Below are 57,671 nucleotides of genomic sequence, written 5' to 3'. Positions count from 1 at the left end.
ATTTGAGACCGCTCTATAATGGTATCTTGAATAAAGTGATCTTCCATTGCAGGAGAGGTGGCAAGGAAATAAGACTGATTACGGTAAAGCTTAAAATTCCGGATATGTTTGCGAACAATACTATCTGCTAAAATGGATTCTGGGCCAAGTGCCAATTCAATATGCTTAAGACCCACCCCATGCCAAGTGTTAATGACTTTTGTCGTTGTGGGAAGGTTGTCAGGATATTTCTCTCTAAAATTTTCAGTGATGTAGACATCACACTCGGCAAATAAAGCTTTGCATCGTTTATCTTTAGCAGAAAGAATATTATTAAGGCCAAGTTTTTTTAGGGTTTCAAATTCTTCATTATTTTCTGAAATCCACCAGCACTCATGGGAGTTTTGGTATTTATGACTCATATATAAAAATAGAGCTTTAGGATTACCCTGCCAGTTATAAGAAGAGAAGATCCAGCTATATTTTTGCTTTTTCTGCTCTGATAATTTATTTTCCAGAATATCCGGACTCAAATTTATTTTAGGTAAATCGGAAATATAATTAATAAAACTGTTTGTATTGTATAGTTTTTTATCAAACTTATAAGTCAATTTATGGATGAAAAAGTCATTTATAATTTCATTAAAGCGCTCAAGATTAAATTCTTTTGCGAGACTTTGGTTGAGTTGTAGCGCTTTTCTGGGATGGATTTTAAGCATGTTATCCCATTCATTTTTGTATTCTTCATCCGTCCAATACAGCATTTCAACGATGTCATGATACATAAAATAATTGGTTAAACTTTCTTGGTTTTTCCACCATAAGTTCAAGACAGTATGGATTGCATTCAGGACATAGGAATTCGGGGAACTATAAATAAACCAGTTGCCCACTCGGGAACCGCTATAAGTAAAAAAGAAACAGTTTTGTTTTTTGATTTCCTGTAATGACTGGCTTAAATCTTGGGTCAGCAGGCAGGTTGAATCTAGCCAGACACCCCCATATTTGGTGAGTAATTCTGTTCTCAGCCAGTCTGAAAAGTGAGTAGGACTAGAATTAATCAGTTTTTCGATATGTGGAGGAATTCTGACATAGTCAGATAAATTATTTTTAGTCAAAATGATTAAATCAAAATCCTCACCAATATATTTTTTTTGACTTTCTAATGCCACCTTAACTACAGCAGGAGCGGTTGCTGGATTATCCCAGAAAACAAAAGCTTTATTTTGATTGATTTTTTTTATACTTAAGTTTTCTCTGATTTTTTCCTTAATCTCGGATTTATTTTGAATAATAAATTCCGCCATGAGATGACGTTCTAATAATAGCGATGGGTGGATCTTAAACGCTGCTTCCACATCATAATTGGCATGAAGGGTGTTTTTTATTGCATGGTTGATAATGAGTCGAGATTTTTCTTTATCATTTTTCTTTTCATAAATCCCTGCAATTTTTAAATCTAGCAATGCATCATTAGCAAAATCTTTTTTACACTGTTCATACAATTTCAGTGCTTCGTCATAATTTTTCTTAGATTCTGCTGTTAATGCGGTTTTGAAATCCTCATTTTGTGTAACAGGAGACGGAGATTTCTGCTTTGATTTCAATAAGTTATTGTAAATTAATATTAATTCTTGATTATCCATGATACTTTTTTTGAGCCAATTGATAAGCTATTTTGTAGAGCATATGTTCTAAAAGCAATAGATCATTTGACAATTAAGTGATTTGTACAGAGTCTTGTAGCCGTGACAGCCACTCTAGTGCTGTTGCTCTAATTCATGCTATCTTTCAAAACTATATTTATACCTTTATACCTTATTCGGTATAACGCTGGACTAAAGAACAAAAAATTTTGAGAAGATAATGAAAAACATTGCTGTAATTTTATCTGGTGGTTCTGGTTCACGCTTTGGTGGAGCCTTGCCCAAACAATTTACTAAACTTGCCGGTAAAGCAATTATTGAATATACCATCGATGTATTTCAGAGTTCCGAAGATATTGACGAAATTATTATTGTTTCCCAGACCCAGAATGTTCACCGTACCTGGGAAATCATTAAAAAGAATAATTGGTCAAAAATTACTAAAGTCGTGACAGGTGGTGCAGAACGCTTTGATTCAACCTATTCAGCACTGACAGCCCTAAGAGGCAATGATGCGACGTGTAAAGTTTTATTCCATGATGCAGTACGGCCTTTGGTGAATCACCAGATTATTTCTAATTGCCTTACAGCGCTGCAGGATTTTGATGCTGTTGATGTCGTAATTTCATCTGCGGACACTCTCGTGGAAGTTTATGATGATGGATGTATTTCAAATATTCCCAATCGCTCATTTATGCGCCGTGGACAGACGCCCCAGGCTTTCACCTTGGGTACTATTCAACTTGCTTATAGTAAAGCATTAGAAATGAATCGAAAGACCTTTACCTGTGATTGCGGGGTAGTGCGTGCCATGTTGCCTCAGGTACGTGTGGCGACGGTTGAGGGAAATGAACGCAATATTAAAGTTACCCATCCGGTTGATTTATTTATTGCAGAAAAGTTTCTACAGTCTGCTCATGATATTCCGTTTAAAAATGGCGACAGCTTAAATTTTTTAAAAGATAAAAATATTGTCATTTTTGGTGGCAGCAGTGGTATTGGCCTGGAAATGAAAAATATAGCCTTGGTACATGGGGCGAATGTAGAAATTGCCAGTCGTTCATATAATCAGGTCGATATTTGTAATCTGGAAAGTGTTAAAGCTTATCTGTCTGCTATAAAGAAAAAAATGGGTCACATCGACTATGTGGTGAATACAGCCGGACTTCTGATCAAGAAACCTATTGATCGGTTAAGTATGGAAGAACTCACTTCTTTAATTGGTGTGAATTATACCGGCGCGGTAAATGTGGCCATTGCAGCAAAACCCTATGTGCTAGAAACTTCTGGCATGTTAATGAATTTTACTTCTAGTTCTTATACTCGAGGCCGTGCTTTCTATGCAGTATATTCATCAACAAATGCGGCGATTGTCAACTTTACTCAAGCTTTAGCTGAAGAGTGGAGTAATGAAGGTATTCGGGTGACCTGTATTAATCCGGAACGTACCGCCACCCCAATGCGAACAGCGAACTTCGGTATAGAGCCTGCCGGATTATTATTGTCTGCTCAGGAGGTTGCCTTGGCCAGTTTAAAAGTGCTGGGTACTCAGAATACCGGTATAATTGTTGACGTTAGAAAAGACGGTCGATAAGAAGCTGCCCATGCCTGGAAATAATTTGTATTACATTTATATAGACTCAAAAATTGAAGGTACCATAGATCAACTTATAAGCTATTTTCAGGCAGATATTTTTAATGCTGATGACTGTATCTGTATTTATTTTAAATATTATAAAGATATTGAAAAATATATAAAAAACAGGCTAGGTTCACAGCGGATAAAATATAAATTTATACGTAAAAACAGTGATTTGAATTTTATTTCACATAAGGTTGTATTTTATCTGTTCAATGCCCAGTCAAATTGTAAAATTACTGCACGCCGTGATTTAACCCATATTTTTGTTACCCATGGTGAAAGCCATAAACTGGCTTCTATTAAACCGATTATAAGAATTTACGATTTTGTTATTACCTCAGGACAGGTAGGTATTGAGCGGTTTTTAAAGGCAAGTATTTTTAATTCATACAATATTCAGCATGAACATCGCGTCTTAACAATGGGTGATACCTTTATTGGTCAAAATGCTTATGTATTCGCATCCGATAGCCAAAGCTTGCTTTATGCTCCTACTTGGGAGGGCGGCGTACCTGAGGAGAATTATTCCTCGATTGGACTGCAAGCCACTAAAATTTTAAAACATATTATCCAGCAATATGGGATAAAAAAGCTGTATATACAGCCCCATCCTAACCTGGGACACCGGGATAAAGAATACTTGGCTCATTTCAAAAAGATGTTAAATGAGTTGAAGCAATCATCGCTTGAAATTGTAGTGGTGAAAGCACAAATCAAATTAGCAGATCACTGGTCTTATCGGGGTTATACGCTTATTTCACAATCCTATAAGCCTAAGCTTAAAGTTGCAGCTGCGGTGACTGATATTTCGGCGATGGAAATGCAGCTGATTAATAATAAGATACCGACTTTAGTACTTTTTGATCAGGATTATTTGAATAGGCTTATTATTCCGCGCCGGGTGCAATATTTGTATGAAACCACACGATCTTTGCAAAACTTTAAGGTAGAAGCCTTCAGTTTTTCACAGCAAAAAGATGAAATACAAAAACATGATGATTATCTGATTGGTTATTTTGAGGAAAATTTGAGATTAATGTCATTTAGACAACGTATACAATGGTTGTGTGGGTTTGCATACGAGAACAAGATCAAAAATTATCGGGAAAATTTGGAATTATATTAATTCATGTTGTTATTTAAATACTTAGAAAAAAATTCAATGCAGGCTTGGAAGCCCCTGTTAGAACCTTATAAAAATCATACAGCAGGCTGGGGACGCAAAAAAAGTTTTTTCAAAGCCCAAGCTTTGGCAGAGGAAAAGGGCTTAAAAGTACTCTGCCTGGAGGATGGTTTTATCCGTTCTTTGGGGTTGGGTAAACAGGGCTTCGCAGCTCTTTCTCTGGTTGCTGACACTACAGGCATTTACTTTAATGCCTTACAGCCTTCTGACTTGGAACAACTGATTGTTCAACCTGAAAATGAAAAATCAAACCTGCGAGCTTCATCCATCATTCAGACAATTTTAAGCCATAAAGTCACCAAATATAATCAAAAATTCCAAAGCATCGATCCTGCTAAATTTGAACAGACAACTAGACATGTTTTGGTTGTTGATCAAACTTTTGGTGATCAATCCATTAAATATGCAGGTGCTACCCCAGCAACTTTTAAGACCATGTTGGCACAAGCCTGTCACGATCATCCGCATGCGATTATTTGGGTCAAAACTCACCCTGATGTAATGGCGGGAAAGGCAAAATCTCATTTTCAACCGCAGGACTTGGATTCTGAAAATATTCGGGTTTTAACTGAGGCCTATAATCCGATTGAGCTGTTGGACTATATGAGCGAGGTCTATGTAGTCAGCTCACAGCTTGGTTTTGAAGCCTTGCTGTGTGGCAAGATGGTACATTGTTTTGGTGTGCCATGGTATGCAGGCTGGGGACTTACCCAGGATCATCGCGCGCCTCTGCATATTTTAAATGGGCGACGCAGACAAAATCGCTCCTTGCAGCATTTATTTGCCTGTGCGTATTTGCAGTATGCACATTATCTTAATCCAGTAACCGGACAGCGCTGCGAGTTAGAGGAAATCCTCGATTTATTTATTCCAAATATACAGTTCCAACAACAACTGGCCCAATCGTATATAGCCTATGGGTTTAGTCCCTGGAAAAAAAAGTTTATTGCAGCTTATTTCGCATTTCCTCAGCTCAAGCTGAAATTCCAGCGTTATTTTAAACCGCATAAACATCATTATATTTTAGCTTGGGGGAAAAGAGCCAAGCTGTTAAAAGAATCAGCTTATGAACAAGTCACTACTGTTGAAGATGGATTTATTCGTTCTGTTGGCCTAGGAGCGAAGCTGATCCGGCCCTGTTCACTGGTTTTTGACAATGTCGGCATTTACTATGATGCTACACAGCCTTCACGAATAGAACAGCTGCTTTTAAATGTGAATTTAAGTACAGAGCAGATTGACCGCGCACAGCGATTAAGAAAATTACTTATTGATTTAAATATTTCAAAATACAATGTCGGCACAAAAAAATCATTAACACGTCCTCCACATTCACGTGTTCTGTTGGTCGTTGGACAGGTGGAAGATGATATGTCGATTCAGCTCGGGGGAGTGGGGGTTAAAACCAATCTGGGGCTGCTCAAGCAGGTCAGGGAAAACCATCCGGACAGCTATATTATTTACAAGCCACATCCAGATGTCCAGAGCGGACTACGCACAGGGAAAATTCCTGAACCGGACATGCTGCATTATGCCGATCAGGTTGAACTTGATACTTCCATTTTAGAGTGTTTTGAAATTTGTGATGAGGTACATACCATAACGTCCTTAAGTGGTTTCGAAGCTTTAATTCGGGGGCTAAAGGTCTATTGTTATGGATTACCTTTCTATGCAGGCTGGGGCTTGACACAGGATAGATACTTGTCACAAAGACGCAATAGACATCTTACATTGGAGGATTTATTGTATGTAACCCTTGTAGAATATCCGACCTATAATTTAGCGCATACCGAGGTGTCGGGTATCCCCTTGGTCAGACCTGAAGATGTAATTGCTTATATAAAAAAACAGTTAGATCAACCGGTAAGTTATAACGAAAGGTATAAACGTGTATTATTAGCTCTATATAATATACTAAAAAAAATAGGTTAATTGCTTTATGTCAGTTCATATAAATCGTTTATTACTTTCTGAGCGGGTCCTCTTGTTACAGGGCCCGATGGGGAACTTTTTTAATCGTTTTTCTGCATGGCTAAAAGATCATGATATTCATTGCTTTAAAGTAAACTTGAATGGTGGTGATCAGTTTTTTTCACGTTCTTTTGAATACAATTTTAATTTTACCGGTGCTTCTTCTGAATTTTCAGCCTGGATTGAGGATCTGCTGTTAACCCAGGATATTGATACTGTCGTATGTTTTGGGGACTGCCGTCAATACCATCAGATTGCAAAAAAAGTGGCATTGAAGCATCAGATTAACTTTTTTGCTTTTGAAGAAGGGTATATCCGGCCAAACTACATTACCTTTGAGCAGGACGGGGTTAATTTCTTTTCCAACTTTTTATCGCATTTGAAGTTAAAAGCCAAAAAACATAAACATAGCCAGATTGAGGAAATTTCCGAAGTCAATAATAGCTACCGCTCAATGGTAGTCAGTGTAATGATCTATTATCTGTTTATGCTGATTTTTTCATGGAAATACCCCCATTATAAACACCACCGGCAGATGACTATCTGGGCTGAAGTTTATTACTGGATCTGGTCAGGTGTGCGGCGCATTAAAAACTATTTTGTAGAAGATGGTCGGTTTAATACATTTATACAGGGCTATAAAAAACGCTATTTTGTTTTTGCTCTACAAGTACATAACGATTTTCAAATTCGTACCCATTCTGATTTGAAATGTATGAAAAAGTATATTGAAATGGTGATTCGGGATTTTGCACGACACGCAGATCCGCATCATCATTTAGTACTTAAGCATCATCCAATGGATCGTGGCTATCGTAATTATGCCTCTTATATCCGTAAGTTGGCTAAATCGCAGGATGTGGAGGGACGGATTCACTATTTTTGTGATATCCATTTACCTACGCTTTTAAAAAATAGCCTGGGTTTTGTCACGGTAAATAGTACGACAGGCATTCAGGCTTTGTATCACCATATTCCTGTCAAGGTATTGGGCTATGCACTCTATAACTTGCCTAAGCTGACCAACCAACGGCCACTGGCTAAATTCTGGAGGAATCCAGGTAAGGTGGATCAGGTGTATTTTAATTACTTCCGTGAAGAGCTGATTAATTATTCTCAATTAAACGGGGCATTTTATGGTGCTTCACCTTGGATGGATCACTATGATCTGTCGCATATCGAGGTAGATGTAGAAATGCAGCCGGTCAATAATCCTGTTTCCATCTGATCGGGATGAGAGCCTTCATGGCTCATATAATTAACTGGTAAAATTTAGAAATTTTAGAAATCTTGTTGAGAGAAATCCTTAAATAAAATACTTTTGCCCGAAATTCATTGAAGAGCAGAAAAGAATTTAAAAAAAAGCCCTGATCGAAAAATCAGGGCTTTTTTAGAATCTGGAGCGGGAAAGGAGACTCGAACTCCCGACCCCAACCTTGGCAAGGTTATGCTCTACCAACTGAGCTATTCCCGCGGAGTCTATAAAGTTTTTTAAATGAAAAAACTAAATGAAAAAATTTTGAGCGGGAAAGGAGACTCGAACTCCCGACCCCAACCTTGGCAAGGTTATGCTCTACCAACTGAGCTATTCCCGCATGCCGTGTATAATACAGCATGCAAAAATGAGGTCAACACCTTTGTTAAAAATCTTGCATCAATTGCATAAAATAAAATCAAAATCCTTTGGATTAGACATTAAATAGCCAATATTCATCTGGTAGTTTATAAAACTTAGCCACAATCAACGGATTGCACCCATATAGACTGCCAAAATACTTCGCAGAACAAGGTATACTGAAACCATATTTTTCAAAATTGGAGTCCGGCCATGAGCCTAGAACAACAACTGAAAGACCGTTTGGCACAATTATCCCCAACCCATCTGGAAGTAGTTAATGAGTCCTCGGGCCATGGCGGTTATTTTCCGGGAAAAGAATCGCATTTTAAAACCGTCATCGTCAGTCAGGCTTTTGCCGGTTTGCGCCCCGTCCAGCGTCATCAGAAAGTTTATGCTGCTGCGGGTGATCTGCTGTCGAAAGACAAGATTCATGCACTGGCGATTCATGCATTTTTACCTGAAGAATGGACAGGACAGGATACGAGCAGTCCTGCTTGTGCCCATGCACCAAAAAACTAAGAGGAAATGATGGAAACCCAACTTTTAGTCAAGATTATCCATATGTCGGTAGCAGGACTGGCGATTGTCGCCATTCTTGCCCATGCCTTGACCTTGTTTGTCGGCACACAGGGAAATATGCCTAATCCGGTAGCACGCACCGCATTAGTGGCTTTGCAGCATTTCGCCATCACGGTGATTGTACTGACCGGTATCGTGTCGCTTTTCCTTAAAGATTTTGATGTGCAGCCCTGGTTCTATGCCAAAGTTATTTTATTTTTGGTACTGGTGTCCTCTCTAGGCAAAGCCTATAAAAAAGATGATTCGATTTTGCTGGTACAGCGTCGGGCTGGCTTATTTATTGCTGTGGTTTCATTGATGTCTATTCTGGCCCTGGTGATGATCAAGCCGAATTTTGGCTAAAAGCAGACTGGCTATGACGATCAGCATAGCCATTACATCTGAATAATTAAAAAGTACAAATGTAGTAAAAGTAATTAAAAATTGACAGGAGGGGACATGCGTACACGTGTGGTATTTAATCAAAAAGGTGGGGTGGGCAAGTCGAGTATTACCGTCAATCTGGCAGCGATCAGCGCACATCAGGGCTTAAGAACCTTGTTGATTGACCTGGATCCGCAGGCTAACTCCAGCCAGTATGTGCTAGGCGATGATGCGACGTATTCCAGTGACAAGCCTGCACTCGAACCGAATATCGAAAACTATTTTGAAGATGTACTCGGCAATCAGCAAAGTAAGGGGCTGCTCGGCAATGCCATTGGCTCGATTTTAAAAAGCCGTAGCAAAGGTCTGGAAAGCTATGTGCATCAATCCTCTTTTAAGCATCTGGATGTTATTCCGGCCAGCCCGACACTCGGAACATTGGCTCATGCCCTGGAATCCAAGCACAAGATTTACAAGTTAAGAGATGCCTTGCAACAACTGTCGGGACATTATGACCGGGTGTTTATTGATACACCGCCTGCATTCAATTTCTTTACCCTCTCCGCACTCATTGCGGCAGACCGCGTGCTGATTCCCTTCGACTGTGACGTGTTTTCTAAACGCGCCCTGCAGACCCTGATTGAAAATGTGATTGAAACCCAAGATGACCATAATGAAAATTTGGAAATTGAAGGCATTGTCGTCAACCAGTTTCAGGCACAGGCCAAATTACCGCGCGAAGTGGTACAGCAGCTCAAAGATGAAGGCTTACCGGTGCTTGACAGTATGTTGCCACCGTCGATCTTGATGAAAGAATCTCATCAGAAAAATCTGCCTTTGATTCATTTGGCTACTGATCATAAATTGACTCAGGCCTATCAATCGTTGTTCAATGAGATAGAACAGAATTAAGATCGAGTTAACTATGAAACTTGTGAAAATCGGCCTGAGTATTGCTGCACTGGCATTACTCAGTGCCTGTGCAACGACGGTAAAACCGACTTATGTGTCGCCTACCCTGTATCAGACTTTGGGTTGCTCGCAACTACAGGGTGAATATAACCGTATTCAGCAGTATATTGACAATGGTGTCGAACCACCGAAACGTACTGGCATGGGTGTAGGTGTGGGTCTTGGCGGTGGTTGGGGCAGTCACGGTGGTTGGGGTATTGGTCCGAGTATCTCAGTCAATATGGGACAGTCATCTGATACCAAAAGAACCGAACTGGCACGACTTTTAGGCGAGCAGGAAGCGATTGTTCAGGCTGCACGTTATAAGAACTGCCCGATGATCGTGCGGCAGGCGATACCTAAATAAATCATTCTATATTAAAAGGATGAATGCTGACTTCGGGTCGGCATTTTTTATTGCTTTCACCAAGAATAGAGCGGTTTAAATTAAGATAAAACTCACGTGAAATTGACCGGCCTGTATAGAAGTCTGAAATTTTTAAGCTTGTCATGATATTCGCATATTGATTAAGCTAGAACATAGGCCCGGAATAGTTCATCGCGATGATTGAAAATTGGTTATTTGTTTTAGGACTTATTGCTGTGCTGATGGTTCCAGGGCCGGCCAATGCCCTGGTGGCCAGTTCCGCTTATCAGCAGGGACGGCCCAAAACCAGTCTTTATCTTCCTGCCATTCTGATGGGCTATTTTTATGCCATTAATGTCTGGGCTTTGTTGATTCATCTGGCTTCACCGATCTGGCCAAATTTTAAAGGTGTGGTCTATGTACTGAGTACCATCTGTGTGGGCTGGATGACCTTGCATTTATATAAGGCCCAACAGTTAGAGCGCTATAATAAGAACCATCCTCAGATTCGTCCTTGGCAAATGTTTAGGGCCACCTTAAAAAATCCTAAAGCAGCCCTGTTGGCCTCAGGAATTTTACCCATGGAAACCTGGCAAAGTCCGACCAACTTCGTGCTGGTTTTTGCTGCCTTTAGCTTGAGTACCATTCCTGTAGGGGTTTTCTGGATGATTTTTGGTCAGGCAATTTTGAGCAGTCATTCTGAAAAAATAAAAGCCGGCCTCATTTATAAAGGCGCGGCTCTGTTTGTCCTGCTTTGTCTGATCCCACTCCTGATCAAGCTGTGGGATTAAATGCGCAGGCTATAAAAAATATTAAGCTGTTGTGCTTTTTTTAAGCTTTTGTTGAATAAAGCCAATCACACCTGGCAATACACTTAAAATAATGATGCCGAAAATCAGATAGGTAAAATTGTCTTTAACAATCGGCATATTGCCAAACATATAACCCAAGATTACAAATGAGCTAATCCAGGCAAATGCCCCGACCACATTATAGGTCAGGAAATATTTGTAATTCATGCTGCCAGCACCGGCTACAAAGGGTGCAAAGGTACGGGCAAAAGGAATAAAACGCGCAAAAATAATGGTTTTACCCCCATGTCTGGCAAAGAATTGCTGAGTCGCCAATAAATGTTTTTGATTGATAAAGCGTGATTCAATCTCGAACACCCGAGGTCCAATATATTTACCAATGTGATAATTCAGGGTATCACCCAGCACTGCCGCAACAAATAGGAGCGGAATCAGCACCCAGGGATCCATCGCACCTGTAGACGCTGCCAAAGCACCTGCTGCAAATAACAAGCTGTCACCGGGCAGGAATGGCATTACCACCAAACCTGTTTCCACAAAGATAATCAGGAAAAGAATGGCATAAATCCAGATCCCGTAATTGGTGATAAATTCAAGCAAGTGATCATCAACATGCAAGATAAAATCAATCAGTTCCATGAGCCCAGTACAAGCAAAAGTGTGCTCAAATCCTAACAGCGATCACCTCTAAAGTCAGTAATAAAAGTCGACTATTTTGCGGCTTATTTTTCTGCTTTCAGGCTAATCCTGTCATTTTAAAAATGGATGTATCAGCGTATTTACAGATTTTTATTGGAGCTTTCTGAGCAGACTACACAAGGTCATCATGGTGTTACATAACTTCTGCAGCGTCTGCTCCAGCTTTCTGTTTAGATCATGGAATCATCATAAAAATAGCAGGTCAAAACATATGAAAAAATATATTCTTGTGATACTAGTTCTGGCAGCTGTCAGTCCGGCACTTTGGGCTAAATCCGATCAGGCTGTTCTGGCAGAAGCCAAAAAGAATGTAGTCAGTATTGCTCAGGCACACAAAATGAAAGATGAAACCGGCGTGACCTTAACAGGCCAGATCGTCAAACAGCGTGCAGCGCAAAGTGATGAATTTGAATTAAAAGATAAAACCGGCAGCATCATGATTGATGTGGATGATGACCACTGGAAAAGATTAAAACTCAAAGCAGGCGACCGGGTGAAAGTCTGGGGCGAGGTCGATACGCACCGCAATAAACCCACCGATATTGAAGTGATTCAGATTGAACACCTGAAATAAACCATTCATTTGGCTGGTTCACAGGAAAGCAGCGGAAGTCTGCTCTCCTGTGAACCAGCCAAAAATGAAGCCACTAATTTCTATAATTTCTTAACTGTTTAATATTTAAACGCTTTGGAATAGTGTGCTTAAATGCAAGAAAAATGCTAGAATACGGCGCTTATCTTTCGTTTGCCTTTCATAGTTGTTCGTCATGACTACCAATACTCAAATTACTGAAGATCGTATCCTGATTCTGGATTTCGGTTCTCAATATAGTCAGCTCATCGCACGTCGTGTTCGTGAAGCTGGTGTATATTCTGAAATGTATGCCTATGATATGTCTGAAGAAGACATTCGTGCATTTAATCCAAACGGGATCATCTTGTCTGGTGGACCTGAGAGTGTTCACCTTGAAGGCAGCCCACGTGCGCCGCAAGTGGTATTCGAACTGGGTGTGCCGGTATTGGGTATTTGTTATGGCCTGCAAACCATGTGCGAACAGCTTGGCGGTAAAGTTGAGCCGGGTCATGTACACGAATTTGGCTATGCAGAAGTAGATATTGTCGTACGTGACAAGCTGATCGGTAATTTACAGGACCGTGAAAACCAGTTGCATGTCTGGATGAGCCATGGTGACAAGGTTGCCCGTATTCCAGAAGGCTTCCAGATCACTGCACAAACTCCAAGCTGTCCAATTGCGATGGTTTCTGACGAAACTCGCGGTTTCTATGGCATTCAGTTCCATCCTGAAGTAACACATACTTCTAAAGGCGCAGAATTACTGTCGAACTTCGTTCATCAAATTTGTGGTTGTCGCGGTCTGTGGACGCCAGAACACATTATTGATCTACGTGTAGAACAGCTTCGCCAACAGATTGGTGATGAAAAAGTATTACTTGGTCTTTCTGGCGGTGTGGATTCATCTGTAGTGGCAGCACTGTTGCATAAAGCAATTGGTGATCAGCTGACTTGTGTGTTTGTAGATAATGGTCTGCTTCGTTTGAACGAAGGCGATCAAGTGATGCAAATGTTTGCAGATAACATGGGTATCCGCGTGATTCGTGCTGATGCAGAGGAACGTTTCCTGACTGCACTGGCTGGCGAAGTTGATCCAGAGAAAAAACGTAAGATTATTGGCCGTGAATTTATTGCAGTCTTCGCTGAAGAAGCACGTAAATTAGATGGCGTAAAATTCCTGGCTCAAGGTACGATTTATCCGGACGTGATTGAATCTGCCGCAAGCAAGCAGGGTAAGGCGCATGTGATTAAATCGCATCACAATGTGGGTGGTTTACCGGCAGACCTGGCGTTTGAACTGGTTGAACCGTTACGTGACCTGTTTAAAGATGAAGTACGTAAATTGGGTACGACTTTAGGTTTGCCACACAGCATGATCTATCGTCATCCATTCCCGGGCCCAGGTCTTGGTGTGCGTATCCTGGGTGAAGTGAAAAAAGAATATGCAGACATTTTACGTCTTGCGGATGACATTTTCATGCAGGAATTGCGTGCCAGCGGTTGGTATGATAAAACGGCTCAAGCCTTTGCAGTATTCCAGCCAGTGAAATCGGTGGGTGTAGTCGGTGATGGCCGTCGTTATGCATGGGTGATTGCACTGCGTGCGGTAGAAACCGTGGACTTTATGACGGCTCGTTTCGCGCATCTTCCTTATGATTTAGTCGATAAAATCTCGACCCGTATCATGAACGAAATTGCTGAAGTTTCTCGTGTTGTGTATGACGTATCGTCTAAACCACCTGCAACGATTGAATGGGAGTAATTTAGGGGTTTCGGACAGCACTGCTGTCCGTCTAAATTACGCCAAGCGCTATGCTCGCGGCAGTTTAGGAATCTAAACTTTCCAAATTAAAGAAGAGTGCTTAGGCGCTCTTTTTTATACTTTTTTAAATAGATAAGAGACTTAAGTCGGCTTAACCTGCCAGTTTTGCAGCTCTCCATCTAAACTCTGATCTGGATCATAAGCCTCAACCCGATTCCGACCATTGGCTTTAGCCTGATATAAGGCGATATCAGCCTGTTTAATCAGGGTCAGTAAATCGGTTTCACAGCTTTCCAGAATGGCAGCACCAATAGAAATACTAAAACTGAAACGATGTTGACTGTCTAGGTCGATCACGATATTTTCAATTTTATGCCTTAAACGTTCAGCAATTTTTAAAGCATCATCGAGAGAAGTTTCAGGTAAAAAAGCAATAAATTCCTCGCCTCCATAGCGCGCCAGAATATCATGCTGCCGCATTTCACTATGGGTGCTTAGTGCTATCGTTTGTAAGACCTGATCTCCAATATCATGCCCATAACGGTCATTAATCTGCTTGAAATGATCAACATCAAATACCAGTAAGCTCATGGGTGCAGGTCGCGCAAGATTCTGCTGTACCAGCTGTTGGGCCAGATATTCAAAACATCGACGGTTATTCAGGCCAGTGAGTGAGTCAGTATGTGCCATATTTTCAAAGGCCTGACGATTATATTCATTCAGGGTATATTGCAGGAATACAATGCGTGATTTTAAGGTCGAGTTCCAGCTGATATAAAGACTGAAGGTTAATACCGGCAGATAAATCAAGGAAAATAAAAATATCTGATACGGGTCAGCATGGGTATTGAAATATACGCCAAGATAAATGACCAGGGTAATCAGACCTGAAGTAATCAAAGACGGCCAGAAACGGATCTGTATACATAAATTGGCCAACACAATAAAGACCAGGGATGCATATTGATAAATAAGGACAGAGGCACTTTCGGACTGATTCAGGTTAAAGAACCAGATGGCACTTGCGCCAATAATTGAAGTGGGCAAGAGCAGGTCAAAGACAGGCAGGTTGCGGTAAGAATGATACATCCAGATCGTCACCATGACGATCAGAAGGGTATAGCTGATTTTGGTCAAAATGAGCAAAGTAAGGATATCGTTGAGTACCACAATATCGGCAAGGGTATAGGATGCATAGGCCAGCTGTGCAAATAAATTAACCTGTAACAGGTATTTTAAAGTAAGTTGTTTTTGATGAGCATAATAAGCCGGTTTTAAGGATGCAGGAATACGAACAAGCGGCTCTTGAAGGGCCTCCTGAATCAAACTACGAGATTCTTTTTCATACTCATGAGGCATGCAGCCTTCCCAACTTAAAATTTATAAAAATGAATAAGATGAAATTTATATAGTTGTATAAAAAATATTCTATTCTTTTGTTAAATATTTTAAAAGTGAAGAAACAAATTTATTTGATCAGGTAAAAATATCTGATTAATACTTCTCAGGATGAGCTTAGCTTGTAGCGTATAACAAACCAACCTGGGTTCAACTTTAATTTGTGGCTGATTGAACTGGCTGAGTGTTCGATTTAAATACATTCCAGGGATTGTCTGTTGCAGACTTGGCCTGATCCAGTATGTCGGGATGATAGACTTCAATCCGGTTGCGTCCAGTTTTTTTGGCCTGATATAAAGCAATATCCGCTTGTTTGATCAGGTCTTCCAGAGTTTGGGTATGTGATTCCAGTTCTGCTATCCCGATTGAAATAGTAAACCGGATGGCATGATTAGGTTTGACATAAATGTACTGCTTTTGAATAGCACAGCGAATTCGCTCTGCAATCACCAGACTGTCTTGTAGCTGAGTATCCTCCAGAAGGGCGATAAATTCTTCCCCGCCAAAACGTGCCAGTACATCGCTATGCCGCATTTCTTTACGGGTCACTTCAGCAATGAGTTGCAGTACCCGATCACCGACATCATGTCCATAACTATCATTAATATTCTTAAAATGATCAACATCAAACATCAGCAGGCAGCTACTGGCATGTTTAGGCCATTGATGAATTGAACGTTCAGCCATATCGACAAAATGGCGACGGTTATATAGCTGGGTCAAATCATCGGTATGTGCGAGATTTTTTAAGGTTTGATAGTTCCATTCGTCAAGTAGGGAACGCAGAAACGAACGCCGAACATTTAGAATATTATTCCAGTTAATATAGATACTAAAAAACCAGAGAGGACTAAAAACTACTGCAAAAATAAAAGCTTGAGATGTACTCATTAACTGGTTGGCCCCCAGCATGATAAACAGGGCAATCAAGATGGAACAATAGACCGCGACTTTAAACTGGGTCTGTATACAGAGATTGGCGACAAGAATAAAAATCGCAGAGGCATAAATATAGGTGGCCACATGAGGACTACTTGAAAGTACCAGTAAGCCAATCCAGGCCGCTGCGGCCACAGTCGTACCTATAGGCACGATTCTATCCAGAACCTGAATGTTTTTATATTTTTTAAACAGGTAATAACAGCAAAACAGTGCGCCCAGAACCAGAACCACACGTATCAGCCCGGACATAAAAAACATGTCCGGAATAATCAGGATATCAGCAAAAAAATACAGAAGAAATGCTATTTGTGCCAGATAGTTAATTTGACGCAAATTTTGATGACTATGGGTATAGACGTAATCATAAAAATATTGCTGAAACGGAGCAGGAATACGGGCATGCGGATCTGTCAGCGCCTGTTCAATCAGCTGACGGTTTTTCAGATCACATTCAGATAGTTTTAGTGATTTATCAGTCGTCGAATTTTGAAAAGATATATTCGTCGTTGAATATATATTCTCATTCTTAGCAGACATGTCCTGGTCCAGTATTATTTTTATAGGTGCCTATTATGCCGTGATTGAATAAAAAATAACCTCCTAAAAATTGGGTATCCGGAAGGATTTTGCATTTAAAACGTAACAAAATTTGTGTTTTTAATTATGGAAGTAGTTGAAATACATGAAAAATCATCTTATTTTCCAAAATTTTAAAATACTATTCATTCGTTTCACGTGAAACATGGCTGCTCAATACTTCTTTGTATACACCCCATATCATCTCCTTAAGCCAGGTAGCTGCATCAAAAATTTTTAAGCTAACTCAAGTATTTGTATTTACAATACAAATCGTATCAGCTGTTCAGATTTTAAATAGGGTAGCCATTAGAATACTTAATACGTATCTAAATATTTCTAGAGATAGATTTTGAATCTAGACCCTGTACATTGTCCTGAGCAAGGGGCATTTTGGATCAGTCTAATGTGAATGTCTCACCCACTCCGGAACTAGAATGAAAATGCCGAGGTAAACTCAGCCATGTCGACCAATAGTGATATTGAACTGTCCAATTCTGATGATTGTGAAAAGTATGTAAACCGGTTTATTCAGGAATTTCCTTTACGCCGCGCAGAAATCGGGCAGGGTACCGTGATTAAACGTGCCTTGCCAAGCAGACACAAGCGCATGATAGGTGCCTGGTGTTTTCTCGATCACGCCGGTCCTGCCATTTTCCCGCAAGGAGATGGCCTAGATATCGGACCACATCCGCATATCGGGCTGCAGACTTTTACCTGGATGATCGAAGGCAGCATGATGCACAATGACAGTCTGGGAAATCAGCAATTGATTCGTCCCAAGCAGGTCAATCTGATGACCTCGGGCTATGGTATCTCACATACTGAAGTCTCTCCGGAAAGTGAGACCCATATGCATGCAGCACAGTTGTGGATTGCCTTGCCGGATGACAAGATCAATATGGCACCGGGGTTTGACCATTATCCTGAATTACCGGTGGTCAATGAGCAGGGTATCGAGTTTACCGTGCTGGTTGGAGAGTATTTAAATACCAGATCACCGGTTAAAGTGCATAGTGAATTGCTGGGCGTGGATCTGTATGCAGATGAAAGTAGCAGTATGCGTTTGCCACTGAATCCGAAATTTGAATATGGCTTTATGGTACTTGAAGGTACGGCCAGTATAAATGGACATGAACTGACAGAGGATAATATGCTGATCCTGGAGCCGGGGTTGCAACAGGTCAATGCTGAAATTCATGCCAGAAGCCGGGTGTTATTGATTGGAGGAGAGCCATTTGAAAGCCCGATTTTATTATGGTGGAATCTGGTCGGGCGTACGGTAGAGGACCTTAAAATTGCACGGGAACAATGGATAGAAGGGCATGAACGTTTTGGTTCTATTCCAGCCTATGATGGGCTACGTTTAGAAGCTCCTGCATTTCCAGAGCGGATGCGTGCTTCACGATAAATGCTAAAATGATGGGAATATAAAGCGCTGGCTGAATTGAACTCAAAGAGTGAATCTGCAACATGGGATACATATCATTACAGTCATCAAAAAATGAGCTGGAGTCGGCTGCTTTTTGCTATGCTCAATGAGCAAGAACAATAAAATCATGAGTCTAATATGCGTGTTTTACATCATCTCGAACAATCACGGTCATTTCGTATCCTGTGGGCCATGGAAGAGTTAGGACTGGATTACGAGGTTAAATACTATAAGCGTCAGCCCAATCTTTCTGCGCCACCGGCCTTAAAACAGATCCATCCATTGGGCAAAGCTCCGATTCTGGTCGATCAGGGTCAGGTACTGGCGGAATCTGCAGCGATCCTGGAATATTTACAGGAAACCTATGACGAACAGCAGCAGTTTCGTCCCGAAGATCCTGCCGACAAGGCCCAGTACCGTTACTGGATGCATTATGCGGAAGGTTCGTTAATGCCGCTGCTGGTGATGCAACTGGTGATGACCACTGTACCAAAACATACCCCGTTGCTGATTCGGCCTGTAGCCAAGAAAATCTGTGATGGAGTGAAGAAACAGTTTGTACAGAGCCGCTTAAAAGATCATATCCAGTTTCTGGAAAGCTATTTGAGCGAGCATGATTATTTTGCCGGACATTTCAGTTTTGCCGATATTCAGATGAGTTTTCCGTTGGAAGCGATGCAGAGCCGGACAGGCCAAAGTTATCCGGCCATTCAGGCCTATCTGAAACGGGTCTCGCAACGTGCAGCCTATGCGCGTGCACTGAGCAGGGAAAAACAGATCAGCTCTTAAATGCTTAAAAGAAAAGGTGCCGATGGCACCTTTTTGATTTTGTGAGATTAGTCCGGGAAGCTGAGACGTTCTTTGGGGAAAACCACCTTAAACGTGGAACCTTGGTTTTCTTTGGACTCGATTTCCAGATGTGCCTGATGCTGCATCAATACATGTTTGACGATGGCAAGTCCCAAACCGGTACCACCAGTACGGCGACTGCGGTCTGAATCGATTCGGTAAAAACGCTCGGTCAGACGTGGCAGATGCTTGGGATCAATGCCGATACCGTTATCTTGCACCACAAAATAGGCCGATTCACCATCATCATGCCAGCCGATAGTGATGGTGCCGCCTTTAGGCGTATATTTGATGGCATTGGTGATCAGATTGCTAAAAGCGCTGGCCAGTTCCATGTCTGAACCGATCAGATCGCAATGGCTGTCAATGTCCAGATTCAGGGTATGACCATAATCCATATTATAGGCCTGGGCATCATCGAACAGCTGGTTCATCAGACTCGGCATTTCAATGATCTGATTTTTGGCAATATTCTTGTCATTTTCCAGACGCGATAGTAACAGCAGGTCATTGACCAGTGCATTCATGCGTCGGGTCTGCGACTGCATCTGATCAAAGGCACGTTTCCAGCGTGGATTGATGTCTTCCTGATCGGTAAAGGTTTCAATATAGCCACTGAGTACGGTCAACGGGGTTCGCAGCTCGTGCGAAATATTATCGACGAAATCTTTACGCATCTGTTCCAGATTATGCATCCGGGTTACATCATAAGCGACCAGTACTCGGCTTTCTCCGCCAAAACGTGTCATTTTGACCTGTACATAGTGGTCTTCAAACAGTGAAGAGCGCATTTTCAGGCCGTCCGGAGATTCATCAATATGATGATAGTATTCAATAAAATTCGGTTGGCGCAGCAAGGTCAGGATATTACGGCCACGGTCATCACTCGAGATTCCGAGCAGACGTTCCGCAGCAGGATTCCACCATTCAATCTGCTGGTTTTCATCAATTAAAACGACAGCTTCTTGCAAGGCTACCAGAGAAGACTGTGCACGATCGATCAGTTCAACCATTTCTGCCTGAACAATCCGTTCCTGACGCTGGGCGCGGTAAACATTGAAAAGCAGTGCACCCCAAATTCCGCCAATATTGGGCGGAACATCATAGGGGCGGTTGGAAATCCATTCATTGACCAGGTATAAAGAACGCATCTGGGTCGCAAAGAACGCCACGAAGGCGATTACGATACAAATCCAGAAATACCCAATCCCAAAACCGATAAAGCTGGCGATAATCAGAAAAAAAGCCAGCAGGCGTAAATCCTGTTTGGCAAAATCCCATAAACTGCTGTAACGGATTCTTTTATGCTCGCGTGCCAGTTCGGGGACAGGGTAGGGTTCATACATAAAACAAGATTTACCTTAAATGATATTTAACCTAAAGCGACATCGGAACGGGTCGAGAAACGATAACCTGTACCACGTACGGTCTGTACATAACGGTCCACGCCATAGGGTTCCAGCACCTTGCGCAGGCGACGGATATGCACATCAATGGTCCGGTCTTCAATATAGACGTTACCGCCCCACACCTGATCCAGCAATTGCGCACGGGTATAGGCACGTTCCGGATGGGTCATGAAGAATGCCAGCAAACGGTATTCGGTGGGTCCCATTTCCAGAATATTATTGCCAAAATTCACCCGCTGGCTGACCGGATCCAGAATCAGGCCATTGGCATCAATGGTTTTTTCACCGCTCAGGGCATTGGCACGGCGCAGTACCGCCTTAATCCGGGAAACCAGTTCCCGGGTCGAGAACGGTTTGGTCATGTAGTCATCGGCACCGGCATCCAGACCTTGTACCTTGTGGTCTTCTTCACCGCGTGCTGTCAGCATGATCACCGGGATTTCAGACAGGCTTTCATCACGTTTCAGACGACGACATAAGTCCACACCGCTGACACCACCTGGCATCATCCAGTCCAGCAAAATCAGTGCCGGACGTTGATCCACAATCATCTGATGCGCCTGCTTGGCATCTTCTGCCTGCAAGCACTGAAAACCGGCCATATCCAGAGAGGTATGGATCATTTCCCGAATCGGGAGCTCGTCATCGACGATTAATATGTAGTCATCTTTCACAACGCAATACCCTATTTCATGTAAACGGTGAGCCGTTTTATATTTATGACAGGCTTATTACAAAGACTAATTATGACAGTATCATTGCAGAAAGGGAAAAACTGCTGAAATTCACAAAGATTTGTGACAAATATAGCGCATAAAATTGTTAAAAAATCATAAATTAATTTTACCTGTTTCCAAGATAAAGCATAAATTCACAACTACACTGGAAAGCTCATAATACCTTTTTAACAAAAGGATTTAACAGCTATTTTTTCTCGGAAAATGACTCTAATAGTGCTAAAAAAACCACACTGCAAGATGATAAAACTTCTTCAAGCGAATGCTTAAAACCGCTCATCACCCAACGAATGGCAATTTGGGTGACATAACCATTTAAACCGGTCGAAACCAGGGAAATTTCCTGCTCGCTACGATTTAACTGCGGCATCATTAACATGACAAAAGCATGAATCATACGGTCAAAACGCGACATGGTTTCATGAATGGTGGCCTGATTATGCAGTTCCTGTACCAGCATGGCATCAATATAAATGATCCTGGCCATACGTGGATTGTCACGCAAGGTGGTGAGTAGGGCTGTCAAACCGGCTTCGATCATTTTTTTCGGATCACTCGATGCCTGCATCATGGCCTGCATCACATTCTGTTGCAGTTCATCAATCAGTTTCAAAAAAATGGTCTGAAACAGATCTTCGCTTTTCTTGAAAGATTCATAAAAATAACGTTCAGTCAGTTTGGCTTCATTGCAGATATCTTTGACCGTGACTGAAAAAAAGCCGTAACTGCCATAGGCTTCAATTCCAGCTTCGATCAACTTTTCACGACGTGCCTGCTGCCGCTCCGCCATCGACAGGCCTTTAAACTGACGTTGTCTGGTTTTGGCGGCTCGTGGTTTCACTGCTGAGTCGATTGAATCGGTCATAAGGCCTGAGTGCTCATCTGTATAAAGATTTTGAATATCTTAGCAATAAATCACGCTTAGACCTACATGAGAAATTCTGTCCCGAAAGTTGGCCTCTAAGGATATGGGATAATTATTGACAATCTGTATTGTCAAAACTATATTGAGGATCTGTGCTAGCTCCTGAAACAACAGAACAAGATCCTGCTGTCATGGAATGGCAGTAGTTTACATAAGGAAATTAAATGAAAAATTTTAACAATAAAGTTGCCGCGATTACCGGGGCCGGTTCAGGTATTGGCCAGCAACTGGCGGTACTACTGGCCCAGCAGGGTTGTCATCTGGCCCTGAGTGATATTAATGAACAGGGTCTGGCACAAACGCTCGAATTGCTCAAAGAGAGTGATGTCCGTGTGACTATCCAGAAAGTGAACGTGGCTGATCTGGAACAGGTGCGTAACTGGGCGGCGCAGGTCGAACAGGATCATGGCAGTATCAATATGATCTTTAACAATGCAGGTGTTGCACTGGGTTCAACAGTGGAAGGGGCATCTTATGAAGAACTGGAATGGATCGTCGGAATCAATTTCTGGGGTGTGGTGTATGGCACCAAAGAATTTCTGCCACTGATCAAGAAAACTGGTGATGGCCATATTATCAATATTTCCAGCCTGTTTGGTTTAACGGCTCAGCCGACCCAGTCTGCTTATAATGCGACCAAATTTGCAGTACGTGGTTTTACTGAATCCCTGCGTCAGGAACTGGACATGGAAAATTGCGGAGTCAGTGCGCTCTGTGTGCATCCGGGCGGGATCCGTACCAACATTGCCAATGCAGCAAAAATGAATAACAGCCTGCTGACTTTAGGTATGAATCCGGAAAAATCAGCCCGTAATTTTAATAAATTATTGCGTTGTCCACCTGCAGAAGCTGCCCGTCAAATTCTGGAGGCGGTACAAAAAGACAAGCGCCGTCTGCTCATCGGCAATGATGCCAAAGCGATAGACCTGATTCAGCGAATCTTGCCGACCGGTTATCAGCATGTCACTGCACTGGCGACCCAATTTGGTAAAAGAAAGAAAAAGTCTGCTTAAGAAACTGTAAAACAGACCCGCGAAAGCGGGTTTTCTTTTATGGCAATAATCATAGTCTGACTCTTTAGCAGGTCAGTATCTGAGGTAATGTAAGGCTTTTAAATTATAAAATTTTTATCTATATCAAGGTCTCAATGGTCTTTTTCTTCCAGACAAACTGATAATACAGTCCCTGCAAAATACACATGCTGACAAAGGCCAATGCATAGGCATACCAGATACCTTCCAGGCCCCACCACCGGCTAAACAGATAAGCGGCGGGAACTTCAATACATAGAATGGCGAAAATATTAATCAGCATTGGCATAGTTACCGTACCACTGGAACGCATGATCGAAGCAAAAATGGCACTGGCGCCAAAAAACAGAATTGCCCACAAAACAATGAACAGCAGTTTTTGACCGAGCACCACCACCTGGGGGTCGGTAATAAACAGCGCCATCAGATATTTGGAAAACAGATAAGCCAGAATCACCAGACCACCGGTGAATAGGATATTCATAATGAGCGCAGTGCGGGTAACTTTATTCAGCAGATCCGATTTGCCTGCACCAATGGCTTGAGCAGCAAATACAGATGCAGCTATCGCAATCGATAAGGCGGGGAACTGAATATAATTTAAGACCTGATTGACTGCGCCATAAGCGGCTGTTGCTTCTGCACCATAACGGTTAACCAGTCCGACAATTACCAGTCCGGCAACTGAAGTCGTGACCATTTGTACACCAGTTGGAACTCCCAGTTTAAGGATGGTTTTGCTCAACTGTGGCTGATGACGAATATTTTTTAATAAAGCCCAGTCGAGCTTGAGCGGATGCTGCTTGCGCTTCAGATACAAAATCAAAAATACCAGAACTGCGAGATTTCCCAGAATGGTAGCAAGTGCCGGTGAAATAATGCCCATTTTAGGAAAGCCAAAATAACCGCCAATCAGGACCGGTGTCACCACCAGGCCCACCCCAATGGTAATGACGGAAGCAAATAGGGGTGTGGTACTGTCTCCGACACCACGCAGAATGGAGGTATAAACAATATAGATAAAAATTAAGGGGCTACCCACCAGCATCCACTGCACATACGGCAGGGACAAATGCATCACATCCGGATCTGTGCCGAGTGCCAAGAGAATATTTTCAGCAAAAATCACCCCAAAAAGCGCAATCAAACTGCCGCCAATCAAGGTCATAAATAAAGTTGAACCAACCACACAGCGGACTTTTTCTATATTTTTCCCGCCCCAAGCTTGGCCAATCAATACGGTAGAGCCGGCGGATAAACCAATCACAAAAGCCATCAGGCAAAACAGGATTGGAAAAAATACTGCAACAGCAGCAATGGCGTTAACGCCTAGCATTTGTCCCACAAATATTGTATTGACCGTGCCAGAAAGACTTTGCAGGATATTCGTCACAATCAATGGCACCAGAAAAACCAGAAAGGCTTTCCATAAATTCTCTTGGTGAATCAATGCTTGCTGTGCCATGCGACATCCTGTGATTGGATTATTATCTACTTATTTATTGCTGTAACTATTATTGGCTAGAGTATAGAAAAAAGCCTTAACTTTTAGGTAACTAAGGTACTTATTTTATAAGGTTTTTAGTTAAAAGGTGAGTTAAACCTTTGAAAGGATTTGACCTGCCTGGATCAGAGTTTGTTCTTTTTTTGCAAAGCAGAACCTGAGTAGACGTAAATCGGCAGGAGGGTGCTGGTAGAACGCGGAGACTGGAATCGCGACAATCCCATGTTGTTCTGCCAGAAAATGGCACATGGACAAATCATCGAGCTCAGGTCGAATCTCTGAATAATCTAGGTTCTGGAAATAAGTTCCTTGAGAGGGTGTCCACTTAAAGCGTGACATTTCAATGGATGAGTTAAATAAATCCCGTTTGTTTTGATAGAAAGAGGATAGTTCAGGTATATGCTCAGGATGCAGTTGCATATATTCCGCCAAGGCAACTTGAACGGGCGTCACACCGCAGAAACTGGCAAACTGATAAATCTGTCTGAACATTTTCATGAGTGCCGGTGCAGCAATACAAAATCCGGTTTTCCAGCCCGTGACATGGAAGGTTTTACCAAAAGAGCCAATCACGAAGCTACGCTCGCGAAGTTCTGGAAATGACCACGCCGAATGGTGCTGAACGCCGTCAAAAACCAGATGTTCATAGACTTCATCGGACAGCACCACAATATTGCGCTCGCGAATCAGCTCGATCAGTTGCTGCCAGTCTGCCTTGGACCAGACACTCCCACTCGGATTATGCGGAGTATTCACCACAATCATGCGGGTACGATCATTAATGGCATCTTTGACCTGATTCCAGTCCACAGAAAAATCAGGATGCTGCAAAGCAATATGCACTGGCTTTGCCCCAACCAGTTGAACCGCAGGTCCATAACTGTCGTAGCTTGGATCGAAAATAATTACTTCTTCCCCGGCACGCACCGTGGCTTGAATGGCACAAAAAATCGCAATCGTGGCCCCAGGCGTAATCGTGATTTCCTCGACAGGATCAATAATCAGTTGATCACGCTGCTGATAGAGATCTGCCACCAGACTTCGCAAGACTGGCAGACCATCTCCCGGAGCGTACTGGTTAAATCCATTCTGGCTGGCCCGCTTTAAAGCTTCAATCAAGGCAGGAGGCGCTGCAAAGTCCGGAAATCCTTGAGAAAGATTCAAGGCTCCGAGTTTTTGTGCCAAGGCCGACATGGTACTAAAAATGGTCACGCCCAAATCAGGTAATTTAGAAGGGAGTTCCAGCATATCCTTGGCCTTGAAGAATGAGATCTGAATGAGTGTAGCAGCAAGTTCCGTATTGGATAATCAGAAAAATAGGGAATATTGGGCAATAGTTTAAATTAAGATGCACCACATGCGATTTAAGATTTTTAATTGAAGGGCCATAAATTAAAGGCCTAATTATGTGAAATGCATCGTAAACTGGACGAAATAGATAACTTTTCCTAAAATCTGCCGCACAATAATAAAGCTTAAAATGATAACTATAAAATGCCAAAACCTATCCATATGCTGCTGGAGCAGCTCGGGCTTAAGCGACAGCATCGTGCGCTACATTTACAGTTTTCACATCCTCCTTTAAATCATCAGGTTTTGATTCAGCGGATTGAGGGTCAGCATCAGATCAATCAAGGCTTGCAGGCTGAACTGATCTGTCTTTCCACTCATGCTCATATTGCCTTGAAACAGTTTATCGGCTGTCGGGTGGCCATTGATCAGGTCACAGACCGGGGTGAACTTTTCCGGACTACGGGCATTATTACTGCAGCCAGCCAAGGACAAGATGATGGAGCTTTGACCCTGTATAAATTGACGCTAAATGACCCGACTGCACTCTGGCAGAAGCGCCGTAACAGTCGGGTTTTTATGAACAAGACGGTGCGCGAGATCAGTGAAATCCTGTTCAGTGAATGGCAAAACAGAAGTGCATTATTCGCTGCCAGTCTCAGCCTGGATTTGACAGGACTCAGCCGAGACTATGATGTCCGGCCTTTTGTGATGCAGTCGAATGAATCGGATTATGATTTTCTGACCCGTTTATGGCGTAGCGAAGGAATTAACTGGCTGATTGATGAAAAGCAATTAACTGTGCCTGTATCAGCCAGCGAGATTCAAGCTCAGCTTTTAAAACTGGTAGATCATTCCCAATATTTTTCAGCTTTAAAACGCCGCTCCATCCGGTTTCATCGCAGTCATGCCACCGAACAGCTCGACACGCTGAACAGTCTGATTGCGGTACGTCAGCTCAATCCGAATAGTACCCAGACCCAGCGCTGGCACGCCCAGCAACTCGCCCAGGATCAAAGCCAGCCTTTATTCAGTAATCATCAGCAAAGTGATATTCACGCAAATGCCACTCTTCAGCTTGAAGATGCCTGGAACATCAGTCCGGCCTGGACCGGCGACTTAAATCATGAGGATCAGGTGACAGTATCTGGTATAACTCAACTGGAACGACTCAATCAGCAGCTCAGTGACTATCATGCTTTGCAGTCCAAATATTTTAAAGCCAGTAGCAGCGTACGAGATGCTCAGGTTGGATACTGGTTTGAACTGCAACAGCATCCTGAAATTGATCAGCATCCTGCCCATCAACGTGAATTTCTGATTTTGGCTAAGCAGTTTTATAACCAGAACAATTTACCCAAAGATATCTTATCGCAGCTGGACAGTTTGCTTGAGAAGAGCGGCTGGCAGATGACACAGGAGGAACGACAGGCCAATGAACTACAGATGGTGCGCCGTGAAATCCAGGTTGTTCCTGAGTACCACCCCTTCATTCATCGGCCTGCTGCATATCCGCAACGGGCTCGAGTGGTCGGACCTGAAGGTGAAACGATTCATGTCGATGCATGGGGGCGGGTGAAAGTTCGTTTTCTGTTTACCCGGAGTGAGGATCATCAGCATGATGGCGGCGCAGGTAGCAATGACAATGATAGCGATTCTGCTTGGGTGGATGTTTTGACCCCTTGGGCGGGTGAGGGTTATGGCATCAGGTTGCATCCGCGAATTGGCGAAATTGTAGTGATTGACTTCTTTGAAGGTGATATCGACCGGCCCTTTGTGGTGGGACGGATTCATGAAGCAGAACGGCATCCGACCATGTTTGATGCAAAAGGAGAACTTCCTGCGACCAAAAAACTCAGTGGCATCCGTTCTCAGGAGGTCGATGGGGATGGCTTTAACCAGTTGCGTTTCGATGATACCCCTGAACAGATTAGTGCGCAGCTGCAAAGTAGTCATGCAGCCAGTCAGCTCAATCTGGGAAATCTAAGCCATCCTAAAGAAAGTGAAAGCAGCGAAGGTCGAGGAGAAGGTTTTGAACTAAGGACAGACCAGTGGGGTGCCATACGTGCAGGAAAAGGCTTATTAATCTCCACTTATCGGCAAGATTCAGCAGCAGGCAATCACCTGGATGCGAGTCGTGCCAAAGAGCAGATTGAATCGAATCTCGATCATAGTAAAGCCTTGAGTGATATTGCTGAACAACAGCAGACTGATCCGCTGCAATTTTTTGATAGTTTAAAACAGTTTCTGAGTCAGATTGAAGCTGAAGATCAAGCCAAGGCTGCCGCATTTAAACAGGCCGTGATGTTATTAACTGCCCCCCAAACGATTGCACTGAGCACAAATGAAAATATTCATTTATCCGCTGATCAGCAAATCAATCAGAGTGCCGGGAATAATATTCATTTATCCACACAGAAATCTTTAGTTGCTCATGCACAGGACAAGATCAGTTTATTTGCTGCTCAAGAGGGTGCGAGTCTCTATGCTGCTCAAGGAAAAATTGAACTACAAGCCCAAGATGATGCGATTGAAGCGATTGCCCGCAAGGTAATCAAGCTTATTTCGACTGAAGACAAGATCGAAATCACCAGTCCGAAGGAGATCGTACTGACCGCTGGAGGGTCTCAAATTAAGATCAATGGTGGTGGAGTAATGGTCACAACTGGTGGGAAATTTGAGTGTAAGGCAGGGCAGCATAGTTTTATAGGAGGGGCTAAAATTTTCTATGAAATTCCTGAGTTACCTAAAGCTGGCCCCTACGCTGTAGATTTTTTATTCAGTAGTTTAGGTGGTAAAGGCATTGAAGGTGCACAGGTAACTATGTTCACACCCAAAAATAAGGAAATCTTGTGGGAAAGTAAAACTGATTTGAATGGTAAGACTCAATTATCTATTTTTGAAGAATCATTAGCTTATGAAGCATTAGTTGGATTTAATCAATGGTCAAGTATCTTTGAAGATTTGGAAACTAAAGTAACTGATATAGAAGATGAATTTGATGTGGGAGAGCATGGAATTCAGTTAGAAGACATTAAATAATTATAAAGGTACTCTCTGTGAATTATTATATTGTAAAAAAAGGAGATACATTATGGGGTATCTCAAGAAAATTTAATATTACTGTAAAAAAAATAGCTGAACTTAATGAGTTAAATAGTTCTGCTATTCATAAAATAAAAATAGGTCAAAAAATATATATTAGTAAAACAGATAAGATTAATGCTGAAGTAGTTTTAAGAATTATATTATTAGATTTGTCCTTTAAGTTAATCCCAAAAGGTATTGTAAAATTAGAATATGATGGTAAGTCAAATGACATAGTTTTCAAAGATGGTGTGATCTATGATTTAGAAATTTTAGATCATTCAAAGGGACTAAAAGTTTATTATAAAAATATTAAAGGTACCTTTGATTTAATAGCTAATTATAAAAGTTTACCTATAGGGAAAAAAGTTTTAAGGTTGACTTCAAGGCAAATGAAGGTTTCAGGTACTCACTATCCTAAATCAGGTATAGTCCAGCAGAAAGTTGATGAAATTAAAAAATCATTAAAAAATTTAGCAGAGCCAATTATAAGGGGAGGAGATGAACAAAATACTAGTCAATCATCTATAATTTTACCCGAACCAAGAAACGATCAAAAAAGGACTGATTTGGGTAATAGTACTCATATAATTGCAAGTCAATTTACAGAAGAGAACTTTATTCTAAATACAGTAAATAATAAATATAGAAAATTTGTTATAGATGCTTCAAGGCGTCATGGGTTTACACCTCATAGCCTCGCAGCTTTAATCCATGCTGAGGCTGCAAAAAAAAGTAATGGTGAATGGGATCCGGAAAGTTTTAATGCAAGTACAAATGCTGCTGGATTAACACAATTTTTAAAAGGTACGTGGCTTGAAATTTGTAAAAATCAAGATACTTTAATAGGGCAATATGCTTCAAAAATTAAGAAACTTACTGAGAAGCAACTTCTCAGTCTGAGATTCAATCCTGAATTCTCTATTGATGCAGCAGCAGCTTATGCAGTTGTTAACTTTAAATGGTCAAAATTACCTTATCAAAAATTAACAGAACCAAGTTCAATCGCGAAACTTGCTTATCTATTACATCATGAAGGAGCAGGCGGTACTAGGTCATTCATACAGAATAGTTTTTCTCAAGAAAGAGCGAAAAATTTATTATTTGCACAATTTGGAAGTAAAGGTAAACAAAGAGCTTCAGATTATTTGAAAAGATATAATGATGATGCAAAAGCTGCCTATGGAGCATGGTTAAGAGCTTATATTGATGCACATATTAATATTTATGATTATGTACTGGATAAATCAAAAACTTCCGGGGCGAATTTATCTTTAGAGGAAACAATAAAAATTTTATTAGGACAAGCTTCTTCACCAACACCAACACCAACACCAATCTCAAGTAAAGAAGTACAAGAAAATAAAACTGTAGGAGGAAGTGAAATATGGGTAGATCCTTTATCAGTAAATAAGTTAAGAACTGCTGGTCTTGCAAATATCAAAAGTGCCACCTTTGGGAAGGTTAGAAATGGAGGTACAAGAAATCATCAAGGTATAGATCTAGCTGCTGACTCAGGTACAAATATTTTTGCAGTATGTAGTGGCATTATTGCTGTCGCAAAGGATAGTGGAGGGCCATATGGTAAAATTGTTGTATTAGAAGTAAATATTGATGACCTGCCTATACAACAAAAAAAATATGCATTAAAAAAAATTATAAATAGCAATTTTATTTATTTTTTTTATGCTCATTTATCTATTATAAATGTTGAAAAGGGAGATGCTGTGGATGTTACGACAGTTTTAGGTAAAACAGGGTCTAGTGGAAATGCGAGTGGAATGACTACTATATCAAAGGGTGGACATTTGCATTTTGAGACGAGAAGTTCGCCATTGTTGGGTAAAGGTTTACAAGGAAGATTTGATCCTATTCCTTTTTTTCTAACAAAATTAATTTAGGCTTTTTGAAATATGAAAATAATTAAATTTCTGGTAATAATTGGTAGTTTTTTTTCATTATCATGTCATTCTAAAAATATAGATTGGAACGATTATCAGCAGAGTGCTATACAGATTAATGAACCAGTTTTATTTTTAGATCATTTTGGTGAATTCTCTCAATTAAATAATAACTTAAAGTTAGGTTTAATTGATTATGGAAATAAAAATAAAAAATATTCTGGTGGGAATTACGTCCTTAAAATTTATGGTATTGAGGTCTTAAATAATCAAAAAGAATATTATTTATTTAAAAGTACAGTACCTTTGAAGTCTAGTGTTGATTTAAAAATACTCTATCAAGATGAAAAAATAGTAGCTTTTCGAACACGAGAATTCAGCGAAATAGATTATGTAAAAAGACCTTATAAAAAATTTAGCTCTAATTTATTTATATATAACAAATTATCAAATTTAGTTGTTGAAGCTCCAGTAGTAGACTCTTCATCTGCTAATTTAGAGAGTGATTATGTAAATATATTAGCGGGTGATAATTTTTCTTATATTCTAAAAGAAAAAAAATATTTATATGAAGCAGATGTTAGAGAGTCTAGTGGTAAATTAGAGAAGTATAAATTAATATTAAATTCTGAATTGAAATGTTTGTCATCTACATTAGGGTGTGAAAGTATAAACTCTCAAAAATCACTTAAAAAATAGTTTATTTGATTGCTACATTATTAATGTAGCAATCCTTTTTTCTTTTACCCTTCCAAAACCTCTTCCAGCAACTCCTCACTCGGTGCAAAGTAATAGGCACCATCTAGAGGTGTTACGAAATGCAGCAGACGATCATGAATTCCATCGCCAGAGGTACCAAACATACGTTCTAACATAGCATCGATAATCGTAAGGTCTTTGGTGTAGGCAATAAAGAATAGACCCTGGTCACCACGTCCATCACCATAAGGCAGAGAATGACGTAGGATTTCCATTTCTTCGCCTTCTTCATCTTCCACTACAGTACGTGACACGTGCGCATTTTCAGGTTTGACTTCATCATCCAGCTCAATCGATTCAAGCTTGGTACGACCCATAACCTGTTCCTGAGTATCAACTTTTAGCTTTTTCCATTTTTCCAGGTTATGCGCGTAACGTTGGGCAAAAATAAATGAACCATCTTGGAAAATACCTGAATCTTCACCTAATAATGCGACTTCAGCACGATCATCCGGGAATTGCGGATTTTCAGTTCCATCAATAAAGCCAGTTATGTCACGACCATCAAAATAGCGGAAGCAAACCCGCTCATCCAGCACCTGAACCTGATCCTGAATGCCTTCAAAAAAAGCCTGACTGAGCGCAAAACAGATATCAGCACGGGCACTGGCAATATGAATGATCATATCTGCCGGAACCACAGGCATTTCAAATGAACCATGAATGGGTTCAAGCTGTTTAAAACCTGCAGGACTTTGTGAGTACAGGCGTGACCAGAGCTCAGGCCCAAAGGCTACCGCCGTTTTAATTTGTGCTTGAGGATGTTGCGTGATCAGCCGATCACGTGAAGTAAACAGATGTTCAAGTTGTTCTTTTAATTTTTCAATACTTAAATCTTTAATACGTAAAACAATAAAGCGGGCATGATCTGAAGGAAGTGGCAAGATTACCGATTGGGCTGTCATTCATGGCTCCTGTAAGAATAAGTCCTGTTTTCTAATTTCTATATTGTGCCTGAAGCCACACAGAGTGAATAGTCCGATGCTTTATATTTAAGCAGGTTTTTAGCCTGATTTTATTGGAAGATTCATATAATATTGGGTGGGTTTTGCTGAGTGAAATGTTCATGTCCTATCAAATATGGTTTGCCTATATGCTGGCCTGCTGGGTGATTAGTGTGTCCCCGGGCGCAGGAGCAATTGCATCAATGTCGAGTGGGCTCAACTATGGTTTTCGGCATGGTTACTGGAATGCGCTGGGTCTGCAACTGGCGTTATTGGTGCAGATTGCAGTGGTTGCGGCAGGTGTGGGAGTTTTGTTTGCAACCACACCATGGGCATTTTTGGCGGTGAAATGGTTTGGCGTGGCTTATTTGTTGTATTTGGCATATTTACAGTGGAAAGCACCCGCACAATCTATCGAAATTAAACACGAATTGGCACGTAAATCGGCAGGGAAACTGGTATTACATGGTTTCTTGGTCAATATGAGTAATCCCAAAGCCATCGTATTTTTACTGGCAGTCCTGCCACAATTTCTGGACTTGTCCAAGCCGCAATGGATTCAATATCTGATTATGGCAGCAACGATGGTGACAATTGATCTGATTGTGATGGCCGGTTATACCGGACTGGCGGCTAAAGTTTTAAGGCTACTTAGATCGCCGAAACAACAAAAAGTCATGAACCGGACTTTTGCCGGTTTATTTGCTGGCGCAGCATTTTTATTGAGTTTGGTGCATCAATAGAGATTGTTTGCTCTCTCCTTTGGAGAGAGCTGAATGGGTTAATAGAAAATAAAAAGTATATAAAAGTTATAACGATGCGAAAGAAAGATTAACTCAGCTTTTTAAACTTCTGGATACAAAAAATTAATGCAAATAGGGTGGCCATGGTCAGGACAATGGTTAGACCTGTTGAAGTGTTGAGGCCTGCACTAGACCAGAGGCCTACGGTCACCCCAATTTGTGCAATCACGAATGCCCAGATCACCATTTGACGAGGGGAGTTTGCCAGTAATCGGGCAGTCAGGGCAGGGATCACCAATAATGCACCCATCAAGAGTGAACCGACTGCTTTTAGAGCAAGCACGGTAAAGAGTGCTAACAGCAACATGAAAATCAGGCGTTGCCATTTGGCATTGACGCCTTCACTGACCGCCATGTCTGGATCAATCGCGATTTGGATCTGCGCTTGCCAACTTTTATATAGCACGGCTAAGGCCAGACCAATGACAATGGCAAAAGTCGGTAAGTCAGTCCAGGAAATCGTGAGTAAATCACCAAATAAATAGCTGAGCAGTTCCGGTCTTAAGCTGGGTAAATGCTGGATGAATAACAATCCTGAGCAGAGCAGGGTCGCTGAGCAAAGTGCAAGTAGGGCATCATTGGGCAAGCGAGGATCGTGCAAAATCCAGAGAATTCCGACCAAAAGTAGGGCCAAAAAGGTCACACCTACCCAAAGCGGTAAACTTAAAGCGCCAGCAAGCGCTACACCCAATAAAGTGCCGTGTGCCATGGTGTCGGCAAAAAAGGACATACGACGCCACAGCATGAGACAGCCCAGTGGGGCAGTCAGAAATACCAATAGCGTACCCATGATCCATGCAGGTAAAAGGAGTTGTAACCAATCCATCATGGTTTAAGCTTCCGGCTCTGGGTGGATATGAGGGCGTGAATCATGCTGACAGGGGGTCGCAGAGTCTCCATGAGCACAGTGGTCATGATGATGTTGGTAAAACACCCGGTTGGTACCAAAAATAGCCTGGTATTCCGGATGTTGCTGCACGCTTTCTGGCAGGCCACTACAACAGATATGCTTGTTCAGACAAACGACACGATGTGTACCCTGCATCACCCATTGCAGGTCATGTGAAACCATGAGAATGGCACAGCCATATTTTTCTGGCAGGCTGCGGACATATTCATAGAGTTCCGCTTCGGACTGGATGTCCAGACCCTGCATCGGTTCATCGAGAACTAGAATATCCGGCTGGCGCAACAAGGCGCGAGCCAGTAGCACCCGTTGACGTTCGCCACCAGACAACTGCTGAACTTTGGAGTCTTGTAGGTTATTAATGCCGGTATCGCGAATAATCTCGGTTTTAATTTTGGCGGGGCACTTTTCTAGTGCCAGTAAATCCTTTACCCGGAGCGGCAAGCTATGTGAAGGATTGAATTTCTGTGGCACATAAGAGAATTTAAGCTTGCGCGCAGTCGTGATTTCACCTGATTGCGGTTTCAGAATGCCGAGCATGACTTTAATTAAGGTTGACTTACCCGCACCGTTTGGACCAATCAGTGTGACAATTTCTTTCTCTTGCAGCGAGAAATCAATGGCTTTTAGAATATCGCGCTCATCGATTTTGACCCAGATCTTGGAAAGCTGAATCAGGGGAGGAGCACTTAAGCTTTGTTGCGGCACTGCTGACAAATTCCTGAAATTTCAATAATACTATGATGTGCAGTGAAGTCGTCCGAGCTTGCCAGTGCATCGAGTTGATCCAGTAGACCCTGCGCTGAAGCTTCTTTGACGGCTTTACATCGGGTACAGATTAAAAAAGCAGCCTGATGTCCTTCACGCGGATGGCAACAAGGAATATAGGCATTGATCGAGGTCAGGCGATGAATCAGACCTTTGCTTAATAAAAAATCCAGAGTGCGATACACCGTTGGTGGTGCTGCAGGACGATCGCTGGCATTTTTCATTTGTGCCAACAGATCATAGGCACCCATTGGGCCATGCGCATTCAGAATGAGTTCCAGCACTTCTTTACGTAAAGGTGTCAGACGTGCGCCGCTTGCTGCACAAAGACTTTCAGCTTCGACAAGACGTTGTGCGACATTCGGATGGTCGTGCACGCCGTGCAATGCGTTGTGGTGTTCGTGCGAACAGGAACCCATAGTTCACCTCAAGTGCGAAACTGAAAATTAATAGATTTCAAATCTTAGCATGAAGCGTTCTGAGTTTCGATTGGGCATAGGTATTTTTGTATTTTTGTTATATTATAACACTCACTGATTTTATCGTTTTTTAAGTGATTCCTGCCCATGTTCCGTCTCCTTGCAATCAGTCTGCTGGCCTTGTTCAGCACACTCAGTTGGTCACAAAGTCTGGTGGTGTCTACTCAGCCGATCTATCTGATCGCCAAGAAAGTTACCCAAGGCGTGGAACAGCCGACCTTATTGCTGGCCAATCAGAGCGGACATGATGTGAGTCTTACCCCGGCACATCGTAAAACCATTCAGGATGCGGGCCTGGTCATCTGGCTCGGCAAGGCGCATGAAGCACCATTGGCCAAAGTGCTGAATGAAAGTAATAAAGGTATTGCACTTTTAGACTCTGGGATCTTGACTACCTTGCCGATGCGTAATCCGCGTGGCGAGGCCTTAAAAAATACGGTAGATACGCATGTCTGGCTTGATCCCAACAATGCAGTACGGATTGGTTTCTTTATTGCTGCATTGCGTTCGCAGCAATTACCGAAGCATCGTGAACGCTACTGGAAAAATGCCCGTGACTTTGCACAGAACATGTTTGCTACGGCCCAGCGTTACGGTTCAAGCAGTAAAGCCCAGCCCTATTGGTCCTATCACGATGCCTATCAGTATCTGGAGCGTCCACTGAATTTAAAATTCATGGGGGCATTAACAGATGATCCGCATGTCTCGCCAACTGTGGCACAAATCAAGTTTCTGCAGGATCATCGTCCACAACGTAAAATGTGTCTGCTGGCCGAAGGTCATGCCAGTGAAAATCAGTACCGAAAACTCAAACCGGTGGTGTTCCAGGATGTAGATGAAAGCATGAGCGGTGCAGGGGACTTCGTAGAAGCGTGGCAGCAATTGGCGGCAAAAACTCAAAAATGTGTGATAAATGCGCGCTAATGATTTAAAAAATGCACAGATTTTGATTAGTTTAGCAGCATTGACCCGATTTAAAAAAACGCGACTAAGGTCGGGAAAAGATTGCATGTTCAGGGGTGTAACTCTATAATGCCTGCGATTAAAAATAATCACCTGTTAAACTTGTCAAGCATGATTGCTGTGAGTGAATAAATAATGAGCCGAACTAGTCGCTTGATTGACCGACGATTAGCGAAAGCTTTGGTCCTCCTGCAAGCCTGTATGATCCCTGTTTCAGCCTTGATCGGCTGGGTCGTGAAAGACTCAACCGCAGCCTTGAGTGCAGCATTAGGTGCGCTCGTATGTTGGCTCGCGACTTGTTATTTTTCGTGGCAATCGTTTCGAGCAGCAGGAGCCCGCGCGTCTAAACAAGTTCTTTCGAACATGTATAAAGGCTTAATGGGAAAGTTTGCCATTGTGATTGTTGGTTTCATTTTGATTTTAAGCAATGTTAAGCCGTTGTCAGCGGTGGCGTTGTTTTGTGGTTTTATGCTCGTTCAGGCCATGTCGTGGGTCGCTCCATTTTGGGCGTCACGTCTACAAAAATGAGTATAGGCACAACAAAAAATTGAAAAGTTTTTTAGGAGATGAACGAGATGTCAGGCAGCACGCGATGTTCGTTCACTCTATTTAGTATTTGACATTGACCAGGTGTGATTTATGGCTGCTGAAGAACATGCGCTTACTTCGACCGAGTATATCAAGCATCACTTGACCAACATGACCTATGGCAAGATGCCGGATGGTTCTTGGAAGTTGGCTGAGACTGCTGATGAAGCTCAACAGATGGGGTTCACTGCTATTCACTTGGATTCAATGGGTTGGTCAATCGGCCTTGGTGTCATTTTCTGTTTGCTGTTCTGGATTGTAGCGAAAGCTGCAAATGCTGGTGTTCCAACCAAGTTCCAGTCTGCAATTGAAATGATCATTGAGTTTGTTGACTCAAGTGTTCGCGACACTTTCCATGGCAAATCACGCTTAATTGCACCACTTGCATTGACCATTTTCGTGTGGATTTTCCTCATGAACGCAATGGACTTGATCCCAGTTGACTTTATCCCGTATACAGCTCAATTGATTGGTGCAAACGTGTTTGGTATGGACCCTCATCACGTTTACTTCAAGATTGTTCCATCTACTGACCCTAACATTACCCTTGGTATGTCATTGTCTGTATTTGCACTGATCTTGTTTTACAGTATCCGTGAAAAGGGTATTAGTGGTTTTGTCGGCGAATTGGCACTTAACCCATTCAATCCAAGTAACCCAGTTGCAAAAGCGTTGCTTATTCCAGTGAACTTGATTTTGGAATTGGTAACCTTCCTTGCTCGTCCAGTTTCATTGGCTCTCCGACTGTTCGGTAACATGTATGCAGGTGAGTTAATCTTCATCCTAATCGCGTTATTGCCGTTCTGGATCCAGTGGGCGTTGTCTGTGCCTTGGGCGATCTTCCACATTCTTGTTATTACGCTACAGGCATTCATTTTCATGATGCTGACTATCGTATACTTGAGTATGGCTAGCGAAAAACATTAATGGTATTGCCTGACTGTCACGAGATGGTTGGGCACAGTTTTCTAACTTAATTTGGTATAAAACCTAACCTCTGAGGAATTATCATGGAACTCACTTTAGGTCTAGTTGCAATTGCATCTGCTATCTTGATCGCTTTTGGTGCTTTAGGTACTGCGATTGGTTTTGGTCTTCTAGGCGGCCGTTTCCTTGAAGCTGTAGCTCGTCAACCAGAATTGGCTCCACAACTTCAAACTCGTATGTTCTTAATCGCGGGTCTTCTTGATGCTGTGCCTATGATCGGTGTTGGTATTGGCTTGTTCTTCATCTTCGCTAATCCATTTGTAGGTTAATCAGCTTAATTCCGAAATTCACTATTTGAGGAATTTGCAATGAATATCAACCTCACATTGTTTGGCCAAGCGATTGCATTTGCGATTTTCGTCGCATTCTGCATGAAGTTTGTATGGCCACCACTAATCAATGCGATTAGTGAACGTCAGCGTCGTATCGCTGATGGCTTAAACGCTGCTGAAAAAGCGAAGGCTGACCTTGCAGATGCGCAAGCACAAGTGAAAGCTGAACTGGACGCGGCAAAAGCACAAGCGGCTCAATTGATCGAACAAGCGAACCGTCGTGGTGCACAATTGATCGAAGAAGCGCGTAACCAGGCTGCGGCTGAAGGTGAGCGTATTCGTCAACAGGCTAAAGAAGCTGTTGATACTGAAATCAATTCTGCTCGCGAAGAATTGCGTCAACAAGTGGCTGCTCTTGCAGTGACTGGTGCTGAGAAAATTCTTAGCCAGCAAGTTGATGCAGAAGCTCACAATGCCATGCTGACTCAGCTGGCTGCTAAACTTTAAGAGAGGCGGATTATGGCTGAACTCTTGACGTTGGCACGCCCTTACGCTAAAGCAGCATTTGCTTACGCTTCTGAGCAGGGTGCAACTGACTCTTGGTCGACTGCACTTGAATTGCTCAGTGCTGCGGTGCAAGACGAAGCATTTTCAGCTTATCTAAATCGCCCAGAGCTTACACCTGCTGAGCAGGTGTCTCTTTTTGCTAAAGTTTTAGGTGAAGACCAAACTGCAGCAGTGTCTAACTTCTTGACATTGCTTGCTGAAAACAACCGTTTGGAACTTCTTCCTGAAATCGCTGCAGAATATGAACAGCTCAAATCACAGAATAACAATACTGTGGATGTTGTGATTGAATCAGCATTCCCATTGACTTCTGTCCAAGAACAATTGCTTGCAGATGCGTTGAAAAAACGCTTTAACGCAGCAGTGAATGTTTCTGTGGAAGTGAAACCAGAGCTTATTGCTGGTGTAGTTATTCGTGCAGGCGACCAAGTGATAGATGATTCTGCGCTTAATAAGCTTGAAAAAATGCGTACTCGTCTTCTTGCTTAATAAATAAGAAGACTGAACTTTAAAAAGATTGAGGTATAGCGCAATGCAACAACTGAATCCATCCGAGATCAGTGCGCTCATTAAACAGCGTATCGGCGATCTGGACACCAGCGCAACCGCTAAGAACGAAGGGACCATTGTTATGGTTTCCGACGGTATTGTGCGTATTCACGGCTTAGCTGACGCTATGTACGGTGAAATGATCGAATTCGACGGCGGCCTTTACGGTATGGCACTGAACCTAGAACAGGATTCAGTGGGCGTCGTTGTTTTAGGTAACTACTTGAACCTTCAAGAAGGTCAAAAAGCGCGTTGCACAGGTCGTGTATTAGAAGTTCCGGTTGGTCCAGAACTTTTAGGCCGTGTAGTAGATGCTTTGGGTAACCCGATTGATGGTAAAGGCCCGATCGATGCTAAATTAACTGATGCTGTTGAAAAAGTAGCACCAGGCGTAATTTGGCGTCAGTCAGTGGATCAACCTGTACAAACTGGTTATAAATCAGTAGATACAATGATCCCTGTAGGCCGTGGTCAGCGTGAGTTGATCATTGGTGACCGTCAAACTGGTAAAACAGCAATGGCGATCGACGCGATCATCGCTCAGAAAAACTCTGGCATTAAATGTGTATACGTAGCAATTGGTCAAAAACAATCGACTATCGCTAACGTAGTACGCAAGCTGGAAGAAACTGGCGCTATGGCGTATACCACTGTTGTCGCAGCAGGTGCATCTGATCCGGCAGCAATGCTGTATTTGGCTCCGTACTCTGGCTGTACAATGGGTGAATACTACCGTGACCGTGGTGAAGACGCGTTAATCATTTATGATGACTTGTCTAAACAAGCTGTTGCGTATCGTCAAATTTCATTGCTTTTACGCCGTCCACCAGGTCGTGAAGCTTATCCAGGTGACGTGTTCTATCTACATTCACGTCTACTTGAACGTGCTTCTCGTGTATCTGCTGACTACGTTGAGAAATTCACTAACGGTGAAGTTAAAGGCCAAACTGGTTCATTAACTGCATTGCCGATTATTGAAACTCAAGCGGGTGACGTATCTGCATTCGTACCAACCAACGTAATTTCGATTACTGATGGTCAGATCTTCCTTGAAACATCATTATTCAACGCAGGTATTCGTCCTGCTGTGAACGCGGGTATCTCTGTATCTCGTGTTGGTGGTTCAGCGCAAACCAAGATCATCAAGAAATTGTCTGGTGGTATCCGTACTGCTTTGGCGCAATACCGTGAATTGGCAGCATTTGCTCAGTTCGCTTCTGATCTTGACGAAGCAACTCGTAAGCAACTTGAACATGGTCAACGTGTAACTGAGTTAATGAAGCAAAAACAATATGCTCCATACTCAATTGCTGACCAGGCTGTTTCAATTTATGCATCTAACGAAGGCTACATGGCTGACGTAGACGTTAAGAAAATCGTAGACTTTGATGCTGCGTTGATTTCTTACTTCCGTTCAGAACATGCTGCGTTAATGCAACAAATCGATGCCTCTGGTGATTACAACAAAGACATCGAAGCTGCAATCAAAGCAGGTATTGAAAGCTTTAAAGCGACTCAAACTTACTAATTTAGCAACTTGCTAGATTAGTGTTGGTTTGGTTCACGGAATCAACCTTCGGAAGCTCGCAAGGGCTTTCGAATACTAGGTTAAGCGTATGGCAAATTTAAAAGAAATTCGCGCCAAAGTAGCTAGTATCAAGAGCACGCAAAAGATTACTCGAGCGATGCAAATGGTAGCAGCTTCTAAGATGCGTCGTGCGCAAGAGCGCATGGCTCAAGGCCGTCCGTATGCCGAAAATATGCACCGTGTAATTGCTCATTTGGTTCAAGCGAATCCTGAATACAAACACCGTTATATGGTTGAACGCCCGGTTAAGCGCGTTGGCTATATTATTGTGTCATCAGATCGTGGCCTTGCTGGTGGTTTGAACATTAACCTGTTCAAAAAAGTGGTTAAACACGTTCAACAGCAACAAGAGCAGTCAATTGAAGTTCAATTTGCTTTAATTGGTCAAAAAGCGGTTTCGTTTTTTAAAAACTACGGCGGTAAAGTGCTTGGGGCGACGACGCAAGTCGGTGATACTCCAAGTCTTGAGCAGTTATCTGGTTCTGTACAGGTGATGTTGGATGCTTATGATAAAGGCGAGTTAGATCGTATTTATCTAGTGTCAAACGGCTTTGTCAATGCCATGACTCAAAATCAAAAGATCGAACAACTTGTTCCTTTGGCTGCTGCTGAAGAAGACAAGACTCTTAACCGTCAATACGGTTGGGATTATATCTACGAGCCTGAAGCTGAAGAGCTTTTAAATGGCTTGTTGGTTCGCTATATCGAGTCTGTGGTGTATCAAGGTGTGATTGAAAACATCGCATGTGAGCAGTCTGCACGTATGGTCGCTATGAAAGCAGCGACAGACAACGCAGGCGAGATCATTAAGAGCCTGCAACTTATTTATAACAAGCTGCGTCAAGCCGCGATTACTCAGGAAATTTCTGAGATCGTTGGTGGTGCCGCTGCCGTTTAACATTATTTTGAATTGAGGAGACAGCAATGAATAGCGGTCGTATCATTCAGATCATCGGCGCGGTTATCGACGTCGAGTTTGAACGCAACAGCGTTCCTAAGATCTATGACGCTCTCCAAGTAGATGGTACTGAAACTACTTTAGAAGTTCAGCAACAGCTTGGTGATGGCGTAGTTCGTACTATTGCAATGGGTTCTACTGAAGGCCTTAAGCGTGGTTTGAACGTAGTTAACACTGGCGCGCCGATTTCTGTACCAGTAGGTACAGCGACTCTAGGCCGTATCATGGACGTTCTTGGTCGCCCGATCGACGAAGCTGGTCCTGTTGCGACTGAAGCGCGTTTACCAATTCACCGCTCTGCACCTTCTTATGCAGAACAAGCAGCTTCTACTGACCTTCTAGAAACTGGTATTAAAGTCATCGACTTGCTATGCCCGTTCGCTAAAGGTGGTAAAGTTGGTCTGTTCGGTGGTGCCGGTGTTGGTAAAACTGTAAACATGATGGAATTGATCAACAACATCGCGAAAGCTCACTCAGGTTTATCTGTGTTTGCTGGTGTTGGTGAGCGTACTCGTGAAGGTAATGACTTCTATCACGAAATGAAAGATTCTAACGTTCTAGACAAAGTAGCAATGGTCTACGGTCAGATGAACGAGCCACCGGGTAACCGTTTACGCGTAGCGTTGACTGGTTTGACCATGGCTGAATATTTCCGTGACGAGAAAGACGAAAACGGTAAAGGCCGTGACGTACTATTGTTCGTAGATAACATCTATCGTTATACACTAGCGGGTACTGAAGTATCAGCACTTCTAGGTCGTATGCCATCTGCAGTAGGTTACCAGCCTACACTTGCAGAAGAGATGGGTGTTCTTCAAGAACGTATTACATCGACTAAGTCTGGTTCTATTACGTCAATCCAAGCGGTATACGTACCTGCCGATGACTTGACAGATCCATCGCCTGCTACAACGTTTGCTCACTTAGACGCAACTGTTGTATTGAGCCGTGACATCGCATCTTCTGGTATTTACCCAGCGATCGATCCACTAGACTCAACTTCACGCCAGTTAGATCCGTTAGTTGTTGGTCAAGAGCATTATGAAATTGCACGTTCTGTACAGAACGTATTGCAACGTTATAAAGAGCTTAAAGACATCATCGCGATTCTTGGTATGGACGAGCTTGCTGAAGAAGATAAACTGGTTGTTTACCGTGCGCGTAAAATCCAGCGTTTCTTCTCTCAACCGTTCCACGTAGCTGAAGTATTTACTGGTGCTCCTGGTAAATTAGTATCTCTTAAAGAAACGATTCGTGGCTTTAAAGGTCTTCTAGCTGGTGAATACGATCACATCCCAGAACAAGCGTTCTACATGGTTGGTGGTATTGACGAAGTGATTGCTAAAGCTGAGAAACTTTAATTAGTTCCCTAATTTAGGAGATTCTCATGGCGACTATGCAATGTGACGTTGTAAGTGTTCAAGAGTCTTTGTACTCAGGCACTGTAACTATGCTAATTGCTAAAGGTGCTGGCGGTGAGTTAGGTATTATGCCTGGTCACGCTCCGCTGGTAACTTTGCTCCAACCTGGCGCGATCCGCGTTATTTTGGAAAACGGTACAGAAGAATTAATCTATGTATCTGGTGGTGTTCTAGAAGTTCAACCGCATGTTGTTACGGTTCTTGCAGATACTGCAGTCCGTGCAGAAAACTTAGATGAAGCTGCAATTATTGAAGCGCGTAAACACGCTGAACAATTGCTAGCAAATCAAAAGGGCGATTTGGACGCTGCTGCTGCTTTGGCTGCTCTTGCAGAAACTGCTGCTCAGCTGGAAACGATCCGCAAAATCAAAAACCGCGCAATGTAATTGCAGGTTTAAGATTGAAGAAACCACCCGAAAGGGTGGTTTTTTTATGGTTCATAGGTTCTTATCATGTTTGTTTTTATATATGTGTTCATAAAAAAAGATTAAGTCTTTTTCTCTACCATAATTATTGCCAGAACCAAATGTAGCTACTACGTACAAAAAACCAAACTTTTCTAATTCAGATGCTGAAAAGTTACATTCATTATTCGTAAGGCGGTAATCCTTCTCGAATTTGTTCATTTCAAATGATAAGTAGGCTTTTTCTAACCCTTCTAATAAAAACGATGTAAATTGAGGAATAATATGAGCATATCTTAAAAAATTTTCACGATTTATTTCTTTCGCATCATATAAAAGAGCTAAACGAGCGAGCATTTTAGATTGATGGATTAAATAGACTTTATCTAAAGCATTGAGTAATTCACCACCTATTTCTAAGTTGTTTTGATTCTTGAAGATTTTTAGTAATGTTCCTGATGCTAACTTTTCACCTTCCTTTATAAATTCCAGGATATTTTTTAATTTTTGCTTTTCGTTATAGCTTCTGAAAACTTTATAAATCGCTAAACCTGAAGATGCTATTGGAAAAGCTTTTAAAATTTCTTGAAAAATAGTATCAGTCGTTTCTAAAACTGTATTATCAAAATAGTTTTCTGCTGTTTGAATGATATTAGATGGTATTTGACTCATTATGAATTTTCTTTTTTCTACTATATAGAATAATGTACTACACACCTGAAAATTTGAAATTTATATTTTTAGCATCACCTTAAAACAGCTGATTTAGATTATTTGTTTTAGCTTGGAATTTTTGCAAGTATCGATCTTGAGAGTGTTGGTTTTACATTTCCGATTCTTAAATAAATTTTAATTTGTACCACTCGATATAACTTTTACCCTTTCTCAGTAATGTTTTGAACCAATCTGTAAACCTGCACACACCATAAAAAAATCAGTGATAAGTTAAATGATTCGAACAGATTTCGCTTGTTATAGCTTAATACGATAGAAGTTTAGAACAGGCAAAACTTATAATTGAAAAAGGGAAAACCATGGCTTATCAATCTATTAATCCATTTACCAATCAAAAATTGAAAGACTACCCATCGCATAGCGATCAAGATATTCAACATGCACTCGATACTGCAGAAAAAATCCTAAAGTCAGAATGGTCACAGCAGGTCGATACTCGTATTGAAGTACTGCGCAAATTGGCCAGCAATATGCGAGAACGAAAGTCTGAACTGGCGAAGCTCATGACGCTGGATATGGGCAAACTTATCAAGCAGAGTGAAGGGGAAATCGAAACCTGTGCCAAAATCGCAGAATACTATGCTGATCATGCCAAAGAATTTTTAGCGCCCGTGTCCTATGAAACGGAACTGGGTGAAGCCTGGGTTGAGCATCATCCACTGGGTATTATCATGGCCGTCGAACCGTGGAATTTCCCATTTTATCAACTGATGCGGGTCTTTGCGCCGAACTGTGCCATTGGTAATCCGGTTCTGGCAAAACATGCTGGCATTGTGCCGCAATGTGCGGAAGCTTTTGAAAAACTGGTCTTGGATGCAGGCGCACCTAAAGGTGTCTGGACTAATCTGTTTATCAGTAGTGATCAGGTCGCTGAGGTGATTGCAGATAAACGTGTACGTGGTGTGGCACTCACAGGTTCAGAAGGTGCGGGCAGTGCTGTCGCTGAGCAGGCCGGAAAACATCTTAAAAAATCAACGCTGGAACTGGGCGGTAATGATGTCTTTATTGTGCTGGATGATGCTGATCTGGAAAAGGCCATCAAGATAGGCTGCCAAGCTCGGGTGAACAATACCGGTCAAGTCTGTACAGCAGCCAAGCGCTTTATCCTGCATGAAAGAATTGCAGAAGAATTCAAGGCTGGCATGATCAAGGTATTTGAAGGGTTAAAAATTGGCGATCCGCTTGATCCTGAAACCACACTGGGTCCACTGTCTTCCGCTGACGCTTTGGAAAAGCTGACCGAACAGGTCGATAAGGCAGTAAAACATGGTGCGAAAGTGGTCACTGGTGGTAAGGCTGTAGAACATCAAGGCAATTTCTATGCGCCAACGATTCTGGAAAATATCAGCCGAGATAATCCAGCCTGGTATGAAGAATTCTTTGGTCCGGTTGCCCAGATTTATGTGGCCAGGGATGAGGATGAAATTGTTTCGATTGCCAATGATTCCAATTATGGTCTGGGTGGCGTGATTCATTCACAAGATATCGAGCGGGCGAAAAAGCTGGCTTCACGTGTCGAAACGGGCATGATCTGGATTAACTGGTATACCGATACTGCGCCAGAACTGCCATTTGGCGGAATCAAGAACTCGGGTTATGGTCATGAACTCTCCATTGACGGTTTCAGAGAATTTGTACAGAAAAAACTGGTCGTCGTGAAAAGCCCAAAAAATAAGCCCAACACCAAACTAGAAAGCCACTGCTGAAGTGGCTTTCTTTTAATTAGTATTGATTAAATTCCTTTCGAATATGACTAATTATCACCTTATTATAAAGATACGGGCTTAAGAAGATGTAGTCTAAAATTTGAAGCTATCTTATTTGGATAAAAATATTATATCTGCTGATAGTGAATTTAATTAAATCATTATTATTCTTATATTTATGTGTAAATAAAAATATTTGTTTGGAGATAGTCGAGCATAATTTAAAAATAACAGCCAAAAAAATTTTAAGAATTTTTAAAGAATAGCGGAGAAATACAATTCTATAGTTGTTGCAGTTTTTCTATTGTCTATAATTAAGGAGATTATTCAAAAATAATCTGAAATTATAATAATAGAAGAGAGAATTAATATGCCAACAACAATGAAAGCAGCGGTCGTAACTGCATTTAACCAACCCTTAGAAATCCAAGAACTCAACATCCCTCAAGTTCGTCCAGGCAAAGTACTGGTCAAGATCATTGCCACAGGTGTTTGTCATACCGATCTGCATGCCATGCATGGCGACTGGCCGGTGCAACCGAGCTTACCTTTTATTCCCGGGCATGAGGGAGTAGGAGAAGTGATTGAAATAGGTGAAGGCATTGACCATTTAAAAATAGGAGATATTGTCGGTATTCCATGGCTGTATTCGGCGTGTGGCCATTGTGAACATTGTTATGCGGGCTGGGAAACCCTGTGTAGAAAACAGCAAAATTCGGGGTATTCGGTCAACGGCAGCTTTGCTGAATATTGTCTGGCCGATGGAGATTATGTAGGAGTAATTCCGGAGGGAGTAGACTTACTTGAAATTGCACCTATTCTCTGTGCAGGCGTCACTGTCTATAAAGGTCTGAAAATGGCTGATGCCAAAACAGGAGACTGGATGGCAATTTCGGGCATTGGCGGTCTGGGTCATATTGCTGTTCAATATGCCAAAACCATGGGATTTAATGTTATTGCCATAGATGTGGATGACTCAAAACTGGAACTGGCCAAAAATCTGGGTGCTGATGTGGGCATAAATGCACTGAAATCCGATGTAAAAGAAGAAGTGATGAAAGCCACTGGAGAAGGTTGTCATGGGGTATTGGTAACAGCAGTCTCTCCCAAAGCTTTTGAACAGGCAGTCTCGATCGTGCGTCGGGGGGGAACTATGGTGCTAAATGGTTTACCACCAGGCAAGTTTGACTTGTCGATTTTTGATATGGTACTTGACGGCATTACGGTGCGCGGCTCGATAGTGGGTACACGACTGGATCTCAAGGAAGCATTGGATATTGCTGCCCGGGGTAAGGTTAAGGCACATATTAATGTTGAGCCGCTGCAAAATATCAATGATATTTTTCAGCGTATGGAACAAGGGAAAATTGATGGCCGGATCGTGATCGATATGCGACTTTAATTCCTCATTGAGGGAAAATAAAAGCCAATCTGGTTCTTGCCGGATTGGTTTTTTGATGAAAGGGATTGAATGAGTTTTAACCTTGTTTCTGCTCGGGATTCTGGATCAGCAAGCCGGCCAGTTTGATCATTTCGGCTTGAACATTGACCATCTGCGATTCAATCTTTTTCAAGTCCACTTGGCTAAAATCCACCTGACCATTCAAGAGGGGAGAAGCCAGCACTTGCTGGTTTGCAGACATCATATTATTACGAATCTGGTCAATTTCCTGACTTTTTAAGTTCAGGTTACCCAGCACCTGATTAAAACTGCTGAGTTGCTGTTGAAGCTGGGTCGCAGTGGATTGCAGCTGCTGGGTATCTTTGGCTTCGACCGCCGTTTGCAGTTCGGTCTGGGTCTGTTTTAACTGTTCCACATAACTGCCGGCCTTGAGCTGCAAGTCGGCGACATCCCGAACCATATAAAACATATTGCCAGATTTAAGTTCAGTTGGTGTTGCCGAGCCTTGTTGCTGAGAGGTTGGTTCCAGATCTGACGTTGTTGTATCTGCCTGTTCAGTGGGTGTTTCGACAGCCTGTTCGCAGCCCATCAGTAAAATTCCCGAGCTAAATAATGCGAAAGGAAGGACAGCATTGGCAAGAATTTTGGACATGGAATCAGGGTCTCGATACAGGTGATAGAATTTGGATAGTATTTAATATAAGGACAAACTATGGAGATAAAAAAGATTGTTGCAAACTCATAACAATTATTCTGGATTTTAAATAATTAGCCAGACAGAAGTGAGAAAAATCTAATAAAAATGAATAAGTAAATATTTTATTTTAAGCGGGGCGGCTCGTTTGGCCGGCGATTAACTTGAAGACTTTATTGTGTGGAATTTCATTCGACTATTATTTTCCTGCGTCCTAAGCAATTGCTGATTGTGCACGGATTGGTTGAGTCTTTACAAATGTAGGTGAATATCAACTTAGTGAAATAAGAGTTTTAAATAGAAATAAGTACCCATTATGAAAACAGATACTTATTTTAATCTTAATGCTTATTGGGAGAGCAGAGCGTTATTTTGCCAGTTCTGCATTCACCGCATCTACAATGCGTGGATCATCTGCAGTAATGTCTGGTGCAAAACGTGCCACCACTTCGCCATTTTTATTGATCAGGAATTTTTCAAAGTTCCAGAGCACTTCCGGTGGCTGGTTAGGGGTCAGGCCATAATCGACCAGATCTTTCCACCAAGGACCTTCGCCAATACGTTCCGGTACAGCCTGTGTAAGAGTGGTATATAAAGGATGCTTGTCTTCGCCCGCCACAGAAATTTTTGCGAATAACGGAAAGTCGACTTTATAATTCACCGAACAGAATTCCTGAATCTCGGCTTCACTGCCTGGTTCCTGCTCCAGAAAGTTGTTGGCAGGAAAGCCCAGAATTTCCAGACCTTCAGCTTTTTTATCATCATACAGTTTTTGTAAGCCTTCATATTGCGGCGTCAGGCCACATTTAGAAGCGACGTTGACCACCAGCAAAACCTTACCCTGGTACTGGTTTAAAGTGGTTTCTGTTCCGTCAATGGTTTTGACTGGAATGTCATATACAGAGCGAGTCATTAGATTTCCTGTTTATTGCGACTGAATCGGTATTTGTTTTAACGGGTATTCAGATTTAGTACAAGTACAAACAGGTGAGCTGATTTACTCAAGGCAGTAAAATTGCTGCAATATTATGTGAAAAATCTATTATGCTAGGGTGCGAATAGGAATAGCTTAATACAAGACCAGCGACTCATGGATGACAGTATGATACAACAACAAAAAGCAGCCTGGTGGGCCATGGCCTTACCCCTGGCCGCAGTTTTGATTTGGTCTCTGAATATGACGGTTACCCGTTATGTGGCAGATTATATTTCTCCCATTAGTATCAGTTTTTACCGCTGGGCCTTGGCTTTGCTAATTTTAACTCCCTTTATGTTGCCCAGAGTCAAAGCAGCCTGGCCAGAAATCCGTCCACATCTCGGACATTTTGCCATTTTGAGTGCGTTGGGAATGGTACTGTATCAGGGACTGGCTTATAGCTCGGCACACTACACTACTGCCACCAACATGGGCCTGATCAATGCCTTTATTCCTATTTTTACCATTATCGTGGGTATTTTTGTTTTAAGGATTCGCCCGACGCAGGCTGCAGTGCTGGGAAGCCTTTTGTCGTTTATTGGCCTGATGTATGTCATGGCGCAAGGGCAGGGCCTGCAGTTTTTAAGCGTGGGTGAAAGTTATATTGGCGATCTGCTGATGTTGATCGCGGTCTTTTTCTATTCCTGTTATGGCGTATTGCTGAAGAAATGGCAGATTCAGATTCCACTACTACTGAGTCTGTATATCCAGATTTTTATGGCTTTTCTTTACCATATTCCTTTGATACTGTTTTTAGGTCTGGACAGCATCAATAGCGCGAATGCAGCTAGCATTGTCTATGCCGGAATTTTTCCTTCCATTGCCGCGCCCTTATTCTGGATGATGGCTGTGCAGCAGCTTGGTCCAAATCGTAGCAGTATTTTTATGAACCTGATGCCTGTCTTTACCGCAGTAGTCGCATATTTGTGGTTAGGCGAAGCTTGGACCATGTATCACACTATTGGCGGCAGTATTATTTTATTGGGGGTTTTATGGGCGCAATACCCCGGGAAAAGCCAAGTCATAAGGAAGTAGCCCAGTTTTTAAAATCCTTAATCGTTTAAATATTGATCATTCAGGCATGTTTTTTTAAGAGAATTCATTTGTTAAATACTGATTTCTGAATGCAAAAATAAATAGAAAATTAGCACTTTATTTTAAAATCGGAATGGAATGAGCGAGATATTTTGAATTTTTAATAAAAGTTCTACTTTGTTAATAGAAAAAATGTATTAATTGAGTTTTTTATTGTACTTGTTGTTGTGACTAATTTCTCGCATAATGCGCCCATCGAGAATGATTAGGCAAAAAAAACCTTGTTTTATCAGGCTCCCAGAGATTTTCTGAACCCTCTGGATGTGATTTATGCACATCCTTTTTTATGCTCAGCCATCCCTATATGGTTGAGCTTTTTTTTGTCTTAAAACTTTAGTCGGGTTTGAATATCCCGACTAAATCCGCTAAGTCTCAGTCACGAATAACCGCGCCAGTGAGTGCATCAATAATCCGGCTCGGTTGCTGACTTAAACCAAGGTCGCCATTCAGATAATTCAGGTTCTGGTCAAAATAGCGGAGGGCATCCTGAAGTGAGCGGGCAGGTTCCATGCCGGCAGGATTGGCACTGGTCGAAACGATAAAACCACCAAAGGCCTGACACAGTGCCACGCAGAGCGGGTGAGTGGTTACACGTACGGCCACTTGAGTATGCTGACCTTTAATCCAGTCAGGAATCTCTTTATTTGCAGGAAGCAGCCAGGTGGTCGCACGCTCAGCAGGCCTGTCATGGTTCCAGGATTCAATCACTTTGTCACGCATTTCTTCGCTTAAATCCTGTAGCAGATGTTCTACCTGTGAAAGATGAGCTGCCAGCAGAATCACACCTTTCTCAATCGGGCGCTGCTTCAATTCTAAAATCTGATGAAATGCCTGTTCATTATAGGGGTCGCAACCCAAGCCCCAAACAGCCTCTGTAGGATATGCCAAGACTTGTCCGTCTTTAAGCCATGCTGCTGCTTCGGCAACAGAGGTAGTGATCATGTGAATACCTTTATCAAACAACAAAGCGCTATTGTGAACCTTATTTGAGAATCCGACAACGTAGATACAGGCCGGCTTGCTGGGTGCAAAAACCGAGTAACTCCAGTTCCATCAGTTGACTGGTCAAAGCAGATACCTCTTGCTGAACCTGCGTTCCCAGTTGATCCAGACTCTGTCCCACCCAGTCCAGCTGGTTGTACAGACTGAGCAGATGTGGCGGGATCTGTTGTGATTCTGCTGCAGCGACTTCCAGTTTGGGAGTATTTTCCAAAGCCTGCCATTGCGTCGCCAGTGCCAGTTCTTCAATTACCTGCTGTGGATGGTCAATCAGAATCGCACCCTCACGAATCAGTTGGTGGCAGCCCTGATGATGCTCACTGTAAATATGTCCCGGAATGGCAAACACGGTTTTGCCTTGCTCGGCTGCCAGTTTAGCCGTAATCAGAGAACCACTTTTTAATGCAGCCTCTGCCACAATCACGCCTAGACTTAAACCACTGACTATTCGGTTGCGCCGTGGAAAATGATGCTGCAAAGGCAGTGTATCTGGCAGAAACTCACTGATGACGGCACCGCCATGCTTAATGATTTGCTGGCGTAATGATTGATGTTGTGCTGGATAGGTTTGATCCAGTCCGGTGGCCATTACCGCAATCGTCCCCTGATGTTGTAGGGCAGCCCGATGTGCTGCTTCATCAATACCATGTGCCAGACCGCTATTGATATAAAAACCCTGTTCACTCAGGTAAAAAGCAAAATCATAAGCTACTTGCCGGCCGTGTGGACTGGGTTTGCGGCTGCCCACAATGGCAATTTGTGCCTGAAGCAGAGTATCGGGTCTACCCTGACCAAAAATGATTGGGGGTTTATCTATATAAGGATGCAACTGCTGCGGATAATGCGGATCGCCATGCAATAAAACAAAGTCACTATCCTGCTGGATCTGCTGCAGACAACGCTGAAATTTCTGCTGGGCTTCGGGAAGAGAAAATTCTTTTAAGCGCTGTACATGATTGGCATGAATACCCAGTGCCTGCCAGACAGGGGCTTGATCCGGCTGAAGGGCATGGGTCAGTTCGGCATAGTGTTGACTGATTTTATGGAAACTCGAAAGAGAATGCTGAACCAGATACCATAACGTAATTGTTTCCAGTTGCGCGCGCGATAACGGGTTCAGCATATTGAGACCTATAGGGTTGTCTTCTTGTTATTAAGTTTTTTTATTTAGACAAATATTTATTCATCTAAAAGAGGCGCTTGAATTCCTGCACCAACCTTGATTGGTAATTCGCTCTCCAGCACATAGGCATAGCTCAACTGATCGAAGGTTTTAAATACCATGATCTGGCCAATACGCTCGCCTGGCAGTTGCACACGTTCTTTAGTCTTCGGATCAGTCACGACTTCACCTTTCTGGTTGACACTAAAGACATGACCCGTCTGAACCCCATGTGCCGTACCACGGTCAATGGTGACAACACTATGACGTGCTGCGGTACCAATTGATCCCAATACGCGAACAATCTGGCCGCCGGCAGCAATATTTTCCGCGCTGGTCGGATAGAACAGGGTTGGTAACATTGGATCATATTCAGGGAGTACACGGTCACCGCGACGTACTTCAGCATTGTAACTGTCCGTCAGTTCAAGTGTGGTGACATCACCTTCGTTACGTACTGCAATACCAGACGCCACCTGTTGCAGCTCAAGTGCAGCAGTATATTTCTTGCCGTTTGCATCCGTAAATACATACGGTTCCGCTTCACGATAAACGGCATAGCGTTGACCAACTTCCAGACCGTTGCCACGTGCATAAACTTTCTGGCCTTTGCCTGCCAGTACGCGCTGATCTGCAGTTCCGAGAATATAGGGCGTACCTTGAACTGAATCAGGCGCCATCAGGGTATAACGCTCTAGCCATTGCCTGATATGTTCTAGTGGAATCACGGGAATGGTGTTATTTAAAGATTCAACCCGAATCTGGGGTTGCAGGGTGGTGCTGCCCAGATAGCGGCTGATAATACCCTCACAACCATCCCCTTCGTCTTTACCAATAATTGGACGACCCTGGTAATCACACATGAGCAGGCGGTCACCGGGGAAAATCCAGTGCGGATTTTTCACGTGTTTATTGCTGGCCCAGATTTCCGGCCAACGTACCGGATTTTTCAGGAAGCGTTTTGAGATATCCCAAAGCGTATCGCCTTTTTTCACCACATAAACGTTCGGTGCATTGGCTTTTAATGCCGGTGGATTAACGTTGCGTGCAGGTGCTGCCTCAGCAGAATGAATGGTCCCCATACTGACGCCAACACAGACGGCAAGTGCCAGCATCTGATTTTTAAACCCCAAGGCACTAAAAAATGGCATGCCTTTCAAAACCTTTTTCATTATCATAATTCCTAAAATTATGTGCGTAGTTGCGTTATAATAACGATCTTACACACATTTTTTTGATGAAGCATTCCCTTCATTTGGTTTTTTTGATCAATGGCATAATTGAGGACGCAGTATGGCCTTATTACCTATTTTAAGTTTCCCGGATCCCCGTCTTCGTACCATTGCACAACCTGTCGAAGAAGTGACTGATGAAATTCGTCAGCTCGCTGCGGATATGTTTGAAACCATGTATGAAGCACCAGGTATCGGACTTGCCGCGACTCAGGTGGATCGTCATATTCAGCTGATTGTTATGGATCTGTCTGAAAATAAAGATCAACCGATGGTGTTCATTAACCCCAAAATCACACCATTGACTGAAGAAACGCAGCCCTACGAAGAAGGCTGTCTATCAGTCCCTCAAATATACGATAAAGTTGATCGTCCGTCACGCGTAAAAATTGAGGCGATTAATCTGGAAGGTCAAGCATTTGAGCTCGATGCTGACGGACTTCTCGCTGTGTGTATCCAACATGAAATGGATCACTTAAATGGCAAGTTATTTGTTGATTATTTATCGCCATTAAAACGCCAGCGTGCCCGTGAAAAAGTGGAAAAACTGGTACGCCAGCGGAATAAAGACAAAGTAGCCGTGAAACGTTAGGATAATTTCAAAGTCTATTTTAATGGCCAAACCAGCCCAATTCTGATTGGGCTTTGCTATACTTGGCCTAGATAAATTTAAGGGCTTGCCTATGGTCCTGCGGGGCGGTCTGCTACTTTCCTTGGTAGCAGTGTTTTTACAGATTGCGGTATTTTTACAGCCTTTATTGCCAAAGCAATATCAGGTTGCTCCGGTCTGTGAAACCATCACGCATGCACTTTTAGACAAATCCTCTGTTGATCATTCTCATCATGCCGAGCAGCACGCTCAGCATTCTGTCACAGCACAGCATATTCCTGCTGATGTCCATGAGCATGATGCCAGCCATCAATGCCAGTACTGTACCGTCTATGGCAACCTGATCTTGCCGCCTGAACTGGACATTAAAGAAGTTCTGGACCGAATCCAGGTCAGACTGCTGGCTTTTGAAAAAACCTTTAAGCATGTCTGGTTTGCTCTGCAGCGGCTGTTCCTGTTACCGCAGGGCAGAGCTCCACCACTGCTTGCATAAATCCACGTTGTTTTTCGTCTGGGTCTTGAGTGACTTAGACCGTGTTCAATTTATGTATTCAGTGAGATAGAAAATGGCTCAGCCTAAGTTTTTTCTACAGCCACTTGCGGCTGCGATTTGTATTGCCTGTTATTCAGCTTCGGTAATGGCCAATGAAGCCATGCCTGTACAAACCATGGCGCCGATTGTGGTGACCTCGACTGCGGGTAATGATGCCAATGGACTGATTGTCCATGCCGATCCTAAACAGCCGATCCAGCCTGTTCCTGCCACAGATGGCGCAGATTATCTGCAAAGCATTGTGGGTTTTAGTTCAGTCAATAGTGGCGCAGGAACCAATGGGGATGTCACTTTCCGCGGTATGTTCGGTTCACGAATTAAAATTTTAACGGATGGCACGGAAAACCTGGGGGCCTGTCCAAGCCGGATGGATTCGCCCACCTCCTATATTTCCCCGGAAAGCTATGACCAGATTTCGGTCATTAAAGGTCCGCAGACGGTGCAATATGCCAATACCGGTTCAGCCGCAACCGTCATTTTTGAGCGTTCACCTGAACAGTTTGATGCAGACAATCACTATCGCGGTCAGGCCAGTGTCCTGCTGGGCTCCTTCGGACGTCTTGACCATAATGTTGAAGTTGCAGCAGGTGATGCACAGAAATATATTCGCCTGAATACCAGCCGCTCTGTTTCAGACAGTTATAAAGATGGTAATGGCACGACTGTTCCTTCCGATTGGGAGCGCTGGAATGCCGACATTGCATTAGGCTGGACACCGGATAGCGATACCTGGGTAGAGTTGACCGGGGGCAAGGCGGATGGTGAAGCTGTGTATGCCGGCCGTGCAATGGATGGCTCCAAGTTTGCCCGTGAAAGTCTGGGTTTGCGTGTTGAAAAGAGAAATGTCAGCGATGTGATCAAGAAAATTGAAGCACAGGTAAACTACAATTTTAATGACCATGTCATGGATAACTATAGTCTGCGCGAGTTCAAGCCTGGCGGTATGATGAGTATGCCTATGGCCACCAATGTGGCGCGTAAGACATTGAATGCGCGTATGGCCGTGACCAGTGAATGGGATAAATTACAGCTGATTACAGGTATCGACAGCCAGAATAATCAGCATAGCAAACGTAACGGAAATCTGATGACAGCGTATCAGAATAAGCCACGTATTAAAGATATGGAGTTCCAGTCGATCGGTGGTTTCGGTGAGCTCAGTTATGAGGTCAGTGATAATCATAAGTTGGTGAGTGGCCTGCGTCTGGATCAGGTCAAAGTAGAAGCAGTGGAGTCAAACCAGGAGCGTAAAAAAACTTTACCAAGCGCTTTTTTGCGTTTTGAGAATCAGCATCCAGACCATGATGATGGCAAGACTTATATTGGTATTGGCTATGTCGAACGTATGCCGGATTACTGGGAGCTGTTCAGTCCAAAATCAGGCAATGGTCATCCTAATACCTTTAAGAACATTGATACTGAAAAAACTTTACAGCTGGATATTGGCTACCAGCATGAACATGGTAATTTCAGTTCATGGGCATCGGCATATGCAGGTGTGATCAATGATTACATCCTCACGACTTACTTGCCAACAGGTAATATGGGAATGTTAGAAGCGCATAGCCGAAATGTAGATGCAACGGTGGCAGGTGCAGAAGTCGGAATCGGATATCAGTTTACTGATGCGATTCAGGCTGACCTGAGTGCGATGTATGCCTGGGGTGAAAATACCAGTGACAATACGCCGTTGCCACAGATTTCACCTTTGGAGGCTCGGGTAAATTTACGTTATATCCAGGATAACTATACTTTGGGTGCCTACTGGCGCCTGGTCAATGGCCAGAACCGGATTAGTGAGCGTGAAGGCAATATTGTCGGCTATGATCTAAAGCAAAGTGCTGGTTTTGGCACTCTCTCTTTAAATGGTACATATCATGTAAATGACAACATGGATCTTTCTGTGGGCATCGATAATGTACTGGACCGTACCTATGCCGAGCATTTGAACAAGATGGGTAGTTCTGGGTTTGGATTTGCTGCCAATGAGCAATTTAATAATATCGGACGGAATTACTGGGCAAGAGTCAGTATGAAATTCTAATTTGAACTGAAAACAAACAAAAAGCAGGAGTTTTTTCCTGCTTTTTGTTGATGATGGAAATTTAAATATATTTTTATCAGTAAGTTAGTGTTATTTGGTTTTGCATTCAATAATAACTCAAACTTTTATTAAAATAATTTTTATAAATAAAACAGTAATTTATGGATTTTATGGATTATAAAATAAACATGCGTTTGTAAAGTTTAAAAAATGGGGTTGCAAGGGATGTGAAATGCTGTAGAATGCACATCCATCGGCGGTGATGAAGATTAAAACTTC

Annotated in this window: 53 protein-coding genes and 2 tRNA genes (1 of these 55 running past the window's edge); 34 read left to right on the top strand and 21 right to left on the bottom strand. The window is 42.5% G+C overall.

Annotation, left to right across the window (positions count from 1 at the left end):
• A protein-coding gene (locus VXQ11_RS10360; RefSeq protein ID WP_416705962.1) for a capsular polysaccharide synthesis protein crosses the window boundary here: on the bottom strand, window positions 1-1,586 show its beginning. 3,184 nt of this gene lie to the left of the window's left edge; 1,586 of the gene's 4,770 nt are visible here — the first part of the coding sequence; it begins with the start codon at window positions 1,584-1,586; its stop codon lies off the left edge, out of view.
• 259 nt (window positions 1,587-1,845) lie between these two features.
• On the opposite strand from VXQ11_RS10360, the gene VXQ11_RS10355 reads away from it, so the two are divergent.
• From VXQ11_RS10355 to VXQ11_RS10340, 4 genes are read left to right on the top strand one after another with little or no spacing between them, the layout of a single operon-like run.
• Complete coding sequence (locus tag VXQ11_RS10355; protein ID WP_416705961.1) at window positions 1,846-3,219, top strand: D-ribitol-5-phosphate cytidylyltransferase; 1,374 nt, start codon at window positions 1,846-1,848, stop codon at window positions 3,217-3,219.
• A gap of 10 nt (window positions 3,220-3,229) precedes the next feature.
• Complete coding sequence (locus tag VXQ11_RS10350; RefSeq protein WP_416705960.1) at window positions 3,230-4,393, top strand: hypothetical protein; 1,164 nt, start codon at window positions 3,230-3,232, stop codon at window positions 4,391-4,393.
• Between the two features lie 36 nt (window positions 4,394-4,429).
• Window positions 4,430-6,382 carry a capsular polysaccharide biosynthesis protein gene (locus tag VXQ11_RS10345; protein WP_416705959.1) on the top strand — a complete coding sequence of 651 codons (1,953 nt, stop codon included), beginning with the start codon at window positions 4,430-4,432 and terminating at the stop codon, window positions 6,380-6,382.
• A gap of 7 nt (window positions 6,383-6,389) precedes the next feature.
• Complete coding sequence (locus VXQ11_RS10340; protein WP_416705957.1) at window positions 6,390-7,649, top strand: capsule biosynthesis protein; 1,260 nt, start codon at window positions 6,390-6,392, stop codon at window positions 7,647-7,649.
• Between the two features lie 170 nt (window positions 7,650-7,819).
• Here the strand turns inward: VXQ11_RS10340 and VXQ11_RS10335 are convergent.
• Together VXQ11_RS10335 and VXQ11_RS10330 are read right to left on the bottom strand one after the other, a co-directional pair.
• Window positions 7,820-7,895 (bottom strand) — tRNA-Gly (locus VXQ11_RS10335).
• 48 nt (window positions 7,896-7,943) lie between these two features.
• Window positions 7,944-8,016, bottom strand: a tRNA-Gly gene (locus tag VXQ11_RS10330).
• A gap of 233 nt (window positions 8,017-8,249) precedes the next feature.
• Between VXQ11_RS10330 and VXQ11_RS10325 the strand changes: the two genes are divergently transcribed.
• The 5 genes from VXQ11_RS10325 to VXQ11_RS10305 all read left to right on the top strand — a co-directional run bounded on the left by VXQ11_RS10325 (window position 8,250) and on the right by VXQ11_RS10305 (window position 11,090).
• A complete protein-coding gene (locus VXQ11_RS10325; protein WP_416680978.1) occupies window positions 8,250-8,558 on the top strand; it encodes a BolA family protein in 309 nt (102 codons plus the stop codon).
• Window positions 8,559-8,567: 9 nt separating this feature from the next.
• Window positions 8,568-8,960, top strand: a complete 393-nt coding sequence (locus VXQ11_RS10320) for a SirB2 family protein (protein ID WP_416705955.1) — start codon at window positions 8,568-8,570, stop codon at window positions 8,958-8,960.
• 96 nt (window positions 8,961-9,056) lie between these two features.
• Entirely contained in the window at window positions 9,057-9,893 is an 837-nt protein-coding gene (locus VXQ11_RS10315; RefSeq protein ID WP_144723858.1) for a ParA family protein, read from the top strand.
• A gap of 13 nt (window positions 9,894-9,906) precedes the next feature.
• Complete coding sequence (locus VXQ11_RS10310; RefSeq protein WP_064101705.1) at window positions 9,907-10,299, top strand: hypothetical protein; 393 nt, start codon at window positions 9,907-9,909, stop codon at window positions 10,297-10,299.
• Window positions 10,300-10,496: 197 nt separating this feature from the next.
• Window positions 10,497-11,090 carry a hypothetical protein gene (locus VXQ11_RS10305; protein WP_064096931.1) on the top strand — a complete coding sequence of 198 codons (594 nt, stop codon included), beginning with the start codon at window positions 10,497-10,499 and terminating at the stop codon, window positions 11,088-11,090.
• Window positions 11,091-11,111: 21 nt separating this feature from the next.
• On the opposite strand, the gene VXQ11_RS10300 is transcribed toward VXQ11_RS10305, so the two are convergent.
• Window positions 11,112-11,750 (bottom strand): DedA family protein, encoded by a 639-nt coding sequence (locus VXQ11_RS10300; protein ID WP_064101706.1) that lies wholly within the window; start codon window positions 11,748-11,750, stop codon window positions 11,112-11,114.
• A 271-nt stretch (window positions 11,751-12,021) separates the two neighbouring features.
• Between VXQ11_RS10300 and VXQ11_RS10295 the strand changes: the two genes are divergently transcribed.
• On the top strand, window positions 12,022-12,384 hold the full coding sequence (locus VXQ11_RS10295) for a NirD/YgiW/YdeI family stress tolerance protein (protein WP_144723855.1): 363 nt from the start codon (window positions 12,022-12,024) through the stop codon (window positions 12,382-12,384).
• A gap of 193 nt (window positions 12,385-12,577) precedes the next feature.
• The gene (guaA, locus tag VXQ11_RS10290) at window positions 12,578-14,146 is read left to right on the top strand and encodes a glutamine-hydrolyzing GMP synthase (RefSeq protein WP_064096934.1); all 1,569 of its coding nucleotides are present in this window, start codon (window positions 12,578-12,580) and stop codon (window positions 14,144-14,146) included.
• 141 nt (window positions 14,147-14,287) lie between these two features.
• On the opposite strand, the gene VXQ11_RS10285 is transcribed toward guaA, so the two are convergent.
• Both VXQ11_RS10285 and VXQ11_RS10280 read right to left on the bottom strand, forming a co-directional pair.
• Window positions 14,288-15,505 (bottom strand): GGDEF domain-containing protein, encoded by a 1,218-nt coding sequence (locus tag VXQ11_RS10285; RefSeq protein ID WP_416705954.1) that lies wholly within the window; start codon window positions 15,503-15,505, stop codon window positions 14,288-14,290.
• Between the two features lie 195 nt (window positions 15,506-15,700).
• Window positions 15,701-17,023, bottom strand: a complete 1,323-nt coding sequence (locus tag VXQ11_RS10280) for a GGDEF domain-containing protein (RefSeq protein WP_416705953.1) — start codon at window positions 17,021-17,023, stop codon at window positions 15,701-15,703.
• A 502-nt stretch (window positions 17,024-17,525) separates the two neighbouring features.
• Here VXQ11_RS10280 and VXQ11_RS10275 point away from each other — a divergent pair.
• Both VXQ11_RS10275 and VXQ11_RS10270 read left to right on the top strand, forming a co-directional pair.
• On the top strand, window positions 17,526-18,473 hold the full coding sequence (locus VXQ11_RS10275; protein WP_416680974.1) for a pirin family protein: 948 nt from the start codon (window positions 17,526-17,528) through the stop codon (window positions 18,471-18,473).
• 159 nt (window positions 18,474-18,632) lie between these two features.
• Window positions 18,633-19,283 carry a glutathione S-transferase family protein gene (locus tag VXQ11_RS10270; protein WP_416680973.1) on the top strand — a complete coding sequence of 217 codons (651 nt, stop codon included), beginning with the start codon at window positions 18,633-18,635 and terminating at the stop codon, window positions 19,281-19,283.
• A 47-nt stretch (window positions 19,284-19,330) separates the two neighbouring features.
• On the opposite strand, the gene phoR is transcribed toward VXQ11_RS10270, so the two are convergent.
• The 3 genes from phoR to VXQ11_RS10255 all read right to left on the bottom strand — a co-directional run bounded on the left by phoR (window position 19,331) and on the right by VXQ11_RS10255 (window position 22,354).
• Window positions 19,331-20,689: a phosphate regulon sensor histidine kinase PhoR gene (phoR, locus tag VXQ11_RS10265; protein WP_064096937.1), complete on the bottom strand. Its 1,359-nt coding sequence runs from the start codon at window positions 20,687-20,689 to the stop codon at window positions 19,331-19,333.
• A 26-nt stretch (window positions 20,690-20,715) separates the two neighbouring features.
• Window positions 20,716-21,426 carry a phosphate regulon transcriptional regulator PhoB gene (gene phoB / locus VXQ11_RS10260; RefSeq protein ID WP_064096938.1) on the bottom strand — a complete coding sequence of 237 codons (711 nt, stop codon included), beginning with the start codon at window positions 21,424-21,426 and terminating at the stop codon, window positions 20,716-20,718.
• Between the two features lie 250 nt (window positions 21,427-21,676).
• A complete protein-coding gene (locus VXQ11_RS10255) occupies window positions 21,677-22,354 on the bottom strand; it encodes a TetR/AcrR family transcriptional regulator (RefSeq protein ID WP_064096939.1) in 678 nt (225 codons plus the stop codon).
• Window positions 22,355-22,578: 224 nt separating this feature from the next.
• Here VXQ11_RS10255 and VXQ11_RS10250 point away from each other — a divergent pair, with 224 nt between their 5' ends.
• Window positions 22,579-23,427 carry an SDR family NAD(P)-dependent oxidoreductase gene (locus VXQ11_RS10250; RefSeq protein WP_064096940.1) on the top strand — a complete coding sequence of 283 codons (849 nt, stop codon included), beginning with the start codon at window positions 22,579-22,581 and terminating at the stop codon, window positions 23,425-23,427.
• 118 nt (window positions 23,428-23,545) lie between these two features.
• On the opposite strand, the gene VXQ11_RS10245 is transcribed toward VXQ11_RS10250, so the two are convergent.
• On the bottom strand, window positions 23,546-24,910 hold the full coding sequence (locus VXQ11_RS10245; protein WP_064101713.1) for an MATE family efflux transporter: 1,365 nt from the start codon (window positions 24,908-24,910) through the stop codon (window positions 23,546-23,548).
• Between the two features lie 132 nt (window positions 24,911-25,042).
• Window positions 25,043-26,197 carry a methionine aminotransferase gene (locus tag VXQ11_RS10240; protein WP_416705951.1) on the bottom strand — a complete coding sequence of 385 codons (1,155 nt, stop codon included), beginning with the start codon at window positions 26,195-26,197 and terminating at the stop codon, window positions 25,043-25,045.
• 246 nt (window positions 26,198-26,443) lie between these two features.
• On the opposite strand from VXQ11_RS10240, the gene VXQ11_RS10235 reads away from it, so the two are divergent.
• From VXQ11_RS10235 to VXQ11_RS10225, 3 genes are read left to right on the top strand one after another with little or no spacing between them, the layout of a single operon-like run.
• Entirely contained in the window at window positions 26,444-29,281 is a 2,838-nt protein-coding gene (locus tag VXQ11_RS10235; RefSeq protein ID WP_416705949.1) for a type VI secretion system Vgr family protein, read from the top strand.
• Window positions 29,282-29,298: 17 nt separating this feature from the next.
• Window positions 29,299-31,227, top strand: a complete 1,929-nt coding sequence (locus VXQ11_RS10230; protein WP_416705948.1) for a LysM peptidoglycan-binding domain-containing protein — start codon at window positions 29,299-29,301, stop codon at window positions 31,225-31,227.
• A gap of 12 nt (window positions 31,228-31,239) precedes the next feature.
• The gene (locus VXQ11_RS10225) at window positions 31,240-31,926 is read left to right on the top strand and encodes a hypothetical protein (RefSeq protein WP_005108400.1); all 687 of its coding nucleotides are present in this window, start codon (window positions 31,240-31,242) and stop codon (window positions 31,924-31,926) included.
• Window positions 31,927-31,970: 44 nt separating this feature from the next.
• On the opposite strand, the gene VXQ11_RS10220 is transcribed toward VXQ11_RS10225, so the two are convergent.
• Window positions 31,971-32,891, bottom strand: coding sequence for a Dyp-type peroxidase (locus VXQ11_RS10220; RefSeq protein WP_416680964.1), 921 nt, complete (start codon window positions 32,889-32,891; stop codon window positions 31,971-31,973).
• A 161-nt stretch (window positions 32,892-33,052) separates the two neighbouring features.
• Between VXQ11_RS10220 and VXQ11_RS10215 the strand changes: the two genes are divergently transcribed.
• A complete protein-coding gene (locus VXQ11_RS10215) occupies window positions 33,053-33,673 on the top strand; it encodes a LysE family transporter (protein ID WP_064101719.1) in 621 nt (206 codons plus the stop codon).
• Window positions 33,674-33,761: 88 nt separating this feature from the next.
• On the opposite strand, the gene znuB is transcribed toward VXQ11_RS10215, so the two are convergent.
• The 3 genes from znuB to VXQ11_RS10200 are packed head-to-tail and all read right to left on the bottom strand — an operon-like array spanning window position 33,762 to window position 35,827.
• Window positions 33,762-34,562 carry a zinc ABC transporter permease subunit ZnuB gene (gene znuB / locus VXQ11_RS10210; protein WP_064096948.1) on the bottom strand — a complete coding sequence of 267 codons (801 nt, stop codon included), beginning with the start codon at window positions 34,560-34,562 and terminating at the stop codon, window positions 33,762-33,764.
• A gap of 3 nt (window positions 34,563-34,565) precedes the next feature.
• A complete protein-coding gene (znuC, locus tag VXQ11_RS10205; RefSeq protein ID WP_064096949.1) occupies window positions 34,566-35,348 on the bottom strand; it encodes a zinc ABC transporter ATP-binding protein ZnuC in 783 nt (260 codons plus the stop codon).
• The gene (locus tag VXQ11_RS10200) at window positions 35,330-35,827 is read right to left on the bottom strand and encodes a transcriptional repressor (protein WP_064096950.1); all 498 of its coding nucleotides are present in this window, start codon (window positions 35,825-35,827) and stop codon (window positions 35,330-35,332) included. The genes znuC and VXQ11_RS10200 overlap by 19 nt, the downstream gene beginning before the upstream one ends.
• Before the next feature lie 147 nt (window positions 35,828-35,974).
• Between VXQ11_RS10200 and VXQ11_RS10195 the strand changes: the two genes are divergently transcribed.
• From VXQ11_RS10195 to VXQ11_RS10150, 10 genes are all read left to right on the top strand, one after another.
• Complete coding sequence (locus VXQ11_RS10195) at window positions 35,975-36,811, top strand: metal ABC transporter solute-binding protein, Zn/Mn family (RefSeq protein ID WP_064096951.1); 837 nt, start codon at window positions 35,975-35,977, stop codon at window positions 36,809-36,811.
• 174 nt (window positions 36,812-36,985) lie between these two features.
• On the top strand, window positions 36,986-37,378 hold the full coding sequence (locus VXQ11_RS10190) for an ATP synthase subunit I (RefSeq protein WP_064096952.1): 393 nt from the start codon (window positions 36,986-36,988) through the stop codon (window positions 37,376-37,378).
• Between the two features lie 111 nt (window positions 37,379-37,489).
• Entirely contained in the window at window positions 37,490-38,365 is an 876-nt protein-coding gene (gene atpB / locus VXQ11_RS10185; RefSeq protein ID WP_064096953.1) for a F0F1 ATP synthase subunit A, read from the top strand.
• An 83-nt stretch (window positions 38,366-38,448) separates the two neighbouring features.
• A complete protein-coding gene (gene atpE, locus VXQ11_RS10180; protein WP_000424060.1) occupies window positions 38,449-38,694 on the top strand; it encodes a F0F1 ATP synthase subunit C in 246 nt (81 codons plus the stop codon).
• A gap of 39 nt (window positions 38,695-38,733) precedes the next feature.
• Complete coding sequence (locus VXQ11_RS10175; protein WP_064096954.1) at window positions 38,734-39,204, top strand: F0F1 ATP synthase subunit B; 471 nt, start codon at window positions 38,734-38,736, stop codon at window positions 39,202-39,204.
• 12 nt (window positions 39,205-39,216) lie between these two features.
• Entirely contained in the window at window positions 39,217-39,753 is a 537-nt protein-coding gene (locus VXQ11_RS10170; RefSeq protein ID WP_005094549.1) for a F0F1 ATP synthase subunit delta, read from the top strand.
• Between the two features lie 43 nt (window positions 39,754-39,796).
• A complete protein-coding gene (gene atpA / locus VXQ11_RS10165) occupies window positions 39,797-41,341 on the top strand; it encodes a F0F1 ATP synthase subunit alpha (protein ID WP_005094547.1) in 1,545 nt (514 codons plus the stop codon).
• Between the two features lie 88 nt (window positions 41,342-41,429).
• Complete coding sequence (gene atpG, locus VXQ11_RS10160) at window positions 41,430-42,299, top strand: F0F1 ATP synthase subunit gamma (RefSeq protein WP_004280996.1); 870 nt, start codon at window positions 41,430-41,432, stop codon at window positions 42,297-42,299.
• 26 nt (window positions 42,300-42,325) lie between these two features.
• The gene (atpD, locus tag VXQ11_RS10155) at window positions 42,326-43,720 is read left to right on the top strand and encodes a F0F1 ATP synthase subunit beta (RefSeq protein ID WP_004280997.1); all 1,395 of its coding nucleotides are present in this window, start codon (window positions 42,326-42,328) and stop codon (window positions 43,718-43,720) included.
• A 26-nt stretch (window positions 43,721-43,746) separates the two neighbouring features.
• Window positions 43,747-44,166, top strand: a complete 420-nt coding sequence (locus VXQ11_RS10150; RefSeq protein WP_004814254.1) for a F0F1 ATP synthase subunit epsilon — start codon at window positions 43,747-43,749, stop codon at window positions 44,164-44,166.
• A gap of 51 nt (window positions 44,167-44,217) precedes the next feature.
• On the opposite strand, the gene VXQ11_RS10145 is transcribed toward VXQ11_RS10150, so the two are convergent.
• Window positions 44,218-44,856: a hypothetical protein gene (locus tag VXQ11_RS10145; RefSeq protein ID WP_180050939.1), complete on the bottom strand. Its 639-nt coding sequence runs from the start codon at window positions 44,854-44,856 to the stop codon at window positions 44,218-44,220.
• Window positions 44,857-45,218: 362 nt separating this feature from the next.
• Here VXQ11_RS10145 and VXQ11_RS10140 point away from each other — a divergent pair, with 362 nt between their 5' ends.
• Window positions 45,219-46,625, top strand: coding sequence for an NAD-dependent succinate-semialdehyde dehydrogenase (locus VXQ11_RS10140; RefSeq protein WP_416705946.1), 1,407 nt, complete (start codon window positions 45,219-45,221; stop codon window positions 46,623-46,625).
• A 370-nt stretch (window positions 46,626-46,995) separates the two neighbouring features.
• Window positions 46,996-48,027, top strand: a complete 1,032-nt coding sequence (adhP, locus tag VXQ11_RS10135; RefSeq protein ID WP_179992711.1) for an alcohol dehydrogenase AdhP — start codon at window positions 46,996-46,998, stop codon at window positions 48,025-48,027.
• 76 nt (window positions 48,028-48,103) lie between these two features.
• Here the strand turns inward: adhP and VXQ11_RS10130 are convergent, their stop codons facing one another.
• Window positions 48,104-48,679 (bottom strand): hypothetical protein, encoded by a 576-nt coding sequence (locus tag VXQ11_RS10130; protein WP_179992710.1) that lies wholly within the window; start codon window positions 48,677-48,679, stop codon window positions 48,104-48,106.
• A gap of 409 nt (window positions 48,680-49,088) precedes the next feature.
• Window positions 49,089-49,634 (bottom strand): glutathione peroxidase, encoded by a 546-nt coding sequence (locus VXQ11_RS10125; protein WP_064096960.1) that lies wholly within the window; start codon window positions 49,632-49,634, stop codon window positions 49,089-49,091.
• Between the two features lie 189 nt (window positions 49,635-49,823).
• On the opposite strand from VXQ11_RS10125, the gene VXQ11_RS10120 reads away from it, so the two are divergent.
• Entirely contained in the window at window positions 49,824-50,732 is a 909-nt protein-coding gene (locus tag VXQ11_RS10120) for a DMT family transporter (protein WP_416705945.1), read from the top strand.
• A 432-nt stretch (window positions 50,733-51,164) separates the two neighbouring features.
• Here the strand turns inward: VXQ11_RS10120 and VXQ11_RS10115 are convergent, their stop codons facing one another.
• The 3 genes from VXQ11_RS10115 to VXQ11_RS10105 are packed head-to-tail and all read right to left on the bottom strand — an operon-like array spanning window position 51,165 to window position 54,125.
• Window positions 51,165-51,734, bottom strand: coding sequence for an L-threonylcarbamoyladenylate synthase (locus VXQ11_RS10115; protein WP_064096961.1), 570 nt, complete (start codon window positions 51,732-51,734; stop codon window positions 51,165-51,167).
• Window positions 51,735-51,774: 40 nt separating this feature from the next.
• Entirely contained in the window at window positions 51,775-52,914 is a 1,140-nt protein-coding gene (gene dprA / locus VXQ11_RS10110; RefSeq protein WP_416705943.1) for a DNA-processing protein DprA, read from the bottom strand.
• Between the two features lie 56 nt (window positions 52,915-52,970).
• Complete coding sequence (locus VXQ11_RS10105; protein ID WP_064096963.1) at window positions 52,971-54,125, bottom strand: LysM peptidoglycan-binding domain-containing protein; 1,155 nt, start codon at window positions 54,123-54,125, stop codon at window positions 52,971-52,973.
• A 121-nt stretch (window positions 54,126-54,246) separates the two neighbouring features.
• On the opposite strand from VXQ11_RS10105, the gene def reads away from it, so the two are divergent.
• The 3 genes from def to VXQ11_RS10090 all read left to right on the top strand — a co-directional run bounded on the left by def (window position 54,247) and on the right by VXQ11_RS10090 (window position 57,392).
• Window positions 54,247-54,777 (top strand): peptide deformylase, encoded by a 531-nt coding sequence (gene def, locus VXQ11_RS10100; protein ID WP_004644875.1) that lies wholly within the window; start codon window positions 54,247-54,249, stop codon window positions 54,775-54,777.
• A 91-nt stretch (window positions 54,778-54,868) separates the two neighbouring features.
• Window positions 54,869-55,288: a DUF2946 family protein gene (locus tag VXQ11_RS10095; RefSeq protein ID WP_064101731.1), complete on the top strand. Its 420-nt coding sequence runs from the start codon at window positions 54,869-54,871 to the stop codon at window positions 55,286-55,288.
• Between the two features lie 73 nt (window positions 55,289-55,361).
• Entirely contained in the window at window positions 55,362-57,392 is a 2,031-nt protein-coding gene (locus VXQ11_RS10090; protein ID WP_416705941.1) for a TonB-dependent copper receptor, read from the top strand.
• The last annotated feature ends 279 nt before the right edge of the window (window positions 57,393-57,671 follow it).

The sequence above is a fragment of the Acinetobacter sp. 197 genome, from assembly GCF_048148385.1.
GTDB lineage: Bacteria > Pseudomonadota > Gammaproteobacteria > Pseudomonadales > Moraxellaceae > Acinetobacter > Acinetobacter pecorum.
The sequence above is the reverse complement of the archived record's forward strand: the minus strand, read 5'-3'. Positions and strand labels throughout refer to the sequence as shown.

What these genes read in the sequence shown, in the direction of transcription:
- VXQ11_RS10175 (WP_064096954.1), top strand. Translation starts at nt 38,734, where the DNA reads ATGAATATCAACCTCACATTGTTTGGCCAAGCGATTGCATTTGCGATT.
- VXQ11_RS10280 (WP_416705953.1), bottom strand. Translation starts at nt 17,023, where the DNA reads ATGTCTGCTAAGAATGAGAATATATATTCAACGACGAATATATCTTTT.
- VXQ11_RS10275 (WP_416680974.1), top strand. Translation starts at nt 17,526, where the DNA reads ATGTCGACCAATAGTGATATTGAACTGTCCAATTCTGATGATTGTGAA.
- dprA (WP_416705943.1), bottom strand. Translation starts at nt 52,914, where the DNA reads ATGCTGAACCCGTTATCGCGCGCGCAACTGGAAACAATTACGTTATGG.
- guaA (WP_064096934.1), top strand. Translation starts at nt 12,578, where the DNA reads ATGACTACCAATACTCAAATTACTGAAGATCGTATCCTGATTCTGGAT.
- VXQ11_RS10310 (WP_064101705.1), top strand. Translation starts at nt 9,907, where the DNA reads ATGAAACTTGTGAAAATCGGCCTGAGTATTGCTGCACTGGCATTACTC.
- VXQ11_RS10355 (WP_416705961.1), top strand. Translation starts at nt 1,846, where the DNA reads ATGAAAAACATTGCTGTAATTTTATCTGGTGGTTCTGGTTCACGCTTT.
- VXQ11_RS10250 (WP_064096940.1), top strand. Translation starts at nt 22,579, where the DNA reads ATGAAAAATTTTAACAATAAAGTTGCCGCGATTACCGGGGCCGGTTCA.
- VXQ11_RS10285 (WP_416705954.1), bottom strand. Translation starts at nt 15,505, where the DNA reads ATGCCTCATGAGTATGAAAAAGAATCTCGTAGTTTGATTCAGGAGGCC.
- VXQ11_RS10315 (WP_144723858.1), top strand. Translation starts at nt 9,057, where the DNA reads ATGCGTACACGTGTGGTATTTAATCAAAAAGGTGGGGTGGGCAAGTCG.
- phoR (WP_064096937.1), bottom strand. Translation starts at nt 20,689, where the DNA reads ATGTATGAACCCTACCCTGTCCCCGAACTGGCACGCGAGCATAAAAGA.
- VXQ11_RS10090 (WP_416705941.1), top strand. Translation starts at nt 55,362, where the DNA reads ATGGCTCAGCCTAAGTTTTTTCTACAGCCACTTGCGGCTGCGATTTGT.
- znuB (WP_064096948.1), bottom strand. Translation starts at nt 34,562, where the DNA reads ATGATGGATTGGTTACAACTCCTTTTACCTGCATGGATCATGGGTACG.
- VXQ11_RS10295 (WP_144723855.1), top strand. Translation starts at nt 12,022, where the DNA reads ATGAAAAAATATATTCTTGTGATACTAGTTCTGGCAGCTGTCAGTCCG.
- atpA (WP_005094547.1), top strand. Translation starts at nt 39,797, where the DNA reads ATGCAACAACTGAATCCATCCGAGATCAGTGCGCTCATTAAACAGCGT.
- VXQ11_RS10255 (WP_064096939.1), bottom strand. Translation starts at nt 22,354, where the DNA reads ATGACCGATTCAATCGACTCAGCAGTGAAACCACGAGCCGCCAAAACC.
- VXQ11_RS10200 (WP_064096950.1), bottom strand. Translation starts at nt 35,827, where the DNA reads ATGGGTTCCTGTTCGCACGAACACCACAACGCATTGCACGGCGTGCAC.
- VXQ11_RS10240 (WP_416705951.1), bottom strand. Translation starts at nt 26,197, where the DNA reads ATGCTGGAACTCCCTTCTAAATTACCTGATTTGGGCGTGACCATTTTT.
- atpD (WP_004280997.1), top strand. Translation starts at nt 42,326, where the DNA reads ATGAATAGCGGTCGTATCATTCAGATCATCGGCGCGGTTATCGACGTC.
- VXQ11_RS10225 (WP_005108400.1), top strand. Translation starts at nt 31,240, where the DNA reads ATGAAAATAATTAAATTTCTGGTAATAATTGGTAGTTTTTTTTCATTA.
- VXQ11_RS10150 (WP_004814254.1), top strand. Translation starts at nt 43,747, where the DNA reads ATGGCGACTATGCAATGTGACGTTGTAAGTGTTCAAGAGTCTTTGTAC.
- VXQ11_RS10140 (WP_416705946.1), top strand. Translation starts at nt 45,219, where the DNA reads ATGGCTTATCAATCTATTAATCCATTTACCAATCAAAAATTGAAAGAC.
- VXQ11_RS10215 (WP_064101719.1), top strand. Translation starts at nt 33,053, where the DNA reads ATGTCCTATCAAATATGGTTTGCCTATATGCTGGCCTGCTGGGTGATT.
- VXQ11_RS10130 (WP_179992710.1), bottom strand. Translation starts at nt 48,679, where the DNA reads ATGTCCAAAATTCTTGCCAATGCTGTCCTTCCTTTCGCATTATTTAGC.
- VXQ11_RS10120 (WP_416705945.1), top strand. Translation starts at nt 49,824, where the DNA reads ATGATACAACAACAAAAAGCAGCCTGGTGGGCCATGGCCTTACCCCTG.
- adhP (WP_179992711.1), top strand. Translation starts at nt 46,996, where the DNA reads ATGCCAACAACAATGAAAGCAGCGGTCGTAACTGCATTTAACCAACCC.
- VXQ11_RS10245 (WP_064101713.1), bottom strand. Translation starts at nt 24,910, where the DNA reads ATGGCACAGCAAGCATTGATTCACCAAGAGAATTTATGGAAAGCCTTT.
- VXQ11_RS10095 (WP_064101731.1), top strand. Translation starts at nt 54,869, where the DNA reads ATGGTCCTGCGGGGCGGTCTGCTACTTTCCTTGGTAGCAGTGTTTTTA.
- VXQ11_RS10270 (WP_416680973.1), top strand. Translation starts at nt 18,633, where the DNA reads ATGCGTGTTTTACATCATCTCGAACAATCACGGTCATTTCGTATCCTG.
- VXQ11_RS10190 (WP_064096952.1), top strand. Translation starts at nt 36,986, where the DNA reads ATGAGCCGAACTAGTCGCTTGATTGACCGACGATTAGCGAAAGCTTTG.
- VXQ11_RS10340 (WP_416705957.1), top strand. Translation starts at nt 6,390, where the DNA reads ATGTCAGTTCATATAAATCGTTTATTACTTTCTGAGCGGGTCCTCTTG.
- VXQ11_RS10235 (WP_416705949.1), top strand. Translation starts at nt 26,444, where the DNA reads ATGCCAAAACCTATCCATATGCTGCTGGAGCAGCTCGGGCTTAAGCGA.
- VXQ11_RS10350 (WP_416705960.1), top strand. Translation starts at nt 3,230, where the DNA reads ATGCCTGGAAATAATTTGTATTACATTTATATAGACTCAAAAATTGAA.
- VXQ11_RS10305 (WP_064096931.1), top strand. Translation starts at nt 10,497, where the DNA reads ATGATTGAAAATTGGTTATTTGTTTTAGGACTTATTGCTGTGCTGATG.
- VXQ11_RS10195 (WP_064096951.1), top strand. Translation starts at nt 35,975, where the DNA reads ATGTTCCGTCTCCTTGCAATCAGTCTGCTGGCCTTGTTCAGCACACTC.
- VXQ11_RS10115 (WP_064096961.1), bottom strand. Translation starts at nt 51,734, where the DNA reads ATGATCACTACCTCTGTTGCCGAAGCAGCAGCATGGCTTAAAGACGGA.
- VXQ11_RS10325 (WP_416680978.1), top strand. Translation starts at nt 8,250, where the DNA reads ATGAGCCTAGAACAACAACTGAAAGACCGTTTGGCACAATTATCCCCA.
- def (WP_004644875.1), top strand. Translation starts at nt 54,247, where the DNA reads ATGGCCTTATTACCTATTTTAAGTTTCCCGGATCCCCGTCTTCGTACC.
- VXQ11_RS10300 (WP_064101706.1), bottom strand. Translation starts at nt 11,750, where the DNA reads ATGGAACTGATTGATTTTATCTTGCATGTTGATGATCACTTGCTTGAA.
- VXQ11_RS10320 (WP_416705955.1), top strand. Translation starts at nt 8,568, where the DNA reads ATGGAAACCCAACTTTTAGTCAAGATTATCCATATGTCGGTAGCAGGA.
- VXQ11_RS10105 (WP_064096963.1), bottom strand. Translation starts at nt 54,125, where the DNA reads ATGAAAAAGGTTTTGAAAGGCATGCCATTTTTTAGTGCCTTGGGGTTT.
- VXQ11_RS10125 (WP_064096960.1), bottom strand. Translation starts at nt 49,634, where the DNA reads ATGACTCGCTCTGTATATGACATTCCAGTCAAAACCATTGACGGAACA.
- VXQ11_RS10220 (WP_416680964.1), bottom strand. Translation starts at nt 32,891, where the DNA reads ATGACAGCCCAATCGGTAATCTTGCCACTTCCTTCAGATCATGCCCGC.
- atpE (WP_000424060.1), top strand. Translation starts at nt 38,449, where the DNA reads ATGGAACTCACTTTAGGTCTAGTTGCAATTGCATCTGCTATCTTGATC.
- VXQ11_RS10145 (WP_180050939.1), bottom strand. Translation starts at nt 44,856, where the DNA reads ATGAGTCAAATACCATCTAATATCATTCAAACAGCAGAAAACTATTTT.
- VXQ11_RS10345 (WP_416705959.1), top strand. Translation starts at nt 4,430, where the DNA reads ATGCAGGCTTGGAAGCCCCTGTTAGAACCTTATAAAAATCATACAGCA.
- atpG (WP_004280996.1), top strand. Translation starts at nt 41,430, where the DNA reads ATGGCAAATTTAAAAGAAATTCGCGCCAAAGTAGCTAGTATCAAGAGC.
- VXQ11_RS10170 (WP_005094549.1), top strand. Translation starts at nt 39,217, where the DNA reads ATGGCTGAACTCTTGACGTTGGCACGCCCTTACGCTAAAGCAGCATTT.
- atpB (WP_064096953.1), top strand. Translation starts at nt 37,490, where the DNA reads ATGGCTGCTGAAGAACATGCGCTTACTTCGACCGAGTATATCAAGCAT.